Origin of the sequence: Geobacter sp. FeAm09, from assembly GCF_008330225.1 — a bacterium.
Lineage (GTDB): Bacteria > Desulfobacterota > Desulfuromonadia > Geobacterales > Pseudopelobacteraceae > Oryzomonas.
The window spans coordinates 2,522,570-2,580,240 of the sequence record NZ_CP042466.1; the positions used below are offsets into that span (position 1 = coordinate 2,522,570).

The 57,671-nt window shown below is 59.1% G+C and carries 49 protein-coding genes, 2 tRNA genes and 1 pseudogene (2 of these 52 running past the window's edge); 31 read left to right on the forward strand and 21 right to left on the reverse strand.

All coding sequences use genetic code 11. The features are described 5' to 3' along the window. The 4 genes from FO488_RS11745 to FO488_RS11760 all read right to left on the reverse strand — a co-directional run. Positions 1-268: the 5' end (the start) of a hypothetical protein gene (locus FO488_RS11745; RefSeq protein ID WP_149210728.1), read on the reverse strand. The gene continues 995 nt to the left of window position 1, outside the view; the window shows 268 of its 1,263 coding nt (coding positions 1-268); it begins with the start codon at positions 266-268; its stop codon lies beyond the left edge, outside the window. A gap of 249 nt (positions 269-517) precedes the next feature. Beyond that, positions 518-1,216, reverse strand: coding sequence for a 2Fe-2S iron-sulfur cluster-binding protein (locus FO488_RS11750; RefSeq protein WP_149210729.1), 699 nt, complete (start codon positions 1,214-1,216; stop codon positions 518-520). 29 nt (positions 1,217-1,245) lie between these two features. Then, the gene (locus FO488_RS11755) at positions 1,246-3,153 is read right to left on the reverse strand and encodes an FAD-binding protein (RefSeq protein ID WP_149210730.1); all 1,908 of its coding nucleotides are present in this window, start codon (positions 3,151-3,153) and stop codon (positions 1,246-1,248) included. Positions 3,154-3,925: 772 nt separating this feature from the next. Next, positions 3,926-4,558 carry an FMN-dependent NADH-azoreductase gene (locus FO488_RS11760; RefSeq protein ID WP_149210731.1) on the reverse strand — a complete coding sequence of 211 codons (633 nt, stop codon included), beginning with the start codon at positions 4,556-4,558 and terminating at the stop codon, positions 3,926-3,928. A gap of 384 nt (positions 4,559-4,942) precedes the next feature. Between FO488_RS11760 and FO488_RS20015 the strand changes: the two are divergent. Next, a pseudogene (locus FO488_RS20015) lies at positions 4,943-5,871 on the forward strand (sigma 54-interacting transcriptional regulator); the annotation flags it as partial. After that, a complete protein-coding gene (locus tag FO488_RS20020; RefSeq protein WP_240732295.1) occupies positions 5,872-6,393 on the forward strand; it encodes a hypothetical protein in 522 nt (173 codons plus the stop codon). A gap of 507 nt (positions 6,394-6,900) precedes the next feature. Here the strand turns inward: FO488_RS20020 and FO488_RS11775 are convergent. After that, a complete protein-coding gene (locus FO488_RS11775; RefSeq protein WP_149210734.1) occupies positions 6,901-7,542 on the reverse strand; it encodes a hypothetical protein in 642 nt (213 codons plus the stop codon). 35 nt (positions 7,543-7,577) lie between these two features. Beyond that, positions 7,578-7,883 (reverse strand): hypothetical protein, encoded by a 306-nt coding sequence (locus FO488_RS11780; protein WP_149210735.1) that lies wholly within the window; start codon positions 7,881-7,883, stop codon positions 7,578-7,580. Between the two features lie 638 nt (positions 7,884-8,521). Here FO488_RS11780 and FO488_RS11785 point away from each other — a divergent pair. Beyond that, on the forward strand, positions 8,522-8,845 hold the full coding sequence (locus FO488_RS11785) for a helix-turn-helix domain-containing protein (protein WP_168206005.1): 324 nt from the start codon (positions 8,522-8,524) through the stop codon (positions 8,843-8,845). Positions 8,846-9,636: 791 nt separating this feature from the next. On the opposite strand, the gene FO488_RS19690 is transcribed toward FO488_RS11785, so the two are convergent. After that, complete coding sequence (locus FO488_RS19690) at positions 9,637-9,813, reverse strand: hypothetical protein (protein ID WP_205743266.1); 177 nt, start codon at positions 9,811-9,813, stop codon at positions 9,637-9,639. 811 nt (positions 9,814-10,624) lie between these two features. Between FO488_RS19690 and FO488_RS11795 the strand changes: the two genes are divergently transcribed. The 3 genes from FO488_RS11795 (at position 10,625) to FO488_RS11805 (ending at position 13,356) form a co-directional block, all read left to right on the forward strand. Then, positions 10,625-11,254, forward strand: coding sequence for a hypothetical protein (locus FO488_RS11795; RefSeq protein WP_149210738.1), 630 nt, complete (start codon positions 10,625-10,627; stop codon positions 11,252-11,254). A gap of 221 nt (positions 11,255-11,475) precedes the next feature. Continuing rightward, entirely contained in the window at positions 11,476-11,769 is a 294-nt protein-coding gene (locus tag FO488_RS11800; protein WP_149210739.1) for a hypothetical protein, read from the forward strand. A gap of 84 nt (positions 11,770-11,853) precedes the next feature. Further along, entirely contained in the window at positions 11,854-13,356 is a 1,503-nt protein-coding gene (locus FO488_RS11805; protein ID WP_149210740.1) for a hypothetical protein, read from the forward strand. Between the two features lie 12 nt (positions 13,357-13,368). Here FO488_RS11805 and FO488_RS11810 read toward each other — a convergent pair. The 3 genes from FO488_RS11810 to FO488_RS11820 all read right to left on the reverse strand — a co-directional run bounded on the left by FO488_RS11810 (position 13,369) and on the right by FO488_RS11820 (position 15,595). After that, positions 13,369-13,443, reverse strand: a tRNA-Gly gene (locus FO488_RS11810). A gap of 78 nt (positions 13,444-13,521) precedes the next feature. Continuing rightward, positions 13,522-14,907, reverse strand: coding sequence for a threonine synthase (thrC, locus tag FO488_RS11815; protein ID WP_149210741.1), 1,386 nt, complete (start codon positions 14,905-14,907; stop codon positions 13,522-13,524). A 73-nt stretch (positions 14,908-14,980) separates the two neighbouring features. After that, positions 14,981-15,595 carry a YdcF family protein gene (locus tag FO488_RS11820; RefSeq protein WP_149210742.1) on the reverse strand — a complete coding sequence of 205 codons (615 nt, stop codon included), beginning with the start codon at positions 15,593-15,595 and terminating at the stop codon, positions 14,981-14,983. 82 nt (positions 15,596-15,677) lie between these two features. Here FO488_RS11820 and rpmB point away from each other — a divergent pair, with 82 nt between their 5' ends. Beyond that, positions 15,678-15,869: a 50S ribosomal protein L28 gene (gene rpmB, locus FO488_RS11825; protein WP_149210743.1), complete on the forward strand. Its 192-nt coding sequence runs from the start codon at positions 15,678-15,680 to the stop codon at positions 15,867-15,869. 115 nt (positions 15,870-15,984) lie between these two features. On the opposite strand, the gene FO488_RS11830 is transcribed toward rpmB, so the two are convergent. The 5 genes from FO488_RS11830 to FO488_RS11850 form a co-directional block, all read right to left on the reverse strand. Then, positions 15,985-16,365, reverse strand: a complete 381-nt coding sequence (locus tag FO488_RS11830) for a Rid family detoxifying hydrolase (protein WP_149210744.1) — start codon at positions 16,363-16,365, stop codon at positions 15,985-15,987. Next, positions 16,362-18,515 (reverse strand): bifunctional (p)ppGpp synthetase/guanosine-3',5'-bis(diphosphate) 3'-pyrophosphohydrolase, encoded by a 2,154-nt coding sequence (locus tag FO488_RS11835; protein WP_149210745.1) that lies wholly within the window; start codon positions 18,513-18,515, stop codon positions 16,362-16,364. The genes FO488_RS11830 and FO488_RS11835 overlap by 4 nt, the downstream gene beginning before the upstream one ends. A 102-nt stretch (positions 18,516-18,617) precedes the next feature. Beyond that, entirely contained in the window at positions 18,618-18,827 is a 210-nt protein-coding gene (gene rpoZ / locus FO488_RS11840; protein WP_149210746.1) for a DNA-directed RNA polymerase subunit omega, read from the reverse strand. 60 nt (positions 18,828-18,887) lie between these two features. Next, positions 18,888-19,496 carry a guanylate kinase gene (gene gmk, locus FO488_RS11845; RefSeq protein WP_149210747.1) on the reverse strand — a complete coding sequence of 203 codons (609 nt, stop codon included), beginning with the start codon at positions 19,494-19,496 and terminating at the stop codon, positions 18,888-18,890. 440 nt (positions 19,497-19,936) lie between these two features. After that, positions 19,937-20,815 carry a YicC/YloC family endoribonuclease gene (locus tag FO488_RS11850; protein WP_149210748.1) on the reverse strand — a complete coding sequence of 293 codons (879 nt, stop codon included), beginning with the start codon at positions 20,813-20,815 and terminating at the stop codon, positions 19,937-19,939. Positions 20,816-21,045: 230 nt separating this feature from the next. Between FO488_RS11850 and FO488_RS11855 the strand changes: the two genes are divergently transcribed. Together FO488_RS11855 and FO488_RS11860 are read left to right on the forward strand one after the other, a co-directional pair. Beyond that, the gene (locus FO488_RS11855) at positions 21,046-22,350 is read left to right on the forward strand and encodes an aminotransferase class I/II-fold pyridoxal phosphate-dependent enzyme (RefSeq protein ID WP_149210749.1); all 1,305 of its coding nucleotides are present in this window, start codon (positions 21,046-21,048) and stop codon (positions 22,348-22,350) included. A gap of 283 nt (positions 22,351-22,633) precedes the next feature. Beyond that, positions 22,634-23,866 carry a glycosyltransferase family 4 protein gene (locus tag FO488_RS11860; RefSeq protein ID WP_168206006.1) on the forward strand — a complete coding sequence of 411 codons (1,233 nt, stop codon included), beginning with the start codon at positions 22,634-22,636 and terminating at the stop codon, positions 23,864-23,866. On the opposite strand, the gene FO488_RS11865 is transcribed toward FO488_RS11860, so the two are convergent. After that, complete coding sequence (locus FO488_RS11865) at positions 23,850-24,722, reverse strand: protein phosphatase 2C domain-containing protein (protein WP_168206007.1); 873 nt, start codon at positions 24,720-24,722, stop codon at positions 23,850-23,852. The two genes, FO488_RS11860 and FO488_RS11865, sit on opposite strands and share 17 nt — an antisense overlap. Before the next feature lie 140 nt (positions 24,723-24,862). Here FO488_RS11865 and FO488_RS11870 point away from each other — a divergent pair, with 140 nt between their 5' ends. The 4 genes from FO488_RS11870 (at position 24,863) to recB (ending at position 34,132) form a co-directional block, all read left to right on the forward strand. After that, on the forward strand, positions 24,863-25,909 hold the full coding sequence (locus tag FO488_RS11870) for a GNAT family N-acetyltransferase (RefSeq protein ID WP_149210752.1): 1,047 nt from the start codon (positions 24,863-24,865) through the stop codon (positions 25,907-25,909). Beyond that, on the forward strand, positions 25,906-27,078 hold the full coding sequence (locus FO488_RS11875) for a hypothetical protein (protein ID WP_149210753.1): 1,173 nt from the start codon (positions 25,906-25,908) through the stop codon (positions 27,076-27,078). Before FO488_RS11870 ends, FO488_RS11875 begins: the two co-directional genes overlap by 4 nt. Before the next feature lie 149 nt (positions 27,079-27,227). Beyond that, positions 27,228-30,440 carry an exodeoxyribonuclease V subunit gamma gene (recC, locus tag FO488_RS11880; protein WP_149210754.1) on the forward strand — a complete coding sequence of 1,071 codons (3,213 nt, stop codon included), beginning with the start codon at positions 27,228-27,230 and terminating at the stop codon, positions 30,438-30,440. Continuing rightward, positions 30,437-34,132 (forward strand): exodeoxyribonuclease V subunit beta, encoded by a 3,696-nt coding sequence (gene recB, locus FO488_RS11885; RefSeq protein ID WP_149210755.1) that lies wholly within the window; start codon positions 30,437-30,439, stop codon positions 34,130-34,132. Before recC ends, recB begins: the two co-directional genes overlap by 4 nt. A gap of 72 nt (positions 34,133-34,204) precedes the next feature. Here recB and FO488_RS11890 read toward each other — a convergent pair whose 3' ends face one another. The 4 genes from FO488_RS11890 to rsmD form a co-directional block, all read right to left on the reverse strand. Next, positions 34,205-35,389, reverse strand: a complete 1,185-nt coding sequence (locus FO488_RS11890; protein ID WP_149210756.1) for a PilZ-like domain-containing protein — start codon at positions 35,387-35,389, stop codon at positions 34,205-34,207. 52 nt (positions 35,390-35,441) lie between these two features. Then, positions 35,442-35,633, reverse strand: coding sequence for a DUF1858 domain-containing protein (locus tag FO488_RS11895; protein WP_149210757.1), 192 nt, complete (start codon positions 35,631-35,633; stop codon positions 35,442-35,444). A 107-nt stretch (positions 35,634-35,740) separates the two neighbouring features. Then, complete coding sequence (gene coaD, locus FO488_RS11900) at positions 35,741-36,226, reverse strand: pantetheine-phosphate adenylyltransferase (RefSeq protein ID WP_149210758.1); 486 nt, start codon at positions 36,224-36,226, stop codon at positions 35,741-35,743. Beyond that, a complete protein-coding gene (rsmD, locus tag FO488_RS11905) occupies positions 36,223-36,786 on the reverse strand; it encodes a 16S rRNA (guanine(966)-N(2))-methyltransferase RsmD (protein WP_149210759.1) in 564 nt (187 codons plus the stop codon). Before rsmD ends, coaD begins: the two co-directional genes overlap by 4 nt. Positions 36,787-36,966: 180 nt before the next feature. On the opposite strand from rsmD, the gene FO488_RS11910 reads away from it, so the two are divergent. The 4 genes from FO488_RS11910 (at position 36,967) to FO488_RS11925 (ending at position 40,246) form a co-directional block, all read left to right on the forward strand. After that, positions 36,967-37,905, forward strand: coding sequence for a tetratricopeptide repeat protein (locus tag FO488_RS11910; protein WP_149210760.1), 939 nt, complete (start codon positions 36,967-36,969; stop codon positions 37,903-37,905). A 133-nt stretch (positions 37,906-38,038) separates the two neighbouring features. After that, positions 38,039-38,779: an Ig-like domain-containing protein gene (locus FO488_RS11915; protein WP_149210761.1), complete on the forward strand. Its 741-nt coding sequence runs from the start codon at positions 38,039-38,041 to the stop codon at positions 38,777-38,779. Between the two features lie 7 nt (positions 38,780-38,786). Continuing rightward, positions 38,787-38,863: transfer RNA gene (locus FO488_RS11920), tRNA-Arg, on the forward strand. 540 nt (positions 38,864-39,403) lie between these two features. Next, on the forward strand, positions 39,404-40,246 hold the full coding sequence (locus FO488_RS11925; RefSeq protein ID WP_149210762.1) for a radical SAM protein: 843 nt from the start codon (positions 39,404-39,406) through the stop codon (positions 40,244-40,246). A gap of 133 nt (positions 40,247-40,379) precedes the next feature. Here FO488_RS11925 and FO488_RS11930 read toward each other — a convergent pair whose 3' ends face one another. Beyond that, the gene (locus FO488_RS11930) at positions 40,380-41,531 is read right to left on the reverse strand and encodes a MalY/PatB family protein (protein WP_149210763.1); all 1,152 of its coding nucleotides are present in this window, start codon (positions 41,529-41,531) and stop codon (positions 40,380-40,382) included. A 189-nt stretch (positions 41,532-41,720) separates the two neighbouring features. On the opposite strand from FO488_RS11930, the gene FO488_RS19460 reads away from it, so the two are divergent. The 14 genes from FO488_RS19460 to FO488_RS11995 form a co-directional block, all read left to right on the forward strand. Beyond that, complete coding sequence (locus tag FO488_RS19460) at positions 41,721-41,867, forward strand: hypothetical protein (RefSeq protein WP_168206009.1); 147 nt, start codon at positions 41,721-41,723, stop codon at positions 41,865-41,867. A 327-nt stretch (positions 41,868-42,194) separates the two neighbouring features. Then, positions 42,195-43,052: an OmpA family protein gene (locus tag FO488_RS11935; protein WP_240731887.1), complete on the forward strand. Its 858-nt coding sequence runs from the start codon at positions 42,195-42,197 to the stop codon at positions 43,050-43,052. Positions 43,053-43,178: 126 nt separating this feature from the next. Continuing rightward, entirely contained in the window at positions 43,179-43,871 is a 693-nt protein-coding gene (gene aqpZ / locus FO488_RS11940) for an aquaporin Z (RefSeq protein WP_149210765.1), read from the forward strand. 108 nt (positions 43,872-43,979) lie between these two features. Then, on the forward strand, positions 43,980-44,717 hold the full coding sequence (locus tag FO488_RS11945; protein WP_149210766.1) for a DUF4197 domain-containing protein: 738 nt from the start codon (positions 43,980-43,982) through the stop codon (positions 44,715-44,717). 6 nt (positions 44,718-44,723) lie between these two features. Beyond that, positions 44,724-45,284 (forward strand): hypothetical protein, encoded by a 561-nt coding sequence (locus FO488_RS11950; RefSeq protein WP_149210767.1) that lies wholly within the window; start codon positions 44,724-44,726, stop codon positions 45,282-45,284. Positions 45,285-45,637: 353 nt separating this feature from the next. Then, positions 45,638-46,096, forward strand: a complete 459-nt coding sequence (locus FO488_RS11955) for an acyl-CoA thioesterase (RefSeq protein ID WP_149210768.1) — start codon at positions 45,638-45,640, stop codon at positions 46,094-46,096. Positions 46,097-46,388: 292 nt separating this feature from the next. Then, positions 46,389-48,902: an MASE1 domain-containing protein gene (locus FO488_RS11960; RefSeq protein WP_168206010.1), complete on the forward strand. Its 2,514-nt coding sequence runs from the start codon at positions 46,389-46,391 to the stop codon at positions 48,900-48,902. Then, the gene (locus FO488_RS11965) at positions 48,899-49,273 is read left to right on the forward strand and encodes a response regulator (protein ID WP_149210770.1); all 375 of its coding nucleotides are present in this window, start codon (positions 48,899-48,901) and stop codon (positions 49,271-49,273) included. The genes FO488_RS11960 and FO488_RS11965 overlap by 4 nt, the downstream gene beginning before the upstream one ends. A 164-nt stretch (positions 49,274-49,437) precedes the next feature. Further along, positions 49,438-51,129 (forward strand): response regulator, encoded by a 1,692-nt coding sequence (locus tag FO488_RS11970; protein ID WP_168206011.1) that lies wholly within the window; start codon positions 49,438-49,440, stop codon positions 51,127-51,129. A gap of 64 nt (positions 51,130-51,193) precedes the next feature. Further along, positions 51,194-52,576, forward strand: a complete 1,383-nt coding sequence (locus FO488_RS11975) for an ATP-binding protein (RefSeq protein ID WP_149210772.1) — start codon at positions 51,194-51,196, stop codon at positions 52,574-52,576. A gap of 130 nt (positions 52,577-52,706) precedes the next feature. Next, a complete protein-coding gene (locus FO488_RS11980; protein WP_149210773.1) occupies positions 52,707-53,123 on the forward strand; it encodes a hypothetical protein in 417 nt (138 codons plus the stop codon). Continuing rightward, complete coding sequence (locus FO488_RS11985; protein WP_149210774.1) at positions 53,120-55,540, forward strand: VTT domain-containing protein; 2,421 nt, start codon at positions 53,120-53,122, stop codon at positions 55,538-55,540. The genes FO488_RS11980 and FO488_RS11985 overlap by 4 nt, the downstream gene beginning before the upstream one ends. A gap of 19 nt (positions 55,541-55,559) precedes the next feature. After that, positions 55,560-56,303, forward strand: a complete 744-nt coding sequence (locus tag FO488_RS11990; protein ID WP_149210775.1) for a YdjY domain-containing protein — start codon at positions 55,560-55,562, stop codon at positions 56,301-56,303. A 344-nt stretch (positions 56,304-56,647) separates the two neighbouring features. After that, positions 56,648-57,671: the 5' portion of an ABC transporter substrate-binding protein gene (locus tag FO488_RS11995; RefSeq protein ID WP_168206012.1), read on the forward strand. 1,013 nt of this gene lie beyond the right edge of the window; the window shows 1,024 of its 2,037 coding nt (coding positions 1-1,024); it begins with the start codon at positions 56,648-56,650; the stop codon falls past the right edge of the window.

Below are 57,671 nucleotides of genomic sequence, written 5' to 3' on the forward strand. Positions count from 1 at the left end.
AGCTGAGATAGCCGTACTGCAGGTCGCCGTCCCGGTATTTGTCCGTGCTCCGGTCACCAAGGTCGATGCGGCCCCAGCCGCCGAAAGAGAAGGAGAGTCTCCCCTCCTTGTCCAGGTTCGTCGCCGAGAGGCGCAGGTATTCGTAGGCCGGGTACAAATTTTTCTTATCGATGCTCTCCCTGGCGCGCAGGATGGTGGTGGACTCGCCGGACACGGCGAAGCCCTCCGCCAGGGCCGGTGCCGCGGCCAGAAGCGGCACAAGGGCCATAATGATTCCTGCGCACAGGCCCACGCCGCTGCGAAAAACGCGGCATGTTCCCATCGTGTCATGTCTATTCAAGGCGCCCCTCCTTGCCAATTAGTGGTAATGTCTGCATTGCGTTTTCTCTCCTCCTGCCGGAAAAACCGTACTATCGGTTAACCAAACGGTCTTCAGTCAAGGGTCAAAGGCGTTGGTTGCCCCCGCGCCTGCACGGGGGCAACCCATCAGCCATTCAGCCTCGAAGCGTCGCGTGCGTCAGGCGTTAGGGTTGGGATAACCTGCTGCCGTGGCTGCGGCACGGAGGTCTTTCCAGATCTGGGTGACGCGTTTGATCTCCTTCTGGGGGCAGAGATTGTCGCACTGGCCACACATGATGCAGTTCCACAAGCCCGCCTGTACCGCATCCACTACGCGGTTCCCTTCGTCGTAGGGATCGTAGAATCGGTAGGCAATGGCAAGCATTTCGGCAGGGCCGACGAAGGTCGAGGGATTGGCCTTGTATGCGGGGCATCCGGCGGTGCAGACCGTGCAGCGGGTGCACCACTCAATGGCGTTGATTTGATCGATGACATTTGTGTCATAGGTCGTGTTGAACTCAACGTCGGTCATCGAAGTGGACCTAGTCCGGCGGTACCGGGCGGTTATGGAGTTGTGGGCCTCGCGTTTGTCCACGATGAGGTCGCGGATGACCGGTTGACCGGTCAATGGCTCAATGGTGTGAGTCGCGTTGGTGATCGGGGTGATGCAGGCGAGCACCGGCTTGCCGTCCAGCATCACGGCACAACGGCCGCAGGCGCGGCCACGGCAGCTGTAATCGAAGGCAATCGGGGTGGTTTCGTGGGCAAACTGTATGGCCTCCAGAACCGTCATCTTGTCTGTGTACGTTACGCTGACAGTGATCAGCTTCGCTGCGGAATCGACTGAGGGGTCGTACTTGCTGATTTTCAAATTCATAGAGTTTTCCTTTCAGGCAGTGGTAGGGCTTACACGAACGTGTCAGCAACATCATCCCAAGAAACCTTATCGAACGTGACCTTCTCGAAGGCCATGGTGCCGCTCGTCAGCTTCGCCGCGATCATGCAATCCCAGTTTGTATCATCCTGAGTGGGATATTCGGGACGGTAATGGCCTCGGGATTCCTGGCGCATCAGGGTGGCATTAACAGCCATCTCCGCCAACTCGATCATGTTGTAGTTCTCGATCGCCATCTTCCACTCAGTATTGTAGATCAGCGACTTGTCAGAGCACACCTGGTTGGGCAGGTCTTCTTTGCGAATCCTGGCCAACTCCGTCGATGCCGCCTCAAGGGCTGCAGTCGGACGCACGACGCTCATGCAGGCGCAGGCCTTCTGAATCCTTTGACGCACCACGTGAGGTCGCAGGCCGCCGCTGCCGACGGTACGCGTGCGCATCTCATGGAGCCGCGTGTATTCCGTCACTGCCGGGGTTAGATCGACCTTCGGGGCTGTGGCGGTCTTAAGCCACGCCAGGGCGCTCCGCAGGGTGTAGGAACCCATGCGGGTATTGAGATACTGGGTGGTCCCGCCACCTGAACCCATGATCCCGGCACCACGGACGCAAAAAAGCCCAGGGATGTCGGACATCATGTTCGCGTCTATAACCGGCGTGCCGCCGTGCTCGTACATTTCCAGGCCGAGCTCGAGGAGTTCGCCGGAGACGTCGATGCCGAAATTATTCTTCCAGAGAGTGGCGTTCCGTGAGTAGGCAATACGAATCTTTGCCAAGACCGTAGGATCTCTGAGGTCGACGTAAAGCCCGCCATTCGTCGTACCGTAGCCGTCCGCAATGCGTTTCCCGATGATCTGGTTGAAGAAGGGACGGTCCCGCAGAATGCGTGTCTGGTCCGTAGCCGACAACTCTTGCAGGAAATACGTGCCGTCCTTGTCGCAAATGTACGCGTTCTCGTTTGCGTCCGCTCCGATGCCGGAGTTGAAGGCATAGGCGATACCTTTCGGGCTGATGGAAATGAGGTCGTAGGAACCGTATTCGGCATCGCCAACCCGGGCTCCGTGGCGATAGGCGGCCATGTCGACGTCGGCGGTGTTATCAGGGACGTTCATGGTGTTGGCGGAAACGGTGTTCCAGCCATGAAACCAGGAACTGCCACCGGTAGCGAGGACCACGGCATTGGCGCGATAGACGCAGAGATCGCCGGTGGGCAGATAGACCCCCATCGCACCGACGCATACCCCGTCGTTGATGAGCAGGTCCGTGATCATCGTCAGGTCGTAAATCGTGACCAGTGACGACTTGCTCACCTCGTCCTGTAGGTGGCGCGGGAATCCTCCCTCGATCATGTAGACCGACGAATATTTCATCATATACTTCAAGCTACCGTCCGCATTGCGGCGCGGGAAACACTCACACCCCGTGTTCCCGTAGAACTGGAGATCGGATCGGTTCGGGTCCGAGAGGTCTGCGTTCTTTATAGCCTGTTGGTTGACCCCCCTCCCACGGTTCAGGACGGAGTCGGCCATATAATTGGTCTTTATACCTTTTCCGTCGGCACTCAGCGGATACCACACGTACTCCACGTCCCAGTTCATGCCGATACCGCCACTCGCACGGAACGGCCCCTTGTCGACGACGGTAATCTTCCTGTTGTTCTTCATCGCCTCGGTAACTGCGGACATCGCCCCGAATCCAGACCCTATGAACAAAATATCACTATCATAGACCCGGTATGTCGGTGTGCCGGTGCCAGTGCTGCTGGTGCTGCTGCCGGCTTCCGACCCCGAACAACCGGTGAGCCCGACGCTGCCTCCCCCTGCAAGAAGCGCAGATCCCATGGCGAGACCACCGGCTTTCAGGAACCCGCGACGGGACATAATGACCTTGCTGTTCCCTTGTTCATCTCGATTTTCGCTCATATCGACTCCTTTCGTACTCTTTTCTCAGATGGGCGGTGCTCAGAATTGCCCTCATACCACGTAACATTCAAAGATCGGGTAAAGCCGTTTTAGCTTGGCCCCTGGGCTCGGTGCGGCGAACGGCCTGTGATGCGACACAAGGATGCTCGGATCAGCCATAACCGGTCGGACCTTGATTGCGTAGGGACATCGATAGTGTTCCTTTCTTTTCCTTCCATGACCTCCCTTCCTCACTGATGCAGCGAGAATTCAAGTTTCCCGGATTAAAGGGCAGAACCGCGCCATGTTACAGCAGGCTCTTTCGTCCCCACCATGTGACCTCCTTTCCGAAATTGACCGCACGCTATCGTTGCCCCTCGGTGCAACCGTTATGCAGGCGCGGCGGACAACGCCGCTCGAAGTCCTGTATGCGGAAAGCTGAGGGCATAACACAAGCCATGTATGCCTGTAGGGATTTGGTCAGGGCTTCATGCCAATAGGGGAAAGGCTCAAGCACCAGGAACGAAAAAGCACTCCTGCGCCTCGTTTCCGTGCGTGAGTAGAGCCAGAACTGTGCCAAAGGGTTTCAACGGAGATAACAGCCTGAAAAATAGAGACATTCCAGATTCGGACAGCGTTCGTTGTCCTATTAAGCATCCGCGCTTGTCATATGTGACAAAGCCCGTGAAAATTGTCACATTTGGTCAAATTTATTGAGGATTGTTTGCATGATCGTGACGTGAGGTAGAGAGGGAAGACTCTTGGAGGGCGGGGACGGGACGGGGCGGGGCTTTTAAAACCGGGTGGCGGCATCCAAGGCTTTTTCTACGGCGGCCCGCCTGAACTGTTCAGCCAAATCCGGTCTCCTGTCGCACCCCTCAATCACGATTGCCTCGAAATCGTCGATCCCCATGCGGTGCATGATCGATCTGAGATACGGCACGGAATAGTCATCATCCTTTCCGAAGTGGAAGTCGCCTGTGGAATGAATGTGAAGGCACTTTCTCCCTTGGTCCTTCAGAAGCCCCACCGGTCCGGCGGGGGTGTGGGTAAAGGTCATGCCGTCCACGCAGATCGTATCGATATATATCTTGAATTCCGCAGGAAACCCCAGATTGAACATCGGCGTCACGAACAGATACTTGTCTGCCGTAACGAACTGGTCAACATGCCTCCAAATCCGGCCGATCTTGCGTTTTTCGTCGTCATTCAGGGATGCAAGGGACCCACCGCCGCGTATTTTTTCCCAACCGTTCAGCACATCGGTGTCGATCCGCTGGATGTTGTCGCGATAGAGATCAAGGAAAGCGATCTCGTCCTGCGGGTTGAATTGCACGTATTTATTCAAAAACACCTTGCCGATGGAGAGGCTGCGGGAGTGCTCCACCGGTTTCAGGTTGCAGGTCACATAGAGCAGTTTTGCCATGATCTCCTCCTTTGTATGTGGTGCCCCCCTTCAAGGGAAACGGGGGAACGGCCGTGGCGCCTTCCGGGCGATATCAAAAACCCACAGGGCCACACAGTGCGATATGTATGCCAACAATAATTGCCGCGTATAACGGCGCCAGGCAGCGGCAAAGACCTGCGTACCGCCGACAGGTGGCGACAAATTATGTTGTATTTGGTAAAGATGTTGCATCCTAATAGGTAATATCTGGGCAAATTGTCATATTTAACAAAACATGGTATACGTATCCTGAGGGCTGCTCATGGGGGAGGAGTTATCGTGAACGTCAACAAGGAAGAGTTTTTTAAAGAGGTAACACTCAGAATATGCAGCAGCCTGAATATCAATACCGCCTTGGAGCGGGTGCTTGAGTACCTGCAAAAACATCTTCCGTTCACCCAGATGTTCCTTTACATCACGGAAACAAATCTCGGCGGGAGTCGCCATATTGCCCAGGCAACTGACGGTACCTGCACCGACAAGAAGTTTGTTTCGCCACCGAAAGAGCATTGGGCCTGGGCGCGGGAGCAGCAAAAGCCATTCATACTGACCCATGACGACCAGGACAAAAACATTCATGATGTCGCGCCCCTGATCGAACTGAAGGGAAATAGCATCCTCGTTGTGCCGCTCCGGATCGATGATGAGCTTATTGGATTCCTGGTCCTCCGGGCTAAGGGAGAAAACAGGTTTACCCCCGGCCAGGCAGAATTGATGGGGGTCGTGGCCAAGCCATTTGCTATCGCGTTGGTCAACGCCAAGGCCCACGAGACGGTTGTGCAGCATCGGGACACGCTCATCGACAACAACCGTTTCCTTAACAAGGAAAGCCTCTCCCAGGCGAACGACGATATCATCGGCGGTAGTTCGGGACTGCGCAATGTGATGGAGATGGTCCAGATGGTGGCGCCGCTCAACACCACCGTACTGCTATTGGGTGAAACAGGGACCGGCAAGGAGGTAATCGCAAACACCATCCATCTGGCCTCCCCCCGCTCGGAGGGGCCCTTTATCAAACTCAACTGCGGCGCCATCCCGGAAAACCTCATCGACGACGAACTGTTCGGCCATGAAAAGGGGGCGTTCACCGGCGCGGTTGCCGAAAAGCGGGGACGGTTCGAACGGGCCAGCGGCGGTACCCTTTTTCTCGACGAAATCGGCGAGTTGCCGCTCCAGAGCCAGGTAAGGCTTCTGCGGGTCCTCCAGACCAGAAAGATCAGCCGCGTGGGGGGGAACGGCCGATTCCCATCGACGTGCGGATAATAGCGGCCACCCATCGCGACTTGAAGGATATGATCATCCAGAAGCTATTCCGGGAAGACCTCTGGTTTCGCCTGAATGTCTTCTCCATCATAGTGCCCCCCCTCCGGGAGCGGATAGAGGATATCCCAGCCCTGATCCGCCATTTCGTGGCCCAGAAGGGTCATGAGCTGGGAATCTCGACCCTGCCTCCCATTGTGCCGGGCGCGCTGGAGCGGCTAATGAATTACCGTTGGCCGGGTAATGTGCGTGAATTGGAAAACCTGGTGGAGAGGGAACTGATCTGGCATAGGGGTGGTCAGTTGAGATTCGATTCTATGTTGCCGGACGATGAGGGAAAAGGATGCGAAGACACTTCCGCTCAGAATGTGGGAATTGATTACCCCATAAACCTCGACGAAGCCATGTCGCTTCATATCGGCAAGGTCCTTAAAATGGCCAAGGGCAAGATTCACGGCTCCGGGGGGGCAGCTGAATTGCTCGGCATCAACCCCAATACCCTGAGGGGGCGCATGCGAAGCCTTGGTATACTGCCTGGAAAGCAGAAATCGTAGAAGCCGGCGGGACATCTGAAAACCACAGCCACAGCCTGGTTCGCCAAAACGGACGTGAAGCGATAGGGCAACCCAGCGCGAATGATATCACAATTTGTCAATGACTAAAATAACACAAAAGGCCGCTTCATTGCTGAAAGCGGCCTTATTCTTTTCTCCCGTTACCGGGATATGTGTTTACTCGTTAGGCTAACGATACCTCTCCACACGGCCCCTGCTCCACGGGAAAAAAACTAGGCGAACAATTAACGCTGCTCTGCGCGACTGGCCGGACAACACCGGAGCGGAACAAGAGAACAACTTGGCTTTTGCGACCGCAGCGGATAAAATTTGGGGGACCTCTGGGGGAGCCAATTTTATGAGTGAAAGGCGAAGAAGTTGGCAGACACTCCTGTGACGCTGAGAAGGGGCGAGGAAGCACCCATCCGCCACAAGGGGGGCAAGCTACGACGCGCTCTTGGTTTAGTCTCCAAGGTTATACATTATAGATTCTGGATACCCATTTTTTCAATGGCGGTTCTTCAATGCTGCGATCAATCGCGCACGACAGTCAAACACTTCAACGCTCCTGCAATGATAGACTGCCTTTTTCCCATTCGGGAACAGAACGTCGTAAAACGCATGCTTGATGTCGAACGAGCTGTTTGTGACCGAAGCGGAGTTTGTCATTCCCATGCCTTGGAGCACGCTGGTCGCTACGCCGCCAACGCCAGGGACAAACTGAGCTGCGGTTATTACCCCACCAACGAGGACGGTATCGCCGACAGCGCCTATTCCAGACGTAGACTGCACTGTGAAGAATGATTCCCTGATCGCAAATACAGCGCCAGAGTCCTTCACCTGAGCGACTTGAAGGGCTGGGTAGGTGACGAAATCATACTCGGGGCGGTGGCTCTCGAACCCGCTGTAAGTGTAAGGTATCTCAGAGGCAATTTTTACCCCTGGGATGTCCGGTGGCCAGTTCTCTTTGTATTCCGGAGACAGGTTCACTTTTTTGTTGTCAATGAACAGAATCGGAGTGGACACCGGGATGGTAGCGAACGATTCGTTGTTGATGACCATCGCGGGGATGGTATCTCTTGAGCCGGTTGCGCAGCCTGTAATTGCCATTATTGCTAGGGCGATGCATGCAACTGTGCTCTTTTTCATTAAATTCTCCAATCGAGTTGCGCCTTTCAATGTGCTTAAATGTCTTCGTAGAATAGTCTTTGGCTTACTCTTGTATTATAGTCACCTGACCAGATAGAATTTTCGTTAGTAGTCATTATTGGCTCAACCTTCTTGGCAATGATCTGAACAGGACTGTCAAATTCATACTTAGGATACGGCTTGGCGTTGAGTGTTCTGATCAAAGTAATTGGGCCTATGATCACAGTGCCAAGGATAACCAGGGCAAGAGCACCAGCGCCAAAGAGCCCACCGATAAGCACCAACGCAAAAAGCCAAATGATGAGGTATCCGAAAAATTTTGCCAACTTTGAAGGTCCCATGTTTTTCACCTCGAAAAGTGGTACTCCGATTTTCCTGTTTGACATAAACACCCTTGCTACTGTGCTTACCTATTTCATCGGTTTCATTCTGGATCATACCTTTTTTCTTGCTCCCAAGGACTTGCTATCTGAACCACTCCAAACAATGGGAAGAGACTGCCACTCAAAGTGGTTCGTAGTTGATGCCACCCCATAATGATTTTGTTCTTGGATTGATGGTGTTCATGTTGTAATCATCGGCGATGATCTCATTTTTTTTATTGATTCTTCCATTGAAATCATTAGCTCAATGTCAGGGTTTTCGCTTTTGGGTAGTACGCACGGCCTACCTAGAAACTTTTTAAGTCCGTAGATCAGCCCACCGATGACTATCAGTGCCCAGGCCCCGTTACCAAATGCAGCGAACATAAAAAGGCTTATAAAAATAGCGATAAACAATTTAGTTGTCATACTCTGCCCTCTTGCCAATCTCTATATGCAGTAGCAAATGAATTTCTCAGAACAAATGGCGCTAACATTCGTTATTTTTTGGCTAAAAGTATAATACCCTCCAATATGGGTATTGTCAATAATTTTACCCTAATTTTGGCATTCATATTTCCTCTGTTCACTGGATAAGTAAGTAGCGGAGGATGATAATGGAAAATGTCACCATTTTATTTGGAACCAGGATTCGAGAGTTGCGCAAAGCACGTGGGATGACTCAGGGGCAGCTTGCGGATCTTTTGGATATTGAACAGAAACATGTCAGTCTTATAGAGCTCGGAAAAAGCTATCCCTCACTTGACCGCTTGATGTTGATTGCTGAGGCCTTGAATGTCCCGTTGCCCAGCCTGTTTGATTTCGACCACCACATGGCAGAAAGTGAGAGGGTTCGAGGGATTGAGGAGATGGTGAGACAGCTCGGCGAGGCCGACCAGCGTAGGATATATCGAATAGTGAAGGCCTTTCTGGAGGGATAGGGAGAGTAATCGCAAATTGGCGAAAGCATACGTCCAAGCCATCGCGGCACGTTGCCAACAAGGTAATTTTCAGTCAGTTTTCGAGCTACTAAAAGGTGTGCCCAAATGAGCTTACAAAAGATGTGTTCGGGCGGGCCTTTTCACTGTCCGCGCCCTTATCCACCGAATTTTTTCTACCCTGTAAGCTTTGAGCCTACTCGATTATTGTTGACATTACACACTTTTACGGGCTGGCAGAGGGGATTTTGGGGTTGAAGTTTTACGGAAAATCCGTATAGTGAAGATACCTTTCGTCTGCGAAACTTTCTGGGTTCCTACCCCGCAGATTATCTCCTCACGGAGAGTCGGTTCCGGCCTTTATATGTCTCGGCATATCGCGCCAGGGATCTCAATTCAGTTGCACTCAAGGGAGTAGTGCGTCTACAGCACCTCCAGCCCACCCAAGATTGACTTAGTTCAATCCACTTTAAAAAGCTATTGAACAAAATATGCATTGGCACTGACCGTCGGCTATACCTACAATTTCAGCGGTCTTCGCCAATACATCAATTAATAGGGTTTCAGTTACAGCAACTTAGGGCATATTACTCTGATTCTACTGCTGCATCTGAAATTCCTTTTCAATATTGTTCCTGTTACGTGGGAAACTGCGCGACGAAAAGGCATTCCTTTTTCGATACATTGTCGCGTATCACCACAATTTCAGGATATTGAAGTAGAGGCTAGTTCTTTTTTGAACAGCCTCAAACTGGCCTTCGCAGGTTTATCCAAACTCGACAATGTCTGGTTTTTCACCAGCTTGGTCGAGCCCGCGAAGACCAATAAAAGAATTTGGTTTTTAGAACCAAAGCGTCCGCCGGAACGGCGCAAGTTTCAAACAATTCAAAAAATCCCACCTGAAGTACCGCAGTTCCCTCAAAAATATCAATCCTGCCAAAAATGCCAAAAGTGATTTGCAGCCTTGTCACATCGGAGTTAGCCACCGATGGAGACGAGGTGTCGTTGCGTCAATGTCCAACTGCCAATTGGATATATAGCAGCGACGGGTGTCGCCGGATGCACGGAGACGTGCTCGTCCGGTGGCGATGGGGGCTGTAGGGTGCAATTCCCTGCTTCTACCCACTGCATGCAGGTATCTGGGCGACGTGGAAACTGTTTTCCGGCGGCAGCCGGAAAGCATGACATGTGTGAAGTGGTGTAAATCCACTCTGCGGGACAGGGGAAACCCTATAACGCCAGACCCAGCGGGGGAGCATCACGGCAGTAATGCCGTGGTGTAAATAGCTCAACCCGTAAAGGCTCCGTCTAATGCCGACGGACCAAAGCGCCCTAAAGGGTGCAACTGGGTAAGATGTCGAGGAGCGGCAAGGCCGAGCAGCGATGAAATTCAAGGGTATCCCAAATTCCTTCGGGAAAAGTAAGGGGGGTCTTCCAGATTCTCTCCCGCCTTAACTGGCACAACCTTGAATGGAGCGACCGGACTTCGACATTGACACATACGTCTAACACGGAAAGGGCCGAACGGCGCAGGCAACTGTGTGCGAGGCCTGATTAGCGAGAACGAGTACCGATAACGGCCACTGCAAGGCAGTGGTGGCCGGTTAGCCGTCGGGTGGCACCGACAGAAAAGGCTGCGGGAAAATTCTCACCTTTGAAAATCGCTTTTTGGGGCTGGCTGCCCCTCTTCTGTCGACGAGCGATGTTCGTCGTCGGAAGAGGCGCAGCCAACTGGTCGGGAGACCGGTGCACTGTGCCATATTTCCACCGGGAGGTTGGATTATGGGAAAACACGCATGCACAACATGGCAAGGATTCTTACAACAGTTGATTACACTGATAAGTCACGGCTACCGTTATTACTGCCTGACAGAGTATCCGATCAAAAAACAGGACAAATGGGAAACCAGTGACATGAAACTCATCAAAAAGTACGACGCCGACATCGGCAAGGACAAGCGCTATCGAAATCAACAGAAAGGCAGGGCAAATTATACGTTTTTGAGGTGGGGAAAAATTGCTCTGATCCTGCGGTCCGCAGGAGAGTATGAGGAAGCAGGCGACCGTTTTGTTGATATCCGTGAAAAGGATCTTGTCCTTGAAGTTGGCGACACCATGCGAATCAGAATAGTGCATGAAGGATCTAAAGGGAGAGTCACGGCATATCTTGAGAAACAGGTATACCGGGACATTAAGGCTGAACTCCTCGATCACTGCCGACACAGGCGATTAGATGTCTTGAAGGGCAGATTTGCCGCACTTAACGGCCTACCTGGTTACTCCGGCATCACCCAGCAAAAGGCCGGGCTCGTGACAGATATTATCCGGGAGGGGAAGAAGCACGGGGTAACCTTGCAACGGAAGGATTTTCCGATCCGCACCAGCAGGAAAATCTACAAAGTTTTCGACTAATCGATTGCCGGGAAGCGGCAGGATACAGATCGCGCCAAGCGTTCGGTATCCTTGCCCGGTGGTTGCGTATCTCCGTGTAAAAAAAGCCCCCTCTGTCCCGCCATATTGGCGGATAGAGGGGGCTTTTTGCGTTTGGGCCGGAAAGAAATGGACAGGGGACTGATATAGATATCAGGGAGGTTTATTTACCTCCCCTCGTCTGCTCCAGGGGTTCAGAAAGTTTGAAAAATGGCCTGGCCGAAAAACCGAATAGAGCGAATGATCCAGAAATGCTCGACCTGACCGCTTTTGCAAAAAAGATGATGGTGAGCACTAACACCATCCGCAATTGGATCAAATTGGGAAAATTGATCGAAGGTCAGCACTATATCCATGTTGGCCGTGTTTATCGCTTCCCCTGGAGTCATGACTGTTTGGCGCATTTGATGCGGTCTTTAGCCCCTGAGCCTGTGGCGACACGGCCAAGGATGGTCACAAGGCGGCAAAACCATACGCAGTTGGTTTTTCGAGCTTGATGATTACCACATCTGTGAGTATCCTGATAAGGCAAACGAAAATCAGCCGAGAGGGGGTACCTAACATGAAGAAAGGACCATAGTATGAAGAAAGCGATTCATGAATCATCTGATTACAAACAGAGAAAACCGAGGTACGGCAGCCTGTATCGCACGAATGGTTCGAAGTATCTGTACATTTCGATGAATTACTTCAAACAGCGGCTGCGCTTTCCGACCGATCGCGAAGACACTCCAGAAAACTGGGATTTCTTCTGCGATTTCCTTGATGAAGTGGGGATGAAGATTAGAAATCAGACGTTCCGTTTTGCCCGGACGTTCTACTGGTTGGATGAAGAGACAAAAGCCCATTTCTCGGCGCTTGAGGGCAACGACTACAAACCAGAACCGGAACATGTCCAGTTCGGCGAATATGCCACCGAATGGATGAGGCGGAGAATCCCAACGTTTAGCTCAATATCCAAAAAGCGGGACTACACGGAAGCCCTGGGAAAACGGATTCTGCCCTATTTTGCGCAGATGGCGTTCTCCAGTATCACGACATCTGTTGTCGAGACGTTCATTGACAATCTGGAGCGCTGCAAGGGGCCGCAGGAGAAAGCCCTTTCAAAAAAACGGGTCAAGAATATCATCGGCCCCATGAGCAAGGTTTGGGAATCGGCCTGTAACGACAACAACTGGAACCTCCGAAATCCCTTCGACGGTTTATCCCAAAAATTTGCTGGGATTCAGGACAGTGCCGATCAGGAGAAGGAGCGGCGGGCGGCATTGATGGAGGAGGATGAGGATTGCCACTCTACCCGTGATGTGTTTCTCCTGTCGGAATGGCAGCGGCTCTTGTCCTTTGTTGATCCTCATTACCATCCGGTCATGGAACTGTTGCTGATGGGACTGATCGGCAGCGAACTGGAGGGGCTGCTGAAGCGCCACCTCAAAGATGACTGCCTCCAGATCAGGTGCGCGGTGATAAGGGAAGATAAGAATACAATGCATCTGAAATTCAAGCCGAAAAACTGGTACCGGAAGAGGGACCTGCCATTGACCGCCAAGCTGAAAACCCTGCTGGAACAGGCGGCGGCTGCGTCGACCAGCGCCGGAATCATCCGGTTCGAGAGCGGCATCGAGCTGCCTGCCAGCGCCTTTCTGCTGACCATGAAAGACGGCGCCTTCTTCAACTATCGGTCGTTTTGCAAGACCATCTGGAACCCGGCCATGAAACAGGCGGGGCTTGAGCGCAGGATACCGTATGCGTCCCGTCACACCATGGTGCAGTGGTCGTCGCTGGTCGGGGTGAACAAGGAACGGCTGGTGGACTTGGTGGGGCACTCGACCAAAACGATGATCGACGAGGTCTACGGCAAGTACCGCAACGGGTTAGTGGAGGAGAAGAGCCTGATTCTTGATTATCTCGGAGAGGATTTCCTAGCCTTGGAGGAGTTACGGACGGCGTTTCCGGAGCGGTACCGACAAAAGATGGCTTTGCCGCTCATAGCGTCTCAGATAGCGGAAGCCCCTGCTATGGCCGTCGCTTTTGGTCAAAGTTTTGGTCAAAGTCAGGGGCTTTATCCTGATAACTACTTGAGGTAGTTAGCTATCTTATGGAGCGGGAAACGGGATTCGAACCCGCGACCTTCAGCTTGGGAAGCTGACACTCTACCACTGAGTTATTCCCGCAATGGACTTGTATAAATGCCAAGAGACGGACGTTTTGTCAACAATTAATTACGCCCTTCACCTCTTTTCGAGCAACGTCTACCCGATGGTGCCCACAATGAAGGCGCGGACTGCACTCAGGTCGGCATCCATCACTTCGCAACGGGTCGGCATCCCTGCCAGTGCGGCAATGGCTGCCGGGACCGGGGCTGGGGCACCGATGGCCTTTTCCACCGCCTCACCGAACTTGGCTGGATGGGCCGTGGCAAGACACACGCGCAGGGCGTCGCCGGGCAACAGTTCCAGAGCGGCGTGCACCCCGACCGCGGTATGGGGGTCGAGCAGGTACCCGGTCTCTTTGTAGAACCGGCCGATGGTGTCCAGGGTCTGCCCCTCATCCACCGAGGCCGAACAAAAGTCGCGGCGGACCTGTTCCATTTCCTCGTCGCTGAAGGTGATCCGCCCCTTTGTCTTCAGTTCGGCAAAGGCCGCCCGCACCCGAGCCGAGTCTTCACCGTAGAGATGGAAGAGGTAGCGCTCGAAGTTGGAGGCCACCTGAATGTCCATGGAGGGTGAGAGGGTGGAGACCACGCCGGCCAGGGAGTAGTCGCCCTGGTTGACGAAGCGGGTCAGGATATTGTTTTCGTTGGTGGCCAGCAGGAGCTTTTCAATAGGCAGCCCCATGCGCTTGGCCACGTAGCCGGCAAAGATGTCGCCGAAGTTGCCGGTGGGAACCGAGAAGCAGACCGGGGCCGTACCTTCTTCCGTTACCCGCAGCCAGGCGTAGACGTAGTAAACCACCTGGGCCAGCACCCGCGCCCAGTTGATGGAGTTGACCGCGCCGAGGGCGTACTTTTCCTTGAACTCCAGGTCGCCGAAGAGCGCCTTGACCATATCCTGGCAGTCGTCAAAAGTGCCGCGGATGGCGATGTTGTGGACATTGGCATCGGTGACGGTGGTCATCTGCCGGGCCTGCACCGGCGAGGTCTTGCCGTAGGGATGGAGGATGAAGATATTGATCCCCTTCTTGCCCCGTACCCCGTGAATGGCGGCGCTGCCGGTGTCGCCCGAGGTTGCGCCGACGATGTTCAGGATTTGCCCCCGCTCGGCCAGGATATATTCGAACACATTGCCCAGGAATTGCAGGGCGACATCCTTGAAGGCCAGGGTCAGGCCATGGAACAGCTCCAGGATATAGACGCCGTTCTCCTTGACCACCGGGGTCACCGCCGGGTGGGTGAAGGTCGCGTAGGAACGGTCGATCAACGCCTTCAGGTCGGCGGGGGGGATATCATCCACAAAACGGGAGATGACCTCGAAAGCCAGTTCCGGGTAGGAGAGCCCCCGCCAGGCGTTGAGCTGTTCCGGGGTGATCCGGGGGTAGGATTCAGGCAGGAGCAGGCCGCCGTCGGTGGCCAGCCCCATCATGACGGCATCCTTGAAGGGGATCGGCTGGATGCCGCCGCGCGTGCTGAGGTAACGCATGGTGTGATTCCTTTCGGGCTTCGACTGAAATAAGAAGATAATCTAACAGAAATTCGCCGATTAGGGAAGCGTCTCAGCCGCCGGAGGCACCGGGCAGGATGCTTTCGCGCAGTTCGCCGGGCGCCAGCAGAAAGAAGAAGCGAAACATGCAGTATTTATAAAATTCGCTGAACAGGAGATGGAAGCTGCCGCCGTGGTTCCACCAAGCCTCTTTCAGGTTCTTGCTGTCCACCGGATAGGGGTAGATGGCCACGTCTTTGGGCAGCGCGTTGCGGAACAGGATCGCGGCCCGCTTCATGTGGTAGCGCGAGGTGATGAGCACGATGGAGCGGACGTCGGCCCGCATGATGACGTCACGGCCATAGATGGCGTTCTCCAGGGTGTTGCGGGAGGCCTTTTCCAGCACGACCCCTTCGGATGAGGGATCGCCGGTCTGGGGGCGGTACAGGTCCCCCTTGCGGACGGAGGGATCGACGCCGATCAGAAAAAGGTGGCTGCCCCGTTGCTCCCGGTACAGCCGTACCCCCTCTTCCACCCTCCCCTTGCCGCCGGCCAGCACCACGATGGCATCGGCCTTGACCGGCCGCTGCCGGTAGGAAAACGTCTTGTAGGTAAAGTCGATGAACAGTACCGCCACAACGATGGCCAGGATAATAACGAGCGTTATGAAGGCCTTGATGATATTCATGAGTCGTCCAATTTTTCCCTTGCAACCGGCCAATTAATCTGTTAAAAATTCTTTTTCAGCAATTAATGGAGGTTACCATCATATGTCGAGAAAATGTGAAATTTGCGGAAAAGGCCCCAGCTTCGGCAATAACGTAAGCCATGCCAACAACAAGACCCGTACCGTCTGGCATCCGAACATCCAGAAGGTCAAAACCATTAAAAACGGCACGGTGGCAACCATCAAGGTTTGCACCCGCTGCATCCGTTCCGGTTTCATCACCAAAGCGCTCTAGTCGCGGCGGCTCACCAGCCGCTTGAACGGTCTGCGATTTGAAGCCGTGGCACACCAGGTGTCCACGGCTTTTTGTCGTTTCCCCACCGGAGGATGGTGCCTCCCCTCCCGGCATGTCACGCCAGGGCGACGACCTCGATCTCAACCAGCGCGCCGCGGGGCAGGCTCTTGACCGCCACGGTCGAACGGGCCGGCTTGTGATCGCCGAAACAGCGGCCGTAGATCTCGTTCACCACGGCAAAATCCCCCATGTCGGCCAGAAAGATGGTGGTCTTGACCACCTGCGGGAACCCCGTGCCGGCAGCGGCCAGTACGGCGGCAATGTTCGCCATCACCCGCTCGGTCTCCGCCGCAACGCCCCCTGCCGCCAGATCGCCCGTTGCCGGGTCAAGGGCGATCTGCCCGGAACAGAAGAGCAGCCCGTTGGCCCGAATGGCCTGTGCATACGGCCCGATGGCAGCAGGAGCCTTGTCTGTCGCAATTGTTTCACATGTCATTGTTTTAGCCTCTCCACTTTGATGACACCCTTTACCTTCATAATGGCGTTCATAACCTTCCGCAGGTGTGCCAGGTCGCTGACATTCACCTCGAAGGTGTTTTCGCCACGCTGGTCGATGGTGCTCTGAATATGGGCGCTGGCGATATTTGCCTCACAGTTGGTGATGGCCATGGTGATGTTTGCCAGGATGCCCTTGACGTCATGACAGATCACCTTGATCTTGACCGGCAGGGACGCGGTCTTGACCCTGTTCCAGGCCACATCGATCTGCCGCTCCGGGTCGCTTTCCAGGGCGAACTTGCAGTCCGCCGTATGGATCGTAACCCCCTTGCCGCGGGTGATGAAACCGATGATCTCGTCTCCCGGCACCGGATTGCAGCATTTGGCGAAGCGGACCAACACATCGTCGACGCCACTGATCTCCACCGCGCTGGTGGACGTCTTTCCTTTCAGCTTGTTGATGACCGCCGAAAGCCGCGATTCCTTGTGCTCGATCCGTTCCTGCAACTTTTCCGCGGGCACCAGCTTGCCCATGATCTGGCCGCTGGATATCTTGCCGTAGCCCACCGCCGCCAGCAGGTCGTCGTCTCCGGCAAAGCCGAATTCGCCGGCGATCTTTTTGAATTCCCCGCTCTTCTGGATCTTCTGCAGGTTTACGGAGTACCTGCGGAAATCCTTTTCGCAGATCTCGCGCCCCAGAACGATGCTCCGCTTGCGCTCCTCGACCTTGATCCAGGCCCGTATCCGATTGCGGGCGCGGGAGCTGTGGACGATCTTGAGCCAATCCTTGCTGGGTGTATGGTGGGGCGAGGTGATGACCTCGACGATATCGCCATTCTTCAATTCGTACTTGAGCGGCACCAGCTTGCCGTTGACCTTGGCCCCCACGCAGCGATGCCCCACGTCGCTATGCACGCTGTAGGCGAAATCGATGGGCGTGGACCCCTTGGGAAAGCCCTTCACATCCCCCTTGGGGGTAAAGACGTAGACCTCCTCGGGGAAGAGATCCACCTTGACCGAATCCATGAACTCCTTGGAATCCTGGAGTTCCTGCTGCCACTCCAGAAGCTGCCGCAGCCAGGCAAAGCGCTTGACCTCCTTCTCGTCGTACCCCTTGCCCTCCTTGTACTTCCAGTGGGCCGCAATGCCGGCATCGGCCACCCGGTGCATCTCGTGGGTGCGGATCTGCACCTCCATCCTGTCGCCGTGGGGGCCGATGACCGTCGTGTGCAACGACTGGTACATATTCCCCTTGGGCATGGCGATATAGTCCTTGAAGCGCCCCGGTATCGGCTTCCAGGCGGAATGGATCACGCCCAGGACCTCGTAGCACTCCCGCACGTCCTCCACCAGGATGCGGATGGCCAAGAGGTCGTAAATCTCCTCGAACTCCACGTTGCGTTTCTCCATCTTGCGATAGATGGAGTAGAGATGCTTGCTGCGGCCCGAAACCTCGCCATGGATTCCCTGAAAAGCCAGCTTCTCGGAGATGATCGATTTCGCCTCCTCGACGTACGCCTCCCGCTCCTTCTTCTTCAGGGACACCTTGCGAGCCAGGTCGAAGTAGAGGTCGGGGTTGAGATAGCGGAACGCCAGGTCCTCCAGTTCCACCTTGACCCAGGATATGCCCAGCCGGTTGGCGATGGGGGCGTAGATGTCCATCGTCTCCCGGGCGATGGTGCGCTGCTTGGTCTCGGGCTGGAACTCCAGGGTGCGCATGTTGTGCAGGCGGTCGGCCAGCTTGACCAGGATGACGCGGATATCGTTGGCCATGGCCAGGAGCATCTTGCGGAAATTCTCGGCCTGGCTCTCCTGCTTGGTCTTGAAGTGGATCTTGCTGATCTTGGTGACCCCATCCACCAGCTTTGCCACCTCTTCCCCGAACATCTCCACCAGTTCCTCGTAGGTCGTCAGGGTGTCTTCGATGGTGTCGTGGAGGAAGCCGGTGACGATGCTGGGGACGTCCAGGCGCAACTCGGCCAGCAGTCCGGCCACCTCCATGGGGTGGATGATGTAGGGCTCCCCGGACAGGCGCGTCTGGCCCTGGTGCACCTTGGCGCAGTACACGTAGGCCTTGCGGATGATATTGAGATCAGCCGTCGGGTTGTACGCCGTTACCGTGTCGAGGATGTCGTTGAGTCTGATCATGCGCCGTTGTCTACTCGCAGGAAGAAAAGGATCGGAAGGTACGGGGATGGATACAAAAAGGGTGAAGCCGCATCATGCGCGATTCCACCCCGGTACGGCAAATTAATGGGCTTGCTGTCTCTTGCTGATTTCGAAGCTGACCTTGCCGGCGGCAATCTCCCGCAGAGCGGTTACCACGAGGCGGTTGTTCTTGGGGTCGATGAGCGGATGAGCCCCCTTGTAGAGCTGTTTGACCCGTTTGGAGGCCAGCATCACCAAAAGAAAGCGGTTATCGACCTTTTCGAGACAATCTTCAACGGTTACCCGTGCCATAGCGTTACTCCTTCCTACTACCGTTAGAAAAATGGAACGTTATTTTTACATGATTTCATCTCAAATATCAAACAATTTCGCCACCTGCTCCAGCATGCGGGAGGTGCGGCGGCGCTGGGCCAGCACGATGGCCGACAACTCCTCGGCGGCCTCCTCGAAGCGGTCGTTGATGACGATGTAGTCGTACCAGCGGCACTCCTTGATCTCGTCCGCGGCCCGCACGATACGGCGCTCGATCACCTCCCGGGCGTCCGACGAACGGCTTTCCAGGCGATGGCGGAGCTCTTCCATGGTGGGGGGCAGGATGAAGACGAACACCCCGCCGTCGAGGCGCTCCTTCAGGATCATCGCCCCCTGGCAGTCGATATCCAACACCAGGTCGATGCCGTTGCGGCGGGCATCCTCCAGGGTCTTCAGGGCCGTGCCGTACAGATTGCCGTGTACCTCGGCCCACTCGGCAAAGGCGTCCTCGGCCACCATGCGCTCGAATTCCGGCCGGGACACGAAGAAGTAGTCCTCACCGTCCACCTCGCCGGCCCGCGGCGAGCGGGTCGTGTAGCTGACCGACTCTCTCATGGCCGGAAAGCGTTGCAGGAGTTCATTGCAGAGAGAAGTCTTGCCGGCCCCGGAGGGGGCCGATATGATGAGGATCAGGCCTTCGCGTTTCATGGAACATCCTTAGGAGGTTGTTGAAAAACAGCCATCTCGCCGCCATCCTCGAATACCCTTTCGTGCGGCGTAGCGCTGCAAACCCTCACCCAATCCCTCTCCCAGAGGGAGAGGGCAAGGCATGCTCTCCCCCTCTGGGGGAGAGATAGAGAGAGGGCCTGCCTCCTCTGGGCATTCTGCGGGTGCGACGATCTGACTATTTTTGAACAACCTGAGTTTTTCAACAGTCTGCTTCGCGGTGATTGGTCGAATGGTAGCACGGAACAGCGGCAAAAGGAAAGCCTTCCGCCCGCCATCCCAGTTTTCAATTCAGAAACGAGCAATTTTTCGTCATGGCCAGAAAATCGAGGGATTGCGCGGAGGCGTACATCGGTACGCCGCACAAGCAAACCCGATGATTGACGCCGCCATGGCGGAAAAGGGCCGTTTCTGGATGAAAATTATTCGATGTTCTGCACCTGCTCGCGCATCTTCTCCATCTCGGCCTTGATCCGGATGACCAGCGAGGTGATCTCGGCGTCGCTGGATTTGGAACCGATGGTGTTGACCTCCCGGTTCATCTCCTGCATGAGGAAGTCCAGCTTGCGCCCCACCGGTTCCGGCAGGCGCAGCGCTTCGTCGAACTGGCCGAAATGGCTGGCGAGCCGGACCAGTTCCTCGGTCACGTCGCACCGGTCGGCCATCAGGGCGACCTCCTGGGCCAAGCGCGTCTCGTCCATCTCCGTCCCCTCCAGCAGTTGGTCCAGGCGCGCCTTCAGCTTCTGCCGGTACTCGACCACCACCGCCGGCGTGCGTTCCCTGATCAGGGCGGTCCATTCCGCCACCTGGGCACGCCGGGCCGACAAATCCGCTGCCAGGGCCTCGCCTTCCCGGGTCCGCATGGCGTCCATGGCCGTCACGGCGGCCTGGACCGCGGACATGAGCTGATCGCGGTAGTCGTCCTCCGCCAGGGTAGTGCTCCCCTCCCGCAGAACCCCCTTCTGGGCGATCACCAGGGACAGGGGCACCTGCCCCAGAAGCCCCAGTTCGCCGGCCAGGTGGTTGAAGGTGGTGAAGTAGGAGCGCGCCAGGGCCGTATCGACCTGGGGCAGCGATTCGGCGGCCAGGGCCTCCTCCCACTGCACGAAGACATCGATCTTGCCCCGCTTGAGCTGGGCGGACACGGCCCGCTTGACCTCGTTTTCCAGGGCCATGAAACCGCGCGGCATCCGTACCGACACCTCGCCGTAGCGGTGGTTGACCGAACGGATCTCCACCGTGAAGGTCCCCTGTTCCGTTGTCGCCTCTCCCTTGCCGTATCCGGTCATGCTCTTTAGCATTGCGGCTCCTTTTTCCGTAGTAACGTCACCTGGTCAAACCATACAACATCCCGGGCGTTTCAGCAACGACAGGTTTACCGGGGGCAAAAACGTCGCAAGCACGGGGCGGCGTTTCCCCACATTCCCTATTGACAAAGCGGAACCGGTACTGTTCAATTATAATTTTACGGTTTGAACCAGTCAGGATTGCGTGTACGACAATCTTTCACATCAGCTCCAGGAGGAAAGCAATGAACCCATTGGCACAAGAACTGAACGACCTGCTTGCCCAGCACAACCCGCACGTTCTGGAAATGCTGTCCGATCTCGGCAAGAACCTCTTCTTCCCCAAAGGCATTCTGACCCAGTCGGCCGAAGCCAAGGAAAAGGCGCACAAATACAACGCCACCATCGGCATCGCCACCGAAAACGGCGGGCCGATGTTTCTGTCGTGCATTAAGGACAAGCTGTCCGCATTCGACCCCAAGGACATCTTTCCCTACGCCCCACCGGCCGGCAAACCGGAACTGCGCTCCCTGTGGCGCGAGAAACAGTTGCGGGAGAACCCCAGCCTGCAGGGCAAGCACTTCAGCAACCCCGTCGTCACCAACGCCCTGACCCACGGCCTCTCCATCGTCGCCGACCTGTTCATCGACAAGGGGGACCACCTGATCCTCCCCGACATGCTCTGGGGCAACTACAATCTGACCTTCGGCACCTGCTGCGGCGCCATCGTCAAGAAGCACCCGACCTTCACCGTGGCCGGCGGCTACGACATCGACGCCTTCAAGGCGGTCCTGAAGGACACGGCCGAAGAGAAGGGCAAGGCAGTGGTCCTGCTCAACTTCCCCAACAACCCCAGCGGCTACACCCCGACCGTGGCCGAAGGCGATGCCCTGGTGGCGGCCATCAAGGAAGTGGCCGAATCCGGCTGCAACATCGTTGCCGTGACCGACGACGCCTACTTCGGCCTCTTTTACGAGGACAGCCTCAAGGAATCCCTGTTCGGCAAGCTCGCCAACCTCCACCCGCGCATCCTGGCGGTCAAGCTGGACGGCGCCACCAAGGAGGAGTTCGTCTGGGGCTTCCGTACCGGGTTCATCACCTTTGCCGACGGCAACGAGTACGAGAATACGCCGGTCATGACCGCCCTGGAGAAGAAGACCATGGGGATCATCCGCGCCCGCATCTCCAACTGCCCGCACCCCTCCCAGACCTTCGTCATCGAGGCGCTGCGTTCGCCCCAGTTCCTGGCCCAGAAGGAAGAAAAGTTCCAGATCATGAAGGGTCGCGCCCTGAAGACGAAGCAGGTGCTCGACAGCGGCAAGTACGATTCGGCCTGGACCTACTACCCGTTCAACTCCGGGTACTTCATGTGCCTGAAACTGAAACAGGTGGATGCCGAGAAGCTGCGCCTCCATCTGCTGGACAAGTACGGGGTCGGCGCCATCTCCACCAGCAAGACCGACCTGCGCATCGCCTTCTCCTGCATCGCCGAGGAGCATATACAAGAACTGTTCGACATCATCTACCAAGGGGCGCAGGATCTGGCCTGAGGCGCGGCCTGGCCTGACTCATGAAACGAAGAAGGGTCCACATGACGTGGGCCCTTTTTCGTTTTTCCTCGATAAGTAACACTATATATTCCGGGATGAATGCGGTCATTGGAACTCAACTCCACAGAACCGCTGCCGGTGGCATCGTTACTCCAAAACTTGCTTTTCGGTGATAGTTCCGTATTCTTTAAGAGACGTTGCCGCCTCGTAGCACTTCAGCACAGTTTTGGCTATTTCTTTCTATGAAACAATTTCAATCCTGACTAGTTGGGTGTTCTTTCCCTTGCCCCTCAAGATTCTTCACATACTGAGCCAACGTCCCGATGCCACCGGCAGCGGTTTTTTCGTGCAGAACATGCTGCGGCAGAGTGCGGCCCGGGGACACGAGAATTATCTGCTGTGCGGCGTTCCTGCCGGTGACATTCCGGTTCTCGACTGTATCGACAGAGACAGGTGCAGTTTTGTGTTATTTGACGGCCCGGATCTGGCCTTCCCCATCCCCGGCATGAGTGATGCCATGCCGTATCCGAGTTCAGTTTTCGGCATGCTCACCGAAAAACAACTCCTGGCCTACGAGCAGGTTTTTTCCGAAAAAATACGGCATGCCGCCACAGAATTTGCGCCGGATATCATTCACAGCCACCATCTCTGGCTGGTAACGGCCATCACCCGCAGAATACTGCCGGACATTCCGATGGTAGCCTCCTGTCACTCCACCGATCTCCGGCAATTCATGCAATGCGGGCATCTGCGGTCGCAGGTATATGAAGATTGCCGGAAGGTTGAGAGGGTTCTGGCACTCAGCAGGGATCAGAGCCGGATGATACAGAGCCTGTATCAGATTGACGGCCGCCGAATTGACATTGTTGGCGGTGGCTTCAATCGGGAGCTGTTTGACTGGGGGCCGAAGGAAGCCACGCCGATACACCTGCTGTATGCCGGAAAGCTGAGTTTTGCCAAAGGGGTCGACTGGTTGCTGCGTGCCTGTCGCCATATCGCCGGGCTGCCGGTGCACTTGCACCTCGCCGGTTCCGGGGCCGGGCATGAGGCGGAAGTCTGCCGTGCCCTTGCCGCAGAGCTGGAAATCCCGGTGCAGTTTCACGGCAATCTGCCGCAAGCGCAGCTTGCCGTCCTGATGCGAGCCGCCCATATCTTCATTCTGCCGTCTTTTTACGAAGGCTTTCCCCTGGTGCTGCTCGAAGCCCTGGCCTCAGGCTGCCGGATCATCACCACCAGGCTGCCGGGTGGCTGTGAACTGCTGGAAAATGTGCGCAGCGATTTGGTACAGTTCATCAACCTGCCCCCCCTGCAGACGGTTGACCGGCCATTTCCCGATGATTGGCAGAGTCTCGAAGAGCAACTGGCCGATGCGATACGGCACATGGTCGATCTGGCGCAAAAAACCCCAGCCCCGACCGCGGCCGAAACGAACGGGTTGACGGTGTTTCATACCTGGGAGGGGGTTTTTTCGAGGGTGATGGCGGCTTACAGCCACGTTCTCAGTCGTGGAGGTTAATGGCGATGGCGGCGATATCGTCATGGAGCTTGAAACGGGGGTAAACGCGGCAAAAAGGGTCGTCCTGCTGCAACGCCCGGACATGGTCGCAAATCTCTTGCAAGCCGCCCTGCTGATAGCAGGCGACGAAGCGAGACCAGTCGCTTGCATCTTCCGGATTTTCTTTCGGGAGAAAGAGACCGTCGGTAAAAAGCAGGATGGCGGCCACGCCATCAAGTGCCACACGACCACAGTTGAGAAAGTCGAGGGCCACGGCCTCTCCATTCAACGTCCCGTAGCTTCTGTTCATCTGCAGCCGCACCTTTTTAATCTGCTCCGCAAGCTCAGTGCCAATGCCGAGGCCGGAAGAGCACGGCAGATTCTTCCACAGCATGAGCGTCTCAAGGTCATGATCGGTCTCATGTGTCAGCAGCCTGTACCGACCATTGTCCATAACCAGCAGAATGAGGCTGTCGCCGATCTGGCAGTAATCCGCATGGTTTTCTTCAATGCGCACCACAGCGGCGCTTGTCGACCAGAGGAGGTGCCGTTCATTGTCGGTAATGCCGAGTTCACGGGTTGCTACATTGATCTGACGATTGGCGAGATCGGCTGAGCGATAGAGGTCGCTGCCACCGGTCCGGAAGGCGTGCGCGGCTATCCGGGCAGCAAGAAGCCCGCCGGTGGTGCCCGGCGGGAGATTGTCATTTGCCAGGCTGGTAGCGCCGTCAAACACGCCAAAGAGGTTGCCATCGCGGAGCAGCACATCTTCATTTACCGTACCACTGCCTTTTTGCAAAAGCATCTCGGCTGGCCGGTCGGCATAATCATCGTACGGTCGGTGGATGGGCGTATGAAGGTTGGGGGCACTATACATCGGGGCTTGTCCTTGATTACAAATCCATGCAACTATAATATACATCCGGCATGACGGCAAATTGGTAGTTACCATGATTAGCGCAAGCGTTATCGTCAATACCGATAATTAACGTCTGGCTTTGAAAATGACACGAACCTATGATCACGATTGTTAACGACTGTCGGCAGGATATGTGGGATGAGTATATCGGCAACAATCCCCGCAGCCTGTTCTTTCATCGCCATGGCTGGGCCGAGGCCTTGGCTGTCACCTACGATCTGCCGGTTTTCCGGCTGGCGGCCAGGAATAATGCCGGAACCATCGTCGGCGCGCTTCCGGTTATCCTGTTTTCCCCACCTGGTGCAGCAAAACGATTACTATCACTGCCATACACCGATGCGGCGGGTATTGTTGCCGAAAATGGCGAAGCCGCAAGCGAACTGGTTTCGGCCGCCTTGCGCATGGCCCAGGAGCTGGGTGCCGACCATCTGGAGATACGCCAAGCCGGAAATGCAGAGCAAGAGGCTTTTTCCCCTGGCACTGCACCGTGGCATCATATGGCCCATGCATTCAAAACCGGCCTTTCCCGGACGCTTCCCGTCTCCCCCGAGGCACTATGGCTTGATTTACGGCCCAAAGTGCGGAACCAGGTACGAAAAGCGATGCGGGAAGGGTGCCGGGCAGAGATCGGTGGGCGTGAACTGTTGCCCGATTTCTTTGCGGTATTTTCAGAAAATATGCGCGATCTTGGCTCTCCGGTACATGATCCGGCCATCTTTCGGCATCTGGCCGGCCATTTCCCCGAGAGCATGCATGTCGTCGTAGTATTTCGGGCCGATCTCCCGGTTGCGGCGGCGATCCTTTTGCGGCATGGCGCGACACTCTTCAACCCCTGGGCATCGTCGTTGAGGCGGGAAAGGCCGTTTTGCCCGAATATGCTGCTCTATTTTACGATGCTCGACTTTGCCGTGCAGACGCAATGCGAACGATTCGATTTCGGCAGGTCGAGCCCCCATGCCCCTACCTGCCGTTTCAAGCTGCAATGGGGTGCGGTGATGCAGCCCCTGGTGTGGCATGTTTATTCCCGGCCCGGTTGCCACTGGCATCCGGAACGGGAAAGCCTCGCCCACGAAAACTGGAAGAGCGTCAGCCTCGCTGAATCCAACAGAAGAGGACCGGCGCTCAGGCGCTGGATCAGCCTGTGAACGGCAGGCGACTGGCACTTTCCGGCGCGGTTTTTTCGCTGCCGCAACCGATCTTTCTGGTCATTGAGGATGTGGGCTGGTGGCAGGGATACGACGGGGCGGCGCAGAACGAACCCTTTCGCACCGGTTTCTGCCGCCGTCATTGCCTGGACGATTACCGTGCCCTGACACGGCTTGCCAGGCGGCTTTCCATGCGGCTCGCCATTGGCTTGGTGCTGGGGGAGTGGGACCGTACCAACTTCCTGAAAGACGTGCAGGGTGCCACCTGGATGGGCACGGCTTGGGACAACAGTATCAACCAGGGGCCCTGGCTCGATGAAACGGCGCAGTATCTCAACGACCATCGGCAGTTTCTCGAGATCGCCCTGCACGGCATCTGTCACGAGTTCTGGCAGGACGGGCAGATGCACCGCACGGAATTCCATGATGCAAGCGGGCAAATGCGGCCGGAGGCAGTGGTGCGCCGCCACCTCGAGGCCTATGCCACCCTCTTGTCGCAGAACGGGCTGGGGGGCTTTCCTCGGTTTTTTATCCCACCTGCCCTCTACCACAGCTTCGGCAACGGCCGGGAGTCAATGCAGGCGATCCTCAAATCCTTCGGCATCGATTATGTCGCGACACGCTTCAGCAAGGCCCGCCTCTATGCCAAACCCCAGCATCCGCGCCTTGCCTGGGAATGCGGCATTGGACTCGTCGAGAGGGGACTTTCCCCGGTGAACTGGGATGTGGCAGCTGCCCCGCCGCGCTTATGTGACGATAATTCTCCGATCCTCGCCCTGCATTGGGCCAATCTCCTGCACCCCGATGCGGAGCGGAATCATGAGGTGGTGGACGCTTGGGCGGATATGCTGGCGACAAAGGCCGCCGGGCTCGATTTTATTCTGGCGGAAGAACTGGCTGCCTGCTGGTGCCAGGCGGCAGCGTATTTCCTTGCCGATTTTAGAAAGGAATCAAATAGCATTGTCATTGACCTTGGGGCGATACCAACGCTGCCCTGTTTTACCGGAGCGATAGCATTAAAAATACGGGACGAACAGTCGCAAACCTGGCATGTTCACGGGGCAAACGTTGTGGGGCAAACAACTGGAGAGGATTCAACAACAACTCGTTATTTGCTGCCCGAGCCACGGAGTACGAAGATTGTAATTTCTCGCAACCATCACCGATAAACAGGCCATGATGACGCGAGTTGAAGAGTAACGTTCCTCCCCTTCTCCCCGAATCGCTCCCCCTCCCCCGTTATCCCGCCCCTCCGGCGCGGGGGCATCCGCCACTTCCCCCTTGTCTGCCCTGGCGGTTCCGGTGTAGTCTGTCCATCATGGGCGCACTCAAGGTCATTACCAGCAACTCCCTCACCCGCCTGGCCGCCACCCTGGCGGGCGACTTGGCCGGTTCCCCCACCCCGCCCCTGGGGCGGGATACGGTGGTGGTGCTCAATCCCGGCATGGCCCGGTGGCTCTCCCTGGAACTGGCAACCACCCGGGGGGTCGCCGCCGGTCTCGACTTCCCCTTTCCCAACCAGATCCTGGATACCTGCTTCCGCGCCCTGATCCCCGGCGTGCCCGACAATTCGCCCTTTACCCGGGAGCGCATGTCCTGGCGCATCGCGGCCCGCCTCCCCGCCCTGCTGAGCCGCCCCGGCTTCGAACAGGCGGCCGGCTACCTGGGCGCGGCGGCCGACGGCCGACGGCTGCTCCAGATTTCCCGCATCCTGGCCGACCAGTTCGACCAGTACGTCATGTTCCGCCCCGAGATGGTCCTGGCCTGGGACCGAGGCCGGGACGACGGCTGGCAGGCCGACCTGTGGCGGGAGATCTCCGCCGGCTGCGCCGGCCAGCATCGGGCCGCGCACCTCGGGATGTTCCGGGAGCGCATCCGGCAGGGGGCGCACCCGGCGGGCACGCTCCCGCACCGCATCAACCTGTTCGGCATCTCCTACCTCCCCCCGTTCCACCTGGAGGCATTCTCGCTGCTCGCCCGGACGACCGAGGTGGTTTTCTACCTGCAGAACCCCTGCGGCGCCTTTTGGGGCGATCTCGTCTCCCGCAGGCGGCTGGCGGAACTGGCCCTGCGGGAGTCCCCCGATGCGGAGGAGTACTACGATACCGGCAACCCGCTGCTCTCCTCCCTGGGAACCATGGGGCAGGAGTTCCACGACATGCTGCTGGAATACGGCTTCGACACCACGGACCTGGACGACGGGGACGAGCAGCCCGGCGGCACCCTGCTGCAGGCCATCCAGAACGATATCCGCCAGTTGCGGGACAGCGGCGGCCGGGACGAACGGATCGTCGTCGCGCCGGGAGACCGTTCCCTGCACGTGCACTCCTGCCATGGCCCGTTGCGCGAAATGGAGGTGCTCTACGACAACCTCCTGGCCATGTTCGATGAACTGGACGGCCTGGAGCCGCGCCACATCGTGGTGATGATACCGGACATCGAGGCCTTTGCCCCCTACATCGCCGCCGTGTTCGGCACCCAGGCCGGCGGCAGGCCGGCCATACCGTTCACCATCGCGGATCGCAGCCAGCGCCGGGAAAACCCGCTCATGGAAATCTTCGCCCGCATCCTGGAGCTCCCGGCGACCCGCTTCGGCGTCAACCAGATCCTGGAACTGCTGGAAGCGCCGCCGGTGCTGGACCGCTTCGCCATCACCCCCGACGAGTTGGAGGCCGTCAGGGGCTGGCTGAGTGAAACCGGCGTGCGCTGGGGCTTCGATGCCCACCAGCGGGCCGAGCTCGGTTTCCCGCCTTTTGCAGAGTTCAGCTGGCAGGCGGCCCTGGACCGCCTCTTCCTGGGCTATGCCCTGGAGCCGGACAGCGACCGTCTGTTTCACGGCATCCTCCCCTTTGGGGATATCGAGGGACGCTCCGCGGTGCCGCTGGGCAAGCTGGCCGAATTCCTGCTGGCGGCGCGCACGGCGGCCAAGCGGCTGTCGGGGAGCCACTCCCTGGCCGCCTGGGCCGACATCCTCGCCAGCACCGCCCAGGATCTCATGCGCGCCGGCAACGGCGAGGACGGGCTCAAACCGCTCTTCGACAGCCTCCAGACCTTGCGCGAAGCCGAGGAAGTGAGCGGCTTCAAGACCCCCATCAACCTGGAGGCGGTACGGGAGGCCCTGAACGGGCTGCTGGATGATTCCGGCGGCGGTTTCGGCTTTCTGGGGGGGCGGGTCACCTTTTGCGCCATGCTCCCCATGCGCAGCATCCCCTTCCGGGTGATCTGCCTGTGCGGGATGAACGACGGCATCTTTCCCCGCAACAAGCGCCAGCCCGGTTTCAGCCTCTTGTCCGGAAAGCGCCGGCGCGGCGACCGCTCCGTCAGGGACGAGGACCGCTACCTGTTTCTGGAGACCCTCATCTCGGCCCGGGAGCGCCTGCACATCAGCTACACCGGCCAGAGCGACCGGGACAACTCCGTCATCCCCCCCTCGGTGGTGGTGGCCGAACTGCTGGACTACGTGGCGCGCGGCGCTGTGGTTGCGGGCCTCCCCGAGACGCCCCCTCCCGTCCTGGTCAACCACCGCCTGCAGGCCTTCAGTCCCGACTATTTCAGTCCCGGCGCCGATGCGCAGTTGTTCAGCTACTCCACCGAATACCGGGACGCCCTGACGGAGCGGCGCATCTCCGGTCCCGCGACGCGCCGCTTCACCACGGAACCGCTGCCGGACGATCCCGAACTGGTGCAGGAGATCGAACTCCGGGAGTTGCTGCGGTTTCTGGGCAGCCCCTGCGCCGTTTTCCTGGCCCGGCGGCTGGGCGTACGCCCGTTCGACCCGGCCGAAGAGGTGCAGGAACGCGAATTGTTCCGCCTGGACGGCATGGCCGCCTATGGGCTCAGGCAGGATTTGGTCCGGCAGGCCCTCTCCGGCACGGAACTTGGTACCGGCTACGAGACGGCCCGTGCCCGTGCCCTGTTGCCCCCCCTGGCCGCCGGAGAGACCGCCTACCGGGAGGCCCGGGACGAGAGCCAAAGGTTTGCCGGTTTGGTGGCGCCGTTCCTGGATGCGGAACGGGAGCCCCTGGCCGTGGCCTTCGGGCACAACGGCATGACGTTGCGGGGCGCCCTGAGCGGCATTCGCCAAACGCGGTGTCTGCGCTGGCGCTGCGCCGCCATGAAGGCCAAAGACCGCCTGACATTGTGGGTCGAACACCTGGTCCTGAACGCCCTGGCGCCCGCCGGCTATCCGTGCCGCAGCCTCCTGTTCTGCAACGACCTTTCCCTGGCCCTGGCACCGCTGGACAACGCCGCCGCCATTCTGGGCGACCTTCTCGATTTGTACCGAGAAGGGCTGAAAAGGCCGCTCCCCTTCTTCCCGCAGGCCTCCTGGCTCTATCTCACGGCGGGCATGGACAAGGCGGAAGGACGCTGGACCGGCAGCGACCACGCCCCCTACCCGGCCGAATCGGCCGAACCGTCGAATTCCATCTGTTTTGGCGATACCAACCCACTGGGTCAGGAATTCGCGGAGCTGAGCCGCCGGGTGTTCGAACCGATGCGGGCGGTGGCGACCGAGGAGAAGATGGCATGAAAAACCTCGACCTGCGCGCAATCGACACCTGCGGCCCGACCCTGATCGAGGCCAGCGCCGGTACCGGCAAGACCTGGACCATCACCGCGCTCTATACCCTGCTGCTCCTGGAGCAACGCCTGCGCCCGGAGGAGATCCTGGTGGTAACCTACACCAAGGCCGCCACCGCCGAACTGCGCGACCGCATCAGGAAACGGATCGCCGCCACCCTGGACCTGTACGCCACCGGACGGGAGCCGGCCGACGAATTGGAACAGCTGCTGCTGGACAGCCCAAAGGTGAACCGGGAGGCCGCGCAACTCCTCCTTACCCGCGCCCTGTACTCCTTCGACGATGCGGCCATCTTCACCATCCACGGCTTCTGCCAGCGGGCGCTGCTGGAAAACGCCTTCGAGAGCGGTTCGCTGTTCGACAGCGAACTGACCGCCGACCAGTCCGCCCTGGCGGCCCAGGTATGCGACGACTTCTGGCGGACCCGGATCATGGCCGACACGGGGCCGTTCCTGGAACGCCTGGTCAGGGAGGGATACACGCCGGACAAGCTGGCTGCCCCCTTTGAAGGGCAGTATCAGAACCCGGACCTGAACGTCATCCCCGAGGCTGTAGATGTGGACCTGGCCCGGCTCGCGGGGCAGCGGGACGCCCTGCTGCCGCCGGTGGCGGCCATGTGGGCTGCGGAACGCGCGGCCATCGTCCAGATCCTCAACCAGGCCAACCTGAGCCAGACCAGCTACAAACCGGCCCAGATCGAGGCGGCCGCGGCAAAACTCGACGTCTGCCTGGGACAGGGGAATCTGGACAAGGGAAGTGACGGCCTGGCGCTGTTTACCCCGGCCCGCATCGAAAAGGGCATGAAGAAAGGGTCCGCCCGGCCGGAGCACCTCTTTTTCGACCTCTGTGGCCGCTTGCACGATGCCGTTGTCCGGGTCGAAGACGGGTTCGACACGAAACTGATCCATCGCCGGATCGAGCTCAAAGCATGGTTGCGGGACGAACTGGCCCGGCGCAAGCAGGCCCTTAACCTGCGCTGTTACGACGACCTGCTGCTGGACCTGCACCTGGCCCTGGAGGGGCCGGGCGGGGCGCGGCTGGCCGCCGGGCTCCGCGAGCGCTACCAGGCGGCCCTGATCGACGAGTTCCAGGACACCGACCCGCTGCAATGGCGGATATTCGCCCGCCTGGCCGGGTTGCCGGCAGGAAATGGGGCAATGGACCGGCCGGAACGGGGTACTTTCGGCACGGCCACCCCGGAGGCGCCTCCGTACCCGCTCTTCCTCATCGGCGACCCCAAACAGGCCATCTACAGCTTCCGGGGCGCCGACATCCATGCCTACCTCGCCGCTGCCCGGGCCACGGCAGCGGACCGGCGCTGGACCCTGGACACCAACCGCCGTTCCACCCCGCCCCTGGTGGCCGCCGTCAATGCCCTGTTCGACACGGGCAACCCGTTCCTCAATCCCGGCATCCGGTTCAATCCGGTTCAGGCCGGCCGGCAGCGGCACCAGCACCTCCTGCGCCACGGCAGGCCGGTGGAGCAGCCATTGCGGTTCTGGGTATACCAACGTGCCGACCAGTCAAAGCCGGCGGCCAAAGGGACGGCACGCGGGACGACGGTCACGGCGACCGCCGCGGAAATCGCCCGCCTGCTGGACGGCAAGAGCGAGATCATCCCCAAGGACGGCATCCGGCGGCCGCTCAAGCCGGGTGATATGGCCATCCTGGTCAAGGCCCATTACCAGGCCGACCAGATGCAGAGCGCCCTGGCCGCCCTGGGCATCCCCTCGGTCCAGCACGGCAATGCCACCATCTTCGAGACCCGCGAAGCGCTCGACCTGCTGCGCATCCTCCGGGCCGCCGCCGATCCGGGCCGCAGCGCCCTGATACGCGAGGCGCTGCTCACCTCCGTCGTCGGCCTGTCGGCCAACGACGTCTTTGCCCTGCAGCACGACGAGACCGCCTGGGAGGTCTGGCTGTTCCGCTTCCGGACGCTGCACGAGGCGGCCCAGACAGGAGGGGTGATCGCCCTGGTTTCGCGCCTGCTGGGGGAGTGCGGCGTCAGGCGGCAGGCGCTGGCCTCTGCCGACGGCCCCCGGCGCATGACCAACATCCTGCACTGCTGCGAACTGCTGCACCAGGCGGAGCAGGAGCAGGGGCGCGGCCTGGAGGGCTCCATCGCCTGGCTGGAACGGCGCATCACGGGAGAGATGCAGGACGACACCTTTCTCCTGCGCCTGGAAACGGACGCCAACGCCGTCACCATTTCCACCATCCATGCCAGCAAGGGCCTGGAATATCCGGTGGTGTTCCTCCCCTTTGCCTGGGACCCCCCTTCCGCCCAAAACAGGCGGGTGCTCTTCCACGATGCCTCCGGAAAGCTGACCCTCGACCTGGGGTCGGACAAGCGGGACACGGACCACCGGCAACTGGCCCGGGAGGAGCAGGATGCCGAGGCGGCGCGGCTGTTATACGTTGCCCTCACCCGGGCCGAGTTCCTCTGTTATGTGGCCTGGGGCGGCATCAAGGGCGCCTTCGAATCGCCGTTGCGCAGGCTGCTCCACGGCGAGGACTATAGGGACGCCAAGTCGTTCGGCGCCGCCCCTGACCAGGAAATCCTGGCCGCCCTCGCCGGGCTGGCCGGCAAGGCGGCCCGTGAGGGCGGCCCCAGCCCCATTGCCGCCGGATTCATGCCGGCAGACACGCCCGCCCCGCCCTATTCCCCTGATCGGGAAACGTCAGCCTCCTTCGCCTGCCGCGGGGTGCAGCGGACTATTGCCGCCCAGTGGCGCGTCTCCAGCTTCAGCGCCATTACCGACGGCGCCGAACGCCACCTCCAGCCCCGCGATTACGATGCCGTGGCCGCCCACGACGCTCCCCCGGCCATGGCAGAGCCCCCGGCCGGCACAGACGGCCCGCCGGCCGGGTTCGGAACCGACCTGTCCATCTTCGGCTTTCCCCGCGGCGCAGCCGCCGGCACCTGCCTCCATGAGCTGTTCGAGCAACTCGATTTCAGCGCCGTGGAGGGGGAGTCCCTGGAGCGGCTCTGCCAAACCGTTCTGCTGCGCAACGGCTATGACGGGCGCTGGCTGCCGGCCGTGCAGCGCATGGTCATGGACATCGTCGCCGCCCCGCTCCTCTCCGACGAACCCGGCTTTTCCCTCTCGCGCCTCAAACCGGGTTCGTGGCAGGTCGAAATGGAGTTTTTCCTCCCGGTGGCCAGCCTGAGCGGCGGCCGCCTGGCCGAGCTGTTCGCCGGGCTGCTGAGCCCCGACCGGCACGGCGGGTTCGGAGAAATCCTGGCCGCGCTCCACGTCCAGGAAACCCGCGGCATGCTCCAGGGCTTCATGGACATGGTCTTCGAGCACAACGGCCGCTTCTACATCATCGACTGGAAATCGAATCACCTGGGAGGCCGGCCCGGGGATTACAGTGCAACAAAGCTCCTGGAGCCCATGGCCCGCCACGCCTATATCCTCCAGTACCATCTCTACACCCTGGCCCTCGACCGGCTGCTGCGCCTGCGTCTGCCCGGGTATGAGTACGACACCCATTTCGGCGGGGCCATCTACGTATTTTTGCGGGGGATCGTCGCCGGCTCCGCCGAATACGGCATCTATCGCGACAAACCGTCGCCCCTGTTCATCAGCCGGGCAAACGAGCTGCTGTTGGGGAGCGGCGAGGCGGGCTTGGCTTGAGGTAGATTAAAAAACCACGAGCCCGGACGGTATCCGCCCGGGCTCGTGGTGCATTAACGACAGGATCACAGTCTATTTGAACTTCTCCAGGTACTTTCTGATCCCCCCCTCGAAGATCTCTTCGATCTCGTTTTTGGGATGCCCCTTGGCGTAATGCCGGAAATAATCGCCGATGAGCATGACGATCAGCAGGAAGACGATGGCGTAGCCCAGGCGTCTGCCGAAGCGGGCCCAGTTGAACCGTGGCGCCTCCTCCTGTTCCTCCCCCCTGGCGGGACGGCCGTCACGGTAGATGAACTGTTCGCGCAGCTGGCGTATCCGCTTGAGTTGGACATTGGAGATGTGGCTGATAATGGCATCCCGGTCCCGCTCGTCGATAAACACGAACTGCAGGCCGGTATTGAAGTACTCCCGGTCGTTGCCGGCGGCGAAATTGCGGTTGGCGGTGATGACCCGCGCCACAATGTCCACGATGCGGCGCGGCATGGGGACAAGGATTTCCAGCAGCACATAGACGCCGCTTTCAAACTGCTGGTGGGTGATGATGCGCACGCCGCCGCCGCTGATGTTGGCGGCCAGGGGGATGATGGTATCCCATGAGTCGGCCGGTTCCTCCGTCTCTTCCAGCCCCTCGCGTTCTTCGAACTCCCCGTCTACGCCCTCACGCTCCTCTTGTCCGTCGTGTTCCCCGTCATGCCCGTTCTGCTTGTCAGCGTGCTCGTTGCCCGCTCCCTCATCCTCATCGGCCTGTTCGAGCCGCCGTTCCGGCGGGAGCGCCGCACGTTCCAGGACAAGGCTGCTATCCCAACGTTTGTTCTTGAGTTCGATGTCGACGGCCTGACGCTGCTCGCGGCGCTCCCCCCATTCCTGCTTGAGAATTTCCACGTTCTGCTCGGAGGAGATGTAGTACTTGATCGGCAGGAAGGCGTCGATCCGGTAGAACTCCCGCAGTTCGTCGGAAACGATCTCGCCGATCAGGCGGAGCAGGACCTCCCGGGCAGGGCCTTCGGCAACGATGATGGCCCGGCAACTGTAGCCGCTTTCATCCTTGCCGCCGCGCAGGTCGAGGATCTGGCCCACATGGAGGGAGGCGTCGTGGGGAAGCTGGTCACGGGAAAGCTGGAGGGAAACGAAATCCTCGTCGATCTCGTGGATGATGGCCCAGTCGCGGAATACTCCGGCATTCGCCAGGGGAATGCCGACGCTGACCTTCATGCCGGCAGGGAAATAATTGGCGTAAATGTCGAAATCGTTCATGGAGCGAAATCCGCAAAGGAGATAAGCTGCCGGCGTTCTTGACCGGGGTGCTTCATTCCAGAGATCTGTTCAACGCTTCGACCAGTTCGTCAATGGCGACCTTGTGGACGCCGGCGCCATGCTCGACCGTTTCCAGGTCGGCGATCTGGCATTCGTAACAGTCGAGATGATAGCTCTGGAATACCGCCAGTGTTTCGGGGTGCTGCCTGATGATGTCGGCGATAATCATGTCCCGTGTGATCATGGTACGCACCTCGCTTGCTGGCAAAAAAGGATGGGCTGTCGAGCGCCTGGGTAGTTTTGCTTGGTTGCACGCTTGGTTCCGTTTGGCGCCGCGCCGGCGGCGGCCGTTCACTCGAGTTCGAATTTCGCCCTGAGGGCGGCCTTCACTTCCGGCGGCACAAACCGGTCGATATTCCCGTTCAGCAGGCAGACCTCCTTGACGATGGAGGAGGAGAGGTAGCCGTATTGGAGCGATGTCATCATGAACAGCGTTTCGACCCCCTGGCCGATCGTGCTGTTCATCTGGGCGATCTGAAACTCGTACTCAAAGTCCGATATGGCGCGCAGTCCCCGGATGATGACATGTGCCCCCCGTGAGGCGACATAATCTATCAGAAGGCCGCTGAAGGTGTCAACAACCACCCGCGGTTCGTCCCGGAACACGTCGCGGATCAGGCCGACCCGTTCGTCGATGGAAAACAGGGGGTTCTTCTGGGAGTTGGCGGCCACCGCCACCACCACCTGGTCGAAGATCCTCAGGCCGCGGTTTATGATGTCCACGTGGCCGTAGGTGATGGGATCGAAGGAACCGGGATAGACTGCGATCTTTCTCATGCGCCCTCCAACGTAAAAAACTCCAGTGCCGTGTCGCCGTAAACCCGGCGATCGTCCTTGATCAGCGCCCCGACCCGTTCCGGCAGGGGATTGCGCGCCGCGCATTCCACAACCAGCAGTCCGTCGTCCGCCAGCAGGTGCAGATTGTCCAGCGCCTCCGGCACGGTGCCGTAAAGGGCCGAGGCATAGGGGGGGTCAAAGAATACCACATCGAAGCGCCGCCCCTGCGAGGCCAGAAGCCGCACGGCCTTGAGGCAATCGACGGTGAGAAGCTGCGACCGGGCGGCGAGGCCGGTGACTTCCAGATTCTTTTCCAGAACCGCCTGGACGCGCCGATCATGCTCCACGAAACAACAAAAGGCCGCCCCCCGGCTCAGGGCCTCGATCCCCAGACCGCCGGTCCCGGCGCAGATATCCAGCACCTGGGCTTCTTCAAGGCCGCGACGGCTCGAAATGATGCTGAAAAGCGCTTCCCTGACCCGGTCGGCCGTGGGACGGGTCTGCATCCCCCGGGGCGCCGCAAGTCTCATCCCCCGCACACTGCCCGCAATTACGCGCATCTCCGGCGCACCCTCCCGTATACATCCATCAGCCGCAAGCTACCCTAAAACAGTAGAGGCGTCAAGCCGGAAGCGCTCCGGGCAAAAAATCACATGCCGTTGAAAAAACAGTTGAAAACAAACCGTGCTCCAGTACAATGGCGCGGTCGGCCTTATCCTTGAAAATGCTGAGGAATTCACGTGAACAGAGGACGGGTACTACCATACCGCTTCATGCGCCACCTGGCGGCGGCGGCCTGGATGGGCGGCATTCTTCTCCCGGGGACCGCCGGCGCCGTCCAATGGCGCCCCCTGGCCCGTACGGCGCGCCACGATGTTGCCCTTGACATGGATTCGCTGAAACTGACCCCCTTGGGCAGGGTGACCGTCTGGCTTCGGTTTACCCCCCTGGGCGAACCGCAACGCAAACTGGCCGCCGCCGAGTACGGCGAAAAGCAGTACCGTCTCCATCTGGAGTACTATGAAATAGATTGCAGCGAACAGACCGACGTCCTGGAACTGATGGACATCATCGGGCCGGACGGGAAACGGTTGACAAGAATGAAGGGGGGAGGCCCGCTGGCGGCCATCTTCCCCGGCTCGGCGCTCGACCTGGCCGCCAGGCAGGTCTGCCCGTCTTTCGAGGATGAAGCCGTTGCAGACGACGAAGTGGAAACGCCGGACAGCAACGACACGGAAGAGGCCGGCACGCAGCAGGTCACGGAAGAGGTCCGCACGCGCATTGCCGAGGCGCTCCGAAAGACCCAAAAGGAACCGGACAACCAGGCCGCCTGGCGCGAACTGGGAAATGCCTATTACGACGGCGACCAGCCCCAGCAGGCCATCGAGGCCTACGACCGGGCGCTGGCGTTCGCCCCCGACGATGCGGACATACTCAACGACCAGGGCGCCATGTACCGCCAGTTGGGCGATTTCACACGGGCCCTGGCAAATTTTGAAAAGGCGCTGAAGATTGCGCCCTATAACCTGGAAAGCCTCTATAACGCCGGGTACGTCAATGCCTTCGACCTGAACCGCATGGACAAGGCGCGGGAGGCGTGGCGCCGCTACCTGGAGCTGGACCGGACCAGCGACACCGCCCGCCAGGTTCAGGGGTTCATGGAACGTTACGGCAAATAGACCACACCACCATTGGAGCCGGGCGCAAAAACGACTGATTTGCGCTTTAAGAGCTTGCTACGGTGGCAATGCATGATACCTTTATAAGCAGGGAGGCAACGCTATGAACATACGGCATCTGACACATGCGCTCATGATTCTACTGACATCACTGGTTCTCGGGTGCGGCGGCGGGGGTGGTGGAGGCGGCGGAACAACAGCGGACACGACACCGCCGACGGTCTCCATCAGCGCTCCGGCCAACAACGCATCGGCAAGCGGGACCGTTGCCGTCACCGCCAGCGCGAGCGACAACGTCGGCGTAAGCAAGGTCGAGCTCTACGTGAATGGGAGTTTGCAGACCACGGTAACGGCGTCCCCCTACACGTTCAGTTGGGATACCTCGTCCCTGACGAGCGGGACCTACAGCCTGACGGCAAAAGCATACGACGCCGCAAACAACTCGACGACCTCCAGTGCGGTTTCCGTAGCGGTCAATGGCGCCAAAACGGGTCCGGCCACCGCTACCCTCACCCTGAGCATCCCGAGCTTGCCCGCGAACACCCTCGTCGGAGGGGTGATATTCAACATTACCCTGCCGTCCGGGGTATCGCCGGCCGTTCTCTCCGGCACCGATGCCTCGGGTTCGGTGACCTTTACCGGCAGCGCCAGCGGCAGCCTCTCCGTTGCCGATTACACGGCGCCACAAATATCATTCGGCAGCGTAACCCTGAGCGGCTTCGGCACCGGCAATTTCATGACCGTGAACTGTACCGTCGGCTCCGGGACGGCCGTTAGCCCGAGCGGTTTTTCGCTCTCGGGCATTCAGGTGTTTGATACAAATGGCACCCAGATACCTACAGCGACCATCAACATGTCGGTTCTGTTATTTTAGCCTGTGTGCGCCCGTAGCTCAGCTGGATAGAGTCCCTGGCTTCGAACCAGGTTGTCGGGAGTTCGAATCTCTCCGGGCGCGCCAATAGAAACTATAACCATTATAAATTCCTCCACCTGCTAAATCAGGATACGCTGTTACCGTTAAGCAGCCCCCCACCCTCCGCCTGCGTGATGTTTTTTTTACCTCTTATCGTCTGTTCTCGGGCCGCCGCTCCCGGCAGCGGCGGCCGTGTCCGGGAACGGTGCGGCGAACTCGCTGTGGTGGAAAGACTACTGAAGGCGGTGCGGTATTCGTCGATGTCATCCTTCCGGCCCCCGGAGCCGCCACCTACCGCAGCTTTTCCCGGAGCACCCGATCAAACCGCCGACAACCCGTCTGCCGGTTCGTTACCACGGGAAAAATCCGTTGGCCCTCACGTCGGGACATGCCGCGTGACTTTTTCTCGTATCGGGCACAACCAGACAAAAAACACTTGACGGCCGAATATATTTATTTTATCTATAGTCTAACTAGACATGATTTTGAAAAAGATTTGAATCCGCGCTGACTAGACAACTGGAGGCCGGGGGAACCATTCCCTCGGCCTCTTTTTGTTTGCAACGCCCTACGGGAGACCGCACCATGACCATATCCCCATGCACCAAGGACCGCGTCACCCACGGCCACCCCTGCTTCGGCGGCAACCGCCACAAAAACGGCCGCATCCACCTGGCGGTGGCGCCGCGCTGCAATATCAAGTGCGGCTACTGCGACCGCAAGCACGACTGCGCCAACGAATCGCGCCCCGGCGTCACCAGCCGGCTGCTCTCCCCCCGGGAGGCCCTGGAGCAGGTACGCGGCGTCATGGCTGACGGGCAACTCGACAAGATCATCAAGGTGATCGGCATCGCCGGGCCAGGCGACCCGTTGGCCAACGAGGAGACCTTTGAGACCTTCCGGCTGGTGAAGGCCGAGTTCCCCGAACTCATGTTCTGCATGAGCACCAATGGCCTGTTGCTGCCCGAGCGGATCAAGGACCTGGCGGCGATCAACCTGCACAGCCTTACGGTGACCATCAATGCCGTCGATCCGGCTGTCGGTGCCCAGATCTACCGCCACGTGATCTACCACGGCGCCCACTACCGGGGCGAGGAAGGGGCCGCCATCCTGATCAAAAACCAGTTCGAAGGGGTACGCCTGGCCGCCGAACAGGGCCTGGTGGTCAAGGTCAACACGGTGCTGACCCCCGGCATCAACGACAGCCAGATACCGCTCATCGCCGACAAGGTCAGCGAGTACGGCGCCTTTGTCATGAACATCATGCCGATCATCCCCCAGGCGGAGTTGGCCCATGTCGCACCTCCGTCGCCGGAATACCTGGAAACGGTGCGGGCGGACAACGAACAGATCATCAGCCAGTTCAGGGGCTGCCAACAGTGCCGCGCCGATGCGGTCGGTCTCATCGGCGGCGGTTGTCCACTATAAGGAGAAAAGAATCATGACCATCAATACGAATGTGGCGGAAGCGGCCATCCGGCCGCATAGCGACCGGGTATCAGCGCCTTGATACCAAGTACGGCAACGTGACCACCGGCAGCGGCAGGTACCTCACATCATGTCAGCGCTGCCGCAACGCCCGTTCCATCCGCTGCAACGCTTCCTTCAGCAGGCCCCGCGCACACCCGAAGTTGAGCCGCACAAACCCCGGCGCATCGAACTCGAAGCCATTGGACAATCCCACGCCGGCCTCCTCGAAGAAGCGGCCCGGATCGGAGATGCCCGCGGCACGGGTGTCGATCCAGGCCAGGTAGGTGGCCTCCACGTGATAGGTCGTCAGGCCGGGCATCCGCGCCACGGCTTCAGCCAGGAGATCGCGGTTGCCGCGAAGGTATGAGAGCAGGTCGTGCCGCCACGGTTCGCCGTGGCGGTAGGCCGCTTCGGCGGCGGTGTACCCGAGCAGGTTGACGTGCGGCACGATGCGGCCGGCCGCCTTGATGAAGCTGCGGCGCAGGGCGGGATCGCTGATCACCGCAAAGGAGCAGCCCAGGCCGGGGATGTTGTAGGTCTTGCTGGGGGCCAGCAGCGTAATGGTGCGGCGGGCCGTTTCCGGCGACAGAGCGGCTATCGGCAGATGACGTGTCCCCTCGTCCAGAATCAGGCCGGCGTGGATATCATCCGAGCCGATCACCAGGTCGTGGCGCTCGGCCACAGCGGCGAACTGCTGCAGTTCATCCCGGGTCCAGGCCCGGCCCACCGGATTGTGCGGGCTGCACAGCAGGAGCAGTTTGGTGCGGGGCGTGATGGCCCGCTCCAGCCTTTCCATATCGGCCACCCAGCGGCCGTCGTGCAGTTGCAGCGGCACCTTGACCGTGGTGCGCTGCGACAGGGTCGGGGCCGACATGAAAGGCGGATACACCGGGGTGAAGGTTATCACCTCGTCGCCAGCCTCCCCCACCGCCCTGCTGAGCACGTTCAGGCCGCATACCAGGCCGGGGAGCCAGACCAGCCACTCAGACTGTACCTGCCAGCCGAAATCCCGCTCCAGGTGATCCAGCACCGCTTCCACCAGCCCCTGCGGCGGGTGGGTGTAGCCGAACACGCCGTGCTCGATCCGCTGGTGCAGCGCCTCGATCACCGCCGGGGGAGAACGGAAGTCCATGTCCGCCACCCAGAGCGGGATGACGTCACGCCCCTGGTACTTGTCCCATTTTTCACTATCGGTGGCGCTGCGGTCAACGGGGGTATCGAAGTCGAAAGGTTGAGTGTTCATCGGGTCAAATGCTCCTTTTCGGTATGGTTCAATGGCACGTGGCACCCCGGGGCCCGGAAGGCGCGCCGGTCACGGCATCGCGGGGCAGGAACGTGACCAGCGCCCCCCAGCCGCCGCCGGGGCGGCGCACCTCTCGGCTACGGTAAGATACCGTTATTGATCCCCGCCCGCAACCATGATGACACTGCGATGACTTTCTTTACGCCCGATCCGCAGCACCAGACCCACGGCAAACATGCGGAGCAGGCCGGACGCGAGGAAGGCCCCCAGGTACTCCCCCAGCCTGGTACGCACCGCACCATGGACGGGACCATGGCGATCCAGTCCAGGCCGTAAAAAACCGCGAACGCGTCCAACCTCAAAATTTTATTGACTGGCTCGAAGCATTAGGCTTAACGTTGACCCGACAAATCAAGGGCAGTGAGGCAAGAGACAGAGATGAAAAACATCCCGGGCGCGTTGACTCGGCAAATTTGAATGCTATAAATATATGCATCACATATAAATCAATCCACAGGAGGGCCTGAAATGAATTTGTCAAGGATGCTGAAAGTCTTGTTTCCTCTTATTGCTGTAACCTCAATGGGAATGATGTCCGGCTGCGCCCATTACGAAGTGAATACGGGCCGGGGAAATATCCCGGGCCGTTACATCCGCTCCGAGATGCAGGACGCTGACCGGGCTCTAGAGGCTGCCCGCCAGGCCGGCAAGGACAAAACCTGCCCCGCCGAGTTCAAGGCCGCCGAAGATGCCAAGAATAACGCCTATGATGTCTACCGGGCATGCCACACCGAAGAGGGGGTCGCTCTGGCAAAGGAGGCGACGGCGAAAGCCAATGCCCTCTGCCCGCCGCAGGCAGTCAAGGAGGAACCGGCTCCTGTCGTTCCCTCTCCGGCCCCCCCGGCCCCTCCCGTTCCTTCCGACAATCTGACGGTCACCCCGAGTTCCGTTACCAAGGGTCAGTCGGCAACCCTGGCGTGGAGTTCGCAGAATGCGACGACCTGCAACATACAACCCGGCATCGGGCAGGTGCAGCCGCAAGGCTCCATGACGGTCACGCCCGCTGCTGATACCACCTACACCCTCACCTGCAACGGCGAAGGGGGCACGGCAAAGAGCACGGCATACATCGACGTCGCCGCACCTGCTCCGGTTGCGCAGCCCATGACCAAATTGTGCAGCCCGACGGTAATCAACATCAAGTTTGATACCAACAAGGCCGACATCAAGCCCCAGTATCATGATGAACTGAAAAAACTGGCCGATTTCCTCAAGGAATTCCCCAATGCCAAAGGCAGCATAGAAGGACACACCGACAGCGTCGGCACCATGTCCGGCAACATGAAGCTTTCCCAGCGCCGCGCCGAAAGCGTCCGCAACTACCTTATCAAGAATTTCGGCATAGCTCCGGAACGTCTGGGTGCCAAGGGTTTCGGCCCCACCAAGCCGGTCGCCGACAACAAGACCGCAGCGGGCAAACAGCAGAACCGCCGCATTGAATCCAACTTTACCTGCGAGTAATATGTGAGTTGCCTCTTCGCATAGTTCAACCGACAGACGCCCTTTTGAAACTTTTTTCGGAAGGGCGTCTGCCTTGTCTCCCCCTGCTTCACACCGGGCACAATCCAATAAGGAAGGAGAAAAGCGATGTCAAAGCGGCTTGGGGCAGAGTTTATCGGAACCTTCTGGCTGGTTTTGGGAGGCTGCGGCAGCGCGGTTCTGGCGGCGGCATTCCCCAACGTGGGAATCGGATTGCATGGCGTAGCGTTGGCTTTTGGCCTGACGGTGCTCACCATGGCCTATGCGCTCGGCCATATTTCAGGCTGCCACCTCAACCCGGCGGTGTCCATCGGTCTCTGCGCCGGTGGCCGCTTCCCGGCGCGGGAGTTGGGACCGTATATCATAGCCCAGGTAGCGGGCGGGGTGGCAGGCGCGGCCGTGCTTTTCATGATTGCCAGCGGGAAGCCCGGTTTTGATGCGGCTGCCGGATTCGCGGCAAACGGCTATGGCGAGCACTCTCCTGGCGGCTATTCACTCGCCGCGGGATTCATTACGGAAGTCGTCATGACCATGATGTTTCTCTTCATCATCATGGGGGCAACCGACAAGCGGGCACCGCAAGGGTTTGCGCCGATCGCCATTGGCCTGGGGCTTACCTTGATTCATCTCATCAGCATTCCGGTAACCAATACATCGGTGAATCCGGCCCGCAGCACAGGAGTTGCCGTTTTTGCCGGCGACTGGGCCATTGCGCAACTGTGGCTCTTCTGGGTAGCCCCGCTTATCGGGGCAATTGCCGGTGGCGTCATGTACCGTTTCTTAGGTTCGGCTGATAAGTAGGCTCTGCTTTCGGGCAATGAATCATACGTTGCAAGAGATTGCAGACGATCAGGGACCTGCCCGGGGGAACAGGCAGGCTGTTCCGCTGTAATCTCGCTTGGGGGTACTATGAAACGATGTCAGGCGGTTGCCCTGTTCCTGGTTGTGTCCCTGGTCACGCTCTCGACAAGTTTGCATGCCGGTTTTTTCGATGAGGTGACGAAAGGGCTGGGGCTTTCCGACACGTCACACAGCAGCCTGGACGATTCCACCATTATCAGGGGCCTTAAGGAAGCGCTTGCCACGGGTACCACCAAAGCGGTGAAATTGGTATCGCAACGCGACGGTTACTTCGGCAATGACATGATAAAAATACTCATGCCGGAGAAGATCCGGACAGCTGCCGACCTTTTGGGCAAGTTCGGCTTCCAGCCCGAGGTGGACGCCTTTGTCCTCAGCATGAATCGGGCAGCGGAGAAGGCGGCACCCAAGGCTGCGGAACATTTTGTCGCCGCGCTCAAAGAGATGTCCTTCGACGACGCAAGAAAGATCCTCCACGGCGGGAATACCTCCGCGACCGAATATTTCAGGCAGAAGACCGGCGACAGGATTTATTCCGCATTCAAACCGGTGGTTGCGTCAAGCATGCAGGATGTCGGCGTGAGCCGCAACTACACTCTGATGATGCATAAATTTGAATCCATCCCATTTGCCGGGACCACGGTCAACTCGTTCGATCTGGACGGCTACGTTACGTCCAAGGCGGTTGACGGGCTTTTCAGAATGCTCGGCGAGGAAGAGAAGAAAATCAGGACCGATCCCGCGGCCCGGGGAACCGAGTTGTTAAGGAAGGTGTTTGGCAAGTAATCACGCTTGGCAGATACCATCGGCACATCCCGGGACAAAGGCTTTGGTGGCGTACGCCTGGGCAGGCCAGGCCATCCCTCGGTAGGAGAGCATGTGAAAACAAAATCGATCATGGCGGTGATGGTTCCCCTGCTGATGTTTTTCAGCAGCAATAATTGTTACAGCGGCAACAGCCTTTCCCAAGATGAGACCGTCGATCTCATTAAGGAAACCATGGTAAAGAACACCTCGGTTTCACGAAAAGAGAGTTACGGCTACATAAATTTCAACAAATGCCTTTTCGAGTATAAAGTATCCGGCACGTATCCCGTTGGCGATCTGTATAACATCAAGTTCAGCAATATGGATTTCTCCAGCCTCAATTATGAATTGTCGAAAACGGGGCATGATTACACCGCGTTTATTATATTGAGATTCAATAACAACATTACGTTCAAGGATGATTTCAAGGAACTGACGGTCAATACTATCGTTGTCAACACGTTTGACGATGCTGCAGCGCAAACGTTATTCGATGCGTTTTTGCATTTGGGAGAGTTGTGCGGCGCCCGGAAAGCAGCCTTATGATGGACGATGTTTGGCGGTACACCAAACCCGCTATCCTGTTCCGCGCCGACGAGACAACCGGAGGCCGGGGGCCATTCCCTCGGCCTTTTTCTGTTTTTCCGCACTCTGCGGGAGATTGCGCCATGGCCATATCCCCCCGTCATTATCGTTTCATTGCCCGGGCAGCCTTTATTCGACTCCCCGGGCGGACGCAGAGAATTTTATTGACGGGCTCAAAGCCTTTGACTTAATTTTGACCAAAGGCGCGGCATCTGACGCACTCCCTCTCCGGGAGCGCCGAAAAATTGCCAGGGCGCTTGCGGAACGCCGTTGCAGGGGCCTTTACCGTGCAAACTGACGCGAGGTTTACGACCATGATTTCTCAGGGCAGAACTGTGGAAACCGCCGAGACAAGCCACCCGGAATTTCCGGAAGGGGAGCTGCTTCTCCGTACCTATGCAAAGCCGAGCGATACGAACGCGAATGGAGACATCTTCGGGGGCTGGATCATGTCCCAGATGGACATCGCCGGCGGCATGCTGGCCATAGAGATCACCGGCGGCCGTGCCGTGACCATTGCGGTTGACGCGATGAAATTCATCAAACCGGTAAAGACCGGCGACATTGTCTGCTGCTTCGGCAAGGTGACGCGGATCGGGAATACCTCCATCACCATCAGGCTGGAGGTCTGGGTAAAACCGAGCCTGCGGGATACGCCGGCCGAGAAGGAGAATGCACTGTACCTGGTCACGGAGGCGTCATACACCTACGTGGCCATTGACCAGGAGGGGCGAAAACGGCGGTTCGAGAAACCGGCACCGCCTGTCCCCTGACCCCGGGACCCCCAAAAAAGACTTTCACAACATGCGGAGCAAGGCGACGCCCCTGACGTCGGATTCCCGGGAAAACAACTCCCGGAGTTCCCGGCCTCTCCCCTGCTCCCTATGGCTTGCAATCTCCATTTGCTGTTATTTACCGGTTTATTGTTCCCATCGTTTTGGCGTATAAACGGAAGAATCGGTTCACGGCCATTGTTCGCTCGACCTCTGGCACTAAACAAGTCCCATGCCGTCATGCCCGGGCAGACTTGGAAGGTGCCGCACGCTGGTTCACCTGGATGTGACAATGTCAACCCTGCGGATCGCGCTCATAACCTGCGTCTATTTTCTCACGGCAAAACTCGGGCTGTTTTTTGCCTTTGCCCATACCAACGCCACGCCGGTATGGCCCGCCAGCGGGGTTGCCCTGGCCCTGTGCCTGCTATTCGGCCGCGGCATCTGGCCCGGCATTTTTCTGGGCGCCCTTCTCGCCAATGTCACCGAGCTTGCCGGCGCGCCCTTCACACCGCTTTCCGCCTATGCCGTTGCGGTGGGGACTGCCGCCGGAAACACCCTGGAGGCGCTGGCCGCCACCTTCCTGACACTTCGGGCGTCCGGCGGGCGCCCCCCCCTTGACCGCCGTCGGGATGCATTCGCATTCATTCTCCTGGGCGCACTGGCAAGCACGACGATCAGCGCCTCCATCGGCACGGCCGGCTATTGTCTCGGCAGCGGAAACTGGGTGCATTGGGAAAGGATGTGGCTGACCTGGTGGCTGGGGGATGCCGTCGGCATCATCGTCTTCGTTCCGCTTCTGCTTACCTGGGGCAAGCGCGCCATCCCGACGCTGAGCGTGCCCCGGCGCCTTGAGGCCGTCCTCCTTCTGGGACTGCTCCTCCTGGTGGAACGACTTATCTTCAGCACCTACTATCCGCTCGAATACCTCATCATCCCCTTTCTGCTCTGGGCAGCCCTCAGGTTCGGCCAGTTCGAGTCGGCGGTCGTCGTCGTCATCGTTCTGCTCACCTCGCTTTACTGGACCGCCAGGGGATTGGGCCCGTTCGCCGGACGGGCGTCCAACGAATCGCTCCTGTTTCTCCAGACCTTCCTCGGCGTTTCCTCGGTGACCGCCCTGCTGCTTTCCTGCCTCACCGCCGAACGCAAACGGACCGAAGAGGCGCTTCGCTCTTCGGAGGAAAAGTATCGGAGTATCTTTGAAAATGCGCCGCTCGGCATTTTCCAGTCAACGCCCGGCGGTCGGTTCATCAGCGTCAACGGGACGCTCGCAGGCATGTTCGGCTACGCCTCGCCGGAGGAAACCAGGGACCATATCACGGATATTGCCGGGCAGATATTCGTGCATCCCGAACAGCGGCACCAGATAATTACCCAGGTCCGGGAAGCGACGGGGTTTGTCAGGGACGAGGTCACGTACCGCCGCCGGGACGGCTCGGAATTCATCTGCAATCTTTACATAAGGGTCGTCTGTGCAGACCCGGAAGAGGCCGGTTTCCTGGAGGGTTTTGTCGAGGACATCAGCGAACGCAAACGGGCCGAGGAGGAACTGGCCAGACACCGCATGCACTTAAGCGACCTGGTGCGGGAGCGGACGATCGAACTCCAGGAGGCCAATGACCGTCTCAAGGAGGAGATAGCCGAGCGCATCCGCACCGAAAAGATGCTCACGGAACGCGAGGCCCAGTACCGCGATCTCGTGGAAAACGCCAACAGCGTCATCATGCGTTGGCTGCCGGATGGCCGTGTCGTATTCTTCAACGCCTTTGCCCAGCACTTCTTCGGGTATGCCGAAAAGGAGATCCTGGGGCACCGTCTTGCGGACACCATCTTGCCGGCCAGGGATTCTGCAGGCCGCGACCTTTCCTCGCTGGCAGCCGATATCGTTGCGCGCCCCGAAGCCTATGCCCGTAATGAAAACGAAAACATGCGCAAGGATGGGGAGCGGGTATGGGTTGCCTGGAGCAACAAGGCGATTTGCGACCACCAGGGGGACCCCGTTGAAATCCTCTCCATCGGTGTCGACATCACCCAGCTTGTTCAGACCGAACACGAGCTGCGCACCACACTGGACGATCTCGCGGTCGCCAAGGAGCGGGCCGAGGCTGCCGATAGGCTCAAATCCGCCTTTCTCGCCACCATGTCCCATGAATTGCGTACGCCGCTCAATTCCATCATCGGCTTTACCGGCATCCTCCTGCAGGGGCTGGTGGGGCCGCTCAACGACGAACAGAAAAAGCAGCTCGGCATGGTCCGCGGCAGCGCCGATCACCTGCTTTCCCTCATCAGCGACGTCCTGGACATCTCCAAGATTGAAGCGGGCCAACTGCAGGTGGCCTGCGAACCGTTCGACCTGCCGTCCTCGATCCGCAGGATCGGCCACTCCATCCGGCCGCTGGTCGAGAAGAAGGGGCTGGCGCTCACCATAGAGATCGGCGAAGATGTCGCCATGATCAACGGCGATATGCGCCGGGTGGAACAGGTCCTCCTCAACCTGCTGAGCAATGCCGTCAAATTCACCGAACAGGGCGGCATCTCCGTCACCTGCGCAAGCGATGCCGATGGTTATGTCACCCGGGTGTCGGACAGCGGCATCGGCATCGGGGCCGCGGACAAAGAGCGGATTTTCAGGCCGTTCTATCAGATCGACACCGGCTTGAACCGGAAATATGAGGGCACCGGCCTGGGGCTCTCCATCTGCAAGAAGCTGATCGAACTCATGGGAGGGGCCATCTGGGTGGAAAACGCTCCGCAACAGGGTACGACGTTTGGCTTCCGCCTTCCATTCACGGGGAGTCCACGATGAAGAAAAAGGTCCTGGTCATAGAGGACAACGAACAGAACCTGTACCTCGTAACCTTCATCCTGGAAAGGTACGGCTACGAGGTCAGCGCCGCGCGGGACGGGGGCGCGGGCATAGACCTGGCCGCCCAGCTCAAACCGGACATCATTCTGCTGGACATCCAACTGCCGATCATGGACGGTTATGCCGTTGCGCAAAGGCTCAGGGCCAACGCCGCCCTTGATCGGGTCCCCATTATCGCGGTGACGTCGTACGCCATGGCGGGTGACCGGGAGAAGGCCATTGCCGCCGGTTGCAACGGCTATATCGAAAAGCCCATCAACCCCGAGAGCTTCATGCAGCAGATCGAACAGTATCTGCCGGCGCCGCAGTAGCCGGTGGCGCAAAGCGCCATGGGGAAGACCGGATGCCCAAGGCCGGCTGGGAGCAGCCAAGGCATCCCAAGAGAGGCTGGCCTCTGTTGCGAATGCCGGGCAACGCCGCAGACGGTTCCCGCAATGGATTTTCAACCGAACGCTCAGCCAGGGAGGAGCTGGACATGCCCAAAATCCTGATAGTTGATGATAACGACCAGAACCGCTACTTCCTCGAGGTGTTGCTGAAAGGGCACGGATTTGAGACGACGCGCGCCGCAAACGGCGCCGAAGCCCTGAAGTCGGCCCTGGAAACCCCGCCGGACATCATCATCAGCGATATTCTCATGCCGGTCATGGACGGTTATGCACTTTGCCGCGAATGGATGGCCCATGAACGGCTCAAAAAAGTCCCTTTCATATTCTACACCGCAACCTTTACCGAACCTCAGGACGAAGAACTGGCCCTGAACCTTGGCGCCAGCAGATTCGTGATCAAGCCCCAGGACCCGGATATCCTGCTGCAGATCATCAACGAGGTTCTCGAGGGGCACCATGCCAACACCGCTCCCGCACCGACGGCGCCCCGGCCCGACGAGCAGCAGGTACTCCAGGAATACAACGAGGCCCTGTTCCGCAAGCTGGAAAAGAAGATGATGGAACTGGAAAAGACCAACCGGGAACTGGAAAACACCCTCAAGGAGCAGAAGCGCCTCGAAGGGCAGTTGCGACAGGCGCAGAAGATGGAGGTCATCGGCCGGTTCGCCGGCGGCATAGCCCACGACTTCAACAACATCCTGACCGCAATCGTGGGGTACGGCCACCTGATGCGCATGAAGATGGAAGGCGGCAACCCCCTGCTGGCCTATGTGGACCAGGTGCTTCTGGCCACGGAGAGGGCGGCGAACCTGACCCGCAGCCTGCTGACGTTCAGCAGAAAGGAAGAGATGAAGTCGCGGCCGGTCGATTTGAACGACATCATCAAAAATGTGGAAAAATTTCTCAAACGGATCATCGGCGAAGACGTCCAGTTGAACATCGTCATCAAGGAAGAAGCCATCCGGATCGTTGCCGACAGCGGCAACATCGAACAGGTTCTGCTGAATCTGGCGACAAATGCCCGGGACGCCATGCCGGGCGGCGGCATTCTGACCATCGAATCGGAGATCACCGTCCTGGACGATCAGTTTGTCCGGGCGCATGGATACGGCTCCCCCGGCACCTACGCCCTGCTGTCGGTTTCCGACAGCGGCGAGGGAATGGATGAGGACACGCGGCAGAATATTTACGAACCGTTCTTCACCACCAAGGAAACCGGCAGGGGGACCGGGTTGGGGCTGTCCATCGTCTACGGCATCGTCAAGCAGCACAACGGCTTTATCTCGGTCTACAGCGAACCGGGGCACGGGACCACCTTCAAGATCCTGATCCCCTGCACCGATGACGATTCCGTTGCCGATTCGCCGGCCGGCCATGTCGTTCCCCTGGGAGGGAACGAAACCATCCTGGTGGCGGAAGACGATGCCGCCATCAGGCGTTTTGCCGAGGAATTTCTCACCAGTCTGGGATACCGCGTGCTCCTTGCCGAAGACGGCCAGGATGCCATCGATACCTTTCGTCAGCATAGGGAGCAGATCAAGCTGGCGCTCATCGACACCATCATGCCGAGAAAGAACGGGCTTGAGGTCTCCGAGGAGATCAGGGCCATCCAACCGGGGATAAAGATTCTCTTCACCAGCGGGCATACCGCCGACCTGATTCACGACAAGGGTTTGATACAGGAAGGGGCCGAGCTGATAACAAAGCCCTTGAGGCCCTATGAGCTTTCGTGCAAATTACGGGAGATGCTCAATGCCGAATTATGCCCCATGCGGTAATCCCCCGTCGTTTGCCCGGGCAGATGTATTCATGGGCCGCGGCACCTTCCACGGTCGAGCCTGAATGGATTTGCACCTCGAAAAATTATGGCGGTGTGTCACGCGCGACCAGAATGCGCCGATGGAGGTCCGCCTCTTTCGCCTGGTGTCCCTGGCGGTGGCCCTGCTCAGCCTTCTTCTCATCCTCCCGACCAATATCCTTTTAAACCTCCCCGCAGCCCAAAATATGATCATTTTGGTATTTGGCCTGCTGCTCCTCTATTTCTACCGGGCCTCCTGCCGCGGCCGCCACTACATCAAAAGCCTCTATGCCCTGACCATCCTGGTGCTGAATCTCACTTGGTTCATGAACGGCGGGACCCTCGGCAGCATCAGCTATTACTTCTTTGCGGCCCTTCTGTACCCCCTGACCTTTTTCCGCGGGCCGAGACGCTGGACCATGTTTCTGCTGCTCGTGCTCAACGCGAGTGCCCTGCCGGTCGTGGAATACTGCTTCCCCTCCCTGGTCATACCGTTCACTACGCCCCAGGACCGGTTGATCGACCTGACATCCGGCGTCCCCTTCAGTTATGCTGCCTGTGCGCTGCTGTTCTGGGTGGTTATTACCAACTACGACAAGGAAAGCGCCAGGGCGGCGAACGAAATCGCGGAGCGCAAGCGTTACGAGGGAGAACTGCTCAACGCCAGAAAGGCCGCCGATAGCGCCAACCTGGCCAAGAGCCAGTTTCTCGCCAACATGAGCCACGAGATCCGCACCCCCATGAACGGCATCATCGGGGGGGCGCAACTCCTCGGCATGACCGAGCTCCACCCGGAGCAGAAAGAATGCCTGGAGTACATTCGGAGCTCCTCAGAGAGCCTGATGGCGATCATAAACGATGTGCTCGACCTCTCAAAAATAGAGGCCGGCAAGATCGAGCTCGAATGCGCGGCCTTCAGCCTGCGGGGCTGTCTCGGCCAAGCCGTCGCCCCCCACATCACCCACAGCGCCGCCAAGGGGCTTGCCCTGAAAATGGACATCCCGGACCATGTCCCCGATGGAGTGGCCGGGGACCAGCTCAGGCTGAAACAGGTCGTAGCCAACCTGGTCGGCAACGCCGTCAAGTTTACCAGCCGGGGCGGGATAACGGTTTCCGTTGCCCTGCTTGAAAAGAGCGACGGTGCCGTCCTCCTGCGGTTCAGCGTTTCGGACACCGGCATCGGCATCAAGCCGCTGGACATGGATAAGATCTTTGCCCCCTTCACCCAGGCGGATTCATCCACCTCGCGCAAATACGGCGGAACCGGGCTCGGGCTTTCCATCAGCAGGGAACTCGTCGAACTCATGGGCGGCAAGATCTGGGCGCACAGCGTGGAAGGCAGCGGCAGCACCTTCCATATCGAGGTTCCGCTTGCCGCCACCGAGGGGTGCAGCGTGGCGATGGCGGAAGCGGGAAGTGGGATCTGAGCATGGCGTGGAGCGGACAACATCGCCATTACCTCTCACTATTGCCATTACAATCGGATAAACCAATTTGACCTTGGCCGGTTAACGCTTTAGGATGCTCCTCCGCTTATTAATGCCGAGGGGGCCTTTTGTGAAATACGTATCCGCACTGTTCCTCGTCCTGATTCCCTCCCTCCTCTGGGGCGGCCAGGTTCCAACCGTGTGCCATAACGAACTCTCCGCATGGATCAAAGCCAATAAAAGGCTATCCATCGTGGACATCCAGGATGTCGAAGGGTTTCGCGCCCACAATTACGAACATTCGTTTGCCACGGGCAACGATTCTGCCCGTTTGCAGAAAATCGCCGCCAAACTGCGCTCGGCCGGGGGCAAGGTAATCGTGGTCAGCGCAACAGGCGGCAGCGACGCCCTGCATGCCGCGGAACTGCTCGAACGCGGAGGCGTCCAGCATTCCCGGATTCTGCTGCTGGAGGGGGGCATGGAGGCAGCGGCCAGGAATGCTGCCTGTGACTGCTGTAAACCGGCCCGGCCAGGTCAACCGGAATGAGTTCCATCCAGAGCGAAACCAAGCCGTTGCGGCCGCAACTGGCAGCGCTGCTCGCGGACGACATCGGCACCTGCACGGGGTGCGGCGTCTGCGTCAGGGAGTGCGGATTCCTGAGGCTCTACGGCTCCCCCCGCCATATCGCCCGTTCCTACAACCCGGATGATCCGAAAAAGAATGTCATCTGTTTCGAATGCAGCCTTTGCGGACTCTGCTCCGCCGTGTGCCCCACCGGCGTCAAGCCCCAGGCCCTCTTTCTGGAGATGCGGCGCGAGGCGGTTGATCGGGGCTTTGGCTCGTTCCGTGAACACAAGGGGCTTCTCGGGTACGAGCGGACCGGCACGTCCCGCCGCTTCACATGGTACGGCCTGCCTGAAGGGTGCACCACGATCTTTTTCCCGGGCTGCGCCTTGCCGGGCACCCGCCCCGGCGTCACGCTGGCGGTCTATGAGAAACTGCGGGAGACGCTCCCCACCCTCGGCCTGGTGCTGGACTGCTGCACCAAGCCGTCCCACGACCTGGGAAGGGAACAGCATTTCTCCCGGATGTTCGGCGAGATGGTCGCCTGGCTGGAATCCCACGGCATACAACGGGTCCTGGTGGCCTGTCCCAACTGCTACAAGGTCTTTTCCGAATACGCCCCCCAGTTCCACACGGAAACGGTCTACGAAAAGCTTGCCGGAATCCTGCCGGCTGCGGCCTCGGAGGCGCCCGCTGCTCCGGTGACCATCCACGATCCCTGCGTGGTCAGGTTCGCCTCCGCGCCGCAGGAAGCGGCGCGCGGTCTGGTTTCCCGATCCGGCCGGGTAATCGAAGAGATGCCGCACACGCGCACGAGGACTCTCTGCTGCGGTGAAGGGGGAACCGTAGGGGCCCTGGCACCTGACCTGGCCGATGGCTGGGGAGAACTCCGGTCGGGTGAAGCCGCGGGCCGCCAGGTGGTCACCTACTGTGCCGGCTGCGCCAATCACCTCGGGAAACGGCTTACGGTGAGCCACGTCCTCGACCTGGTCTTCGACGCGTCGAAGCCGGCAACGGGTCCGATCACCTATGTCAATCGCCTGCGCCTCAAATCCCGGTTCAAGAACATCGTGCCCGCCGCCGTAACCAGGGAGAGAACCGTCCCCGGCAGCGGGTCCGGGATGCTCCGGCCGCTCCTCTTTCTGGGCGTCATGATCGCCGCCATCGTTCTGGTGCGGGCGAGCGGGGCCGGCCAGTACCTGGAACCGGAACGGCTGCGCGCCCTGTTTGCCGGCTTCGGCATCGTGGCGCCGCTGGTGTACATCGCCATCTATACGGTCGCCCCCGCCCTGATGCTGCCCGGCCTCCCCATCAGCATGGCCGGTGCAACCGTCTTCGGGCCGGTCTGGGGGGTGGTCTACACGATCATCGGGGCCACCCTGGGGGCCTGCGTGGCGTTCCTCATCGCCCGCTATGCCGCCCGGGACTGGGTGGAGCGCCAGCTGATCGGTTCACGGTGGAACAAACTCGACAGCGAGACCGCCCAAAACGGCTGGAAAGCGGTGGCCTTCACCCGGCTGATCCCCCTGTTCCCCTTCAATCTGCTCAATTTCGCCTTCGGTCTGACGAAGATACCGTTTCCCCAGTACGCCGTGGCAACGTTTATCTTCATGCTGCCCGGCACCATCGCCTTCATCACGTTTTCCAGTTCGTTGCTGGGGTTGCTGAAGGGCAAAGTCTCCCGCGAATTTTTCGTCGGAATCATCCTTATCGTCACGGTATCGCTTATTCCCAGGCTGGTGAAATGGTACCGGAACCGGGAGCCCCGGCCGGAGATTCCGTGGAGCCTGCGGAGAAGCCTGCAGTGCAAGGCCGCTGCCATCGCGGCGCTCGCCGCGACTGCGGCCGGTGTCTATGGTGCGATACAAAAATATTTCTGGGCTCTCAATGCCTACCTCTACACCATCGAGTTCAACCTGCTCTTTGTGGCACATCGCCTCGGAGATGGCGACCTGGCCGGTTTCGTCGAATACCTGCGGCCGATGTCGAATGCCCGTGCCGCCGGGATCGCCCTGGTCTGCCAGACGATGCACACGTTTGCCTTTCCCTTTTCCCCCCTGCGCACAACGGCGGCCTTTACGGCGGCTTTCGGCACGCCGGCAGGCGTTGCCTATGTCGGCGGCGCCGGCCTGGTCGTCGCCGGACTGAGCGCACTGTTCGGCCGCTTCTGCCTGGGCGATCTTGCGCCGCTCCACTACCAGTACCGGGGGAGGGAGCCGCTGACGCCGACCCCCGCCTGGGCCGCGTGGTCCGCCGGGGCAATGGCGGCGATCCCGGGCTTTCCGCTGCTGGCATGCGGTCTCTGGATCGGGGGGTTCCGCATCCCGCTGGGCCGTTCCGTTGCCGCCCTCACGGCAGGGCTTGTTGTCCGGATGCTTCTTTCGCTTGCAATACGATAATCACCACAGGAGGTTTCATATGAACAGGTTCGTTCTTCGCACCATGCTGACAGCCGCACTTTGCTGTACCCTTGCCCTGCCGGCCGGAGCGGCCACCAAACAGAAACCGGGCGGAACGACGACTCTCAAGTCCGGCTCCGACGTCATGACGGTAGATCCAAAGGCCCGGGAGGTCCGCGTCACCACCACGGTGCTCAAAGACTGTTCCCAGCCGTCGGTATGCGACTGGGGACGTCGGTTCCAGGCGTTTTTCGGCAGCAAGAACGGCAAGATGGCACCTTTTTTCATCTTCTCCACGGAAGTGAACCGGACCGACATCGACAAGGCGATCAAGGCTGTCGGCATCAAGTCCCGGCGCCAGATCCCCATGACCGAGGTCAAGCAGCGCACCGGCCTGAAAGCCACCACCCACAAGGATGACTATCTCGACGGTGATCCGGTGCTCGTGTCCGTACGCTGGAAAAAGGATGGAAAAGTGGTCGAGACGGCCATCGAGGAGTTGATCGAAGAGAAGATTGCGGTCGACGGCAAAGACGTCGTCAAACCCTATACGCCCCATTTCGTGTACCACGGCACGGCCGAGGCGATCAACTTTGCATCGGGCTGCATTGTCTGCCCCTCCGGGTGCAACGGGGGGATCATCGCCGACAACTCGCTCCCCCTGAAGGAAACCAGGAACTACTACCGCTTCGACTGGAGCAAGATGCCGGCGCCCGGAACGAAGGCCGAAATCGTCATCAAATCGATCTACGGTCCCAAGTAAGGCACATGCGGTGGGAGAATCGCCAGCCGATTCGCCGCACCGCCCTCCCTCACTGCCGGGAAGAGGAAGCGCAAACCGCATGCCGTTTGCGCTTCCTCCGTTTTATCCCCCATGCCGCTCCCTGCCGGCCGCAGACAGTCCGGCGTACCGGCCGGGCAGCCACCTCGCCGAATCAGCTCACCTTTTATCGTAAACACGTCGCATAATAGTACTTCACATTAATCACCCCTGAGGCTATACTTGATACCTGAGCTAAACATTAGGTCCCAGTCTCCATGGAGAATGATGCACAGTCCACCACGCGAACTCTTGGCGTCCAGAGATTCCGCAACCCGGGAGTGTACATGAAGAGGCGTTTCCTGATCGCACCCTGTCCGGCGAAATCCTTTTCATCGTTTCTGAACACCTTGCGCAGCATCATTCCCGTGGCCGTATTTTCCGTCCTCATCCTTCACCCCGCCCAACTCCCGGCCGGCACCACCGTGCTGACGCCGATCACTCTGCAGTTGAAATGGAAGCACCAGTTCCAGTTCGCCGGATATTACGCCGCAGTGGAAAAAGGCTACTACCGCGATGCCGGTCTTGCGGTTTCGCTTCGCGAGGCGACTCCGGGGAACGATCCCGCAGAGGCGGTCCTGAACGGGGAGGCCCAGTTCGGGGTGGGGGGCAGCTCGCTGGTCCTGATGCGGGCAGCGGGGAAACCGGTCGTCGTGCTTGCCGCCATCATGCAACATTCGCCTTTGGGCATCCTCTCCCTCGACGCAAGCAACATCAGGAATGTCCACGATCTGGCGGGCAAGAAGGTCATGCTCGAACCCATGTCGGCCGAGATCATGGCGCTCTTCAAAGCAGAGGGGGTACCCGACGGGGCCATCAGGGCCGTGCCCCATGATTTTTCCCTGGCCGGCCTCCTGAACGGCGAGGTTGACGCCACCTCCGTCTACGGCACGACCGAACCCTATCAGCTCGAAAGGCGAAGAATCGCCTATACCATCATCTATCCCGAGCGGAGCGGCATCGATTTTTACGGAGACACGCTGTTCACACGCCAGGAGGTGGTGCAGAAACAACCCGATGCCGTGCGGCAATTCCGCGACGCGAGCCTGCGCGGCTGGAAATACGCCCTTGAGCATCAGGACGAAATGATCGATCTCATCCTGAAACGTTACAACACCAGCCGTCTCACCCGGGGACAGCTCACCTACGAAGCCGGTGAACTGCAAAAGCTGATCAGGCCTGATCTGGTGGAAATCGGCTATATGAACCCCGGCCGATGGCAGCACATCGTCGATACCTATTCCAAGCTGGGGATCATCCCGGCATCAAAGCCGTTTCCCATGAACAGCTTCCTCCATTCCGGCGAGCGGC

Bases quoted from the DNA above. Each gene is read 5' to 3' on its own strand.
- FO488_RS11750 (WP_149210729.1), bottom strand. From the start codon at position 1,216: ATGAATTTGAAAATCAGCAAGTACGACCCCTCAGTCGATTCCGCAGCG.
- FO488_RS11755 (WP_149210730.1), bottom strand. From the start codon at position 3,153: ATGAGCGAAAATCGAGATGAACAAGGGAACAGCAAGGTCATTATGTCC.
- FO488_RS11760 (WP_149210731.1), bottom strand. From the start codon at position 4,558: ATGGCAAAACTGCTCTATGTGACCTGCAACCTGAAACCGGTGGAGCAC.
- FO488_RS20020 (WP_240732295.1), top strand. From the start codon at position 5,872: ATGATCATCCAGAAGCTATTCCGGGAAGACCTCTGGTTTCGCCTGAAT.
- FO488_RS11775 (WP_149210734.1), bottom strand. From the start codon at position 7,542: ATGAAAAAGAGCACAGTTGCATGCATCGCCCTAGCAATAATGGCAATT.
- FO488_RS11780 (WP_149210735.1), bottom strand. From the start codon at position 7,883: ATGGGACCTTCAAAGTTGGCAAAATTTTTCGGATACCTCATCATTTGG.
- FO488_RS11785 (WP_168206005.1), top strand. From the start codon at position 8,522: ATGGAAAATGTCACCATTTTATTTGGAACCAGGATTCGAGAGTTGCGC.
- FO488_RS11795 (WP_149210738.1), top strand. From the start codon at position 10,625: ATGGGAAAACACGCATGCACAACATGGCAAGGATTCTTACAACAGTTG.
- FO488_RS11805 (WP_149210740.1), top strand. From the start codon at position 11,854: ATGAAGAAAGCGATTCATGAATCATCTGATTACAAACAGAGAAAACCG.
- thrC (WP_149210741.1), bottom strand. From the start codon at position 14,907: ATGCGTTACCTCAGCACGCGCGGCGGCATCCAGCCGATCCCCTTCAAG.
- FO488_RS11820 (WP_149210742.1), bottom strand. From the start codon at position 15,595: ATGAATATCATCAAGGCCTTCATAACGCTCGTTATTATCCTGGCCATC.
- rpmB (WP_149210743.1), top strand. From the start codon at position 15,678: ATGTCGAGAAAATGTGAAATTTGCGGAAAAGGCCCCAGCTTCGGCAAT.
- FO488_RS11830 (WP_149210744.1), bottom strand. From the start codon at position 16,365: ATGACATGTGAAACAATTGCGACAGACAAGGCTCCTGCTGCCATCGGG.
- FO488_RS11835 (WP_149210745.1), bottom strand. From the start codon at position 18,515: ATGATCAGACTCAACGACATCCTCGACACGGTAACGGCGTACAACCCG.
- rpoZ (WP_149210746.1), bottom strand. From the start codon at position 18,827: ATGGCACGGGTAACCGTTGAAGATTGTCTCGAAAAGGTCGATAACCGC.
- gmk (WP_149210747.1), bottom strand. From the start codon at position 19,496: ATGAAACGCGAAGGCCTGATCCTCATCATATCGGCCCCCTCCGGGGCC.
- FO488_RS11850 (WP_149210748.1), bottom strand. From the start codon at position 20,815: ATGCTAAAGAGCATGACCGGATACGGCAAGGGAGAGGCGACAACGGAA.
- FO488_RS11855 (WP_149210749.1), top strand. From the start codon at position 21,046: ATGAACCCATTGGCACAAGAACTGAACGACCTGCTTGCCCAGCACAAC.
- FO488_RS11865 (WP_168206007.1), bottom strand. From the start codon at position 24,722: ATGTATAGTGCCCCCAACCTTCATACGCCCATCCACCGACCGTACGAT.
- FO488_RS11870 (WP_149210752.1), top strand. From the start codon at position 24,863: ATGATCACGATTGTTAACGACTGTCGGCAGGATATGTGGGATGAGTAT.
- recC (WP_149210754.1), top strand. From the start codon at position 27,228: ATGGGCGCACTCAAGGTCATTACCAGCAACTCCCTCACCCGCCTGGCC.
- recB (WP_149210755.1), top strand. From the start codon at position 30,437: ATGAAAAACCTCGACCTGCGCGCAATCGACACCTGCGGCCCGACCCTG.
- FO488_RS11890 (WP_149210756.1), bottom strand. From the start codon at position 35,389: ATGAACGATTTCGACATTTACGCCAATTATTTCCCTGCCGGCATGAAG.
- FO488_RS11895 (WP_149210757.1), bottom strand. From the start codon at position 35,633: ATGATCACACGGGACATGATTATCGCCGACATCATCAGGCAGCACCCC.
- coaD (WP_149210758.1), bottom strand. From the start codon at position 36,226: ATGAGAAAGATCGCAGTCTATCCCGGTTCCTTCGATCCCATCACCTAC.
- rsmD (WP_149210759.1), bottom strand. From the start codon at position 36,786: ATGCGCGTAATTGCGGGCAGTGTGCGGGGGATGAGACTTGCGGCGCCC.
- FO488_RS11915 (WP_149210761.1), top strand. From the start codon at position 38,039: ATGATTCTACTGACATCACTGGTTCTCGGGTGCGGCGGCGGGGGTGGT.
- FO488_RS11925 (WP_149210762.1), top strand. From the start codon at position 39,404: ATGACCATATCCCCATGCACCAAGGACCGCGTCACCCACGGCCACCCC.
- FO488_RS11930 (WP_149210763.1), bottom strand. From the start codon at position 41,531: ATGAACACTCAACCTTTCGACTTCGATACCCCCGTTGACCGCAGCGCC.
- FO488_RS19460 (WP_168206009.1), top strand. From the start codon at position 41,721: ATGACTTTCTTTACGCCCGATCCGCAGCACCAGACCCACGGCAAACAT.
- FO488_RS11935 (WP_240731887.1), top strand. From the start codon at position 42,195: ATGCAGGACGCTGACCGGGCTCTAGAGGCTGCCCGCCAGGCCGGCAAG.
- aqpZ (WP_149210765.1), top strand. From the start codon at position 43,179: ATGTCAAAGCGGCTTGGGGCAGAGTTTATCGGAACCTTCTGGCTGGTT.
- FO488_RS11945 (WP_149210766.1), top strand. From the start codon at position 43,980: ATGAAACGATGTCAGGCGGTTGCCCTGTTCCTGGTTGTGTCCCTGGTC.
- FO488_RS11955 (WP_149210768.1), top strand. From the start codon at position 45,638: ATGATTTCTCAGGGCAGAACTGTGGAAACCGCCGAGACAAGCCACCCG.
- FO488_RS11960 (WP_168206010.1), top strand. From the start codon at position 46,389: ATGTCAACCCTGCGGATCGCGCTCATAACCTGCGTCTATTTTCTCACG.
- FO488_RS11965 (WP_149210770.1), top strand. From the start codon at position 48,899: ATGAAGAAAAAGGTCCTGGTCATAGAGGACAACGAACAGAACCTGTAC.
- FO488_RS11970 (WP_168206011.1), top strand. From the start codon at position 49,438: ATGCCCAAAATCCTGATAGTTGATGATAACGACCAGAACCGCTACTTC.
- FO488_RS11975 (WP_149210772.1), top strand. From the start codon at position 51,194: ATGGATTTGCACCTCGAAAAATTATGGCGGTGTGTCACGCGCGACCAG.
- FO488_RS11985 (WP_149210774.1), top strand. From the start codon at position 53,120: ATGAGTTCCATCCAGAGCGAAACCAAGCCGTTGCGGCCGCAACTGGCA.
- FO488_RS11990 (WP_149210775.1), top strand. From the start codon at position 55,560: ATGAACAGGTTCGTTCTTCGCACCATGCTGACAGCCGCACTTTGCTGT.